This is a genomic window from Pseudodonghicola sp., assembly GCF_048268305.1.
GTDB lineage: Bacteria > Pseudomonadota > Alphaproteobacteria > Rhodobacterales > Rhodobacteraceae > Pseudodonghicola.
Genome location: NZ_JBLWVT010000004.1, coordinates 276,011 through 332,487, shown reverse-complemented (window position 1 = coordinate 332,487; position 56,477 = coordinate 276,011). Strand labels below are relative to the sequence as shown.

Sequence of the window (56,477 nt, the reverse complement as noted above, 5' to 3'; positions counted from 1 at the left end):
CGCTGAACGCAGAGGGCAAGAAGGCCTTTGTCGCCTATGTGATGGCGGGCGATCCGGATTACGACACCTCGCTCGAAATCGTCAAAGGCCTGCCGGGCGCCGGGGTCGACGTGATCGAACTGGGCCTGCCCTTCACCGACCCGATGGCGGATGGCCCCACCATCCAGGCCGCCGGCCAGCGCGCGCTGGATGCGGGCATGACGCTGAAGAAGACCCTCGCGCTCGCCACCGAATTCCGCAAGACCGACGACACCACCCCGATCGTGCTGATGGGCTATTACAACCCGATCTATTCGATGGGTGTTCCCGCCTTTCTCGAGGCCGCGACGGCCGCCGGCATCGACGGTCTGATCGTGGTCGACCTGCCGCCCGAGGAAGACGCCGAACTTTGCCTGCCGGCGCAGGCAGCCGGGCTGAACTTCATCCGTCTCGCCACGCCGACGACCGACGACAAGCGGCTGCCGAAGGTGCTGCAGAACACCTCGGGCTTCGTCTATTACGTCTCGATCACCGGGATCACCGGCGCGGCCGAGGCGCAGGCCGGGGACGTCGCCCCCGAGGTCGCCCGCATCAAGGGGCAGACCGATCTGCCGGTGATCGTGGGCTTCGGCATCAAGACGCCGGACACCGCCCAAGCGATCGCCGGGGTCGCCGACGGCGCCGTGGTAGGTTCGGCCATCGTGTCGCAGATCGCCAGCGGCAAGCCGGTGGCCGAGGTTCTGGCCTATGTCAAAACCCTGTCGGACGGCGCGCATCGCGCCTGACGACCGGGGTTAGAACAGCCTAATCCGCCGGCCGTCGCCGCATCAGGTGAATGCCGGAATATTCGGCCACCAACTCGTCTTTCTGATTGAAGACCTCGCTCTTCACCGTCATCCGGCCGCGGTCGGGCCGACTGTCGGATGCCTTGCTGGCGGTCACCTCGGCCCGCACCCTGAGACAATCGCCCGGGCGCACCGGCCTGATCCAGCGGATGTTCTCCAGCCCCGGCGAGCCCATCGAGGCCTCAGCCCAGAGCCCGCTGTCGTACCAGAGCCGGAAAGCGGTGACTAAGGTGTGCCAGCCGCTGGCGATCAACCCGCCATAGATGGTCTGTTCCGCCGCGGCCTCGTCCAGATGGAAGGGCTGCGGGTCCCATTCCCCGGCGAAGGACAGGATCGCCTCGCGGCTGATCTCCCGCGCCTCGGTCTCATGCACGAACCCCACCGGGAAATCCTCGAAATAAAGCGTCATCCTCGCCTCCTGCCGCGCGCTCCTGCCTGCCATCCTCGCCGGCAGGCCCATCCCCGGGAACCATGCGACCCGGCGCACGCTTTTGCAAATTGGCAGATTGTTTAATCGTCCCGGCATTGGTACCAAAACCTGACCAATCCTAAGGCGAAAGGGCCGGCGCCATGGCGGTGATCACCAATATCCAGGATCTCAAGCGCATCTATGAACGGCGCGTGCCGCGGATGTTCTATGACTACGCCGAAAGCGGCAGCTGGACCGAACAGACCTTTCGCGACAATACCAGCGACTTTCACGATATCCGCCTGCGCCAGCGGGTGGCGGTCGACATGTCGGGCCGCTCCACCGCGACCGAGATGATCGGCCAGAAGGTGACCATGCCGGTGGGTCTCTCTCCGGTCGGGCTGACGGGGATGCAGCACGCGGATGGCGAGATGAAGGCGGCCAAGGCGGCGCTTGATTTCGGGGTGCCCTTCACGCTCTCGACCATGTCCATCAACTCGATCGAGGACGTGGCCGAATACACCCGCGCGCCCTTCTGGTTCCAGCTCTATACCATGAAGGACGAAGATTACGTGCGCCGGCTGATCCAGCGCGCCAAGGATGCCAAATGTTCGGCGCTGGTGATCACGCTCGACCTGCAAATCCTCGGCCAGCGGCACAAGGACCTGAAGAACGGCCTTTCCGCCCCGCCCAAGCTGACCCCGAAGACGATTGCCAACCTCGCCACCAAATGGCGCTGGGGGATCGAGATGCTGGGCGCCAAGCGGCGCTATTTCGGCAATATCGTGGGCCATGTGCATGGCATTTCCGACACCTCGCAACTGGGCGCCTGGACGGCCGAGCAATTCGACCCGACGCTCGACTGGGGCAAGATCGCCAAGCTGATGGAGCAATGGGGCGGCAAGGTGATCCTGAAGGGCATCCTTGATCCCGAGGACGCCAAGATGGCGGTCAAGCTGGGGGCCGATGCCATCGTGGTGTCGAATCACGGCGGCCGGCAACTGGACGGCGCGCTCAGTTCGATCCGCATGCTGCCGGCGATCCTCGACGCCGTGGGCGGGCAGACCGAAGTCTTCCTCGACAGCGGCATCCGCTCGGGGCAGGACATCCTCAAGGCCATGGCGATGGGCGCCAATGGCACCATGATCGGTCGCGCCTTCGTCTATGGTCTCGGCGCCATGGGGCAGCAAGGGGTGACCACCGCGCTCGAGATCCTGCGCAAGGAGATGGACACCACCATGGCACTCTGCGGCGAACGCAACATTGCCGGGCTTGGCCGTCACAACCTGCTGATCCCCGAGGATTTCAGCGGCCGCTGGCAGGACTGAACCCTCGCCGCACGATCGAAGGACAGGGGGGCGATCGGGAAAACCCGACCGCCCCCTTTTCTTTTGCCCGGAATCCGTCTATAGGCGCGGCTTCACGCGGGGCTACAGCCTTGGAGGAGCCCCGCCCTTACATTGGAGTATAGAACATGGCTGGAGAGATTCCTGATCTCGTAGCTCTGGAACGGACGGGGACGGGCAAGGGCGCCGCTCGTCAGGCACGCCGCAACGGCATGGTGCCGGGCGTTGTCTTCGGTGGCGACGAAGCCCCGATCGCGATCCAAATCCCCTTCAACGTTCTGCTGAAGAAGCTGAAGGCGGGCAAATTCAAGTCCACCCTGTGGAACCTGAAGATCGAAGGCCGCGAAGACGTCCGCGTGATCTGCCGCGACGTGCAACGCGATGTGGTCAAGGATCTGCCCACCCACCTCGACCTGATGCGCCTGCGCCGCACCTCGCGGATCAACCTGCACATCCCCGTTGAATTCATCAACGAAGAAACCGCCCCCGGCATCAAGAAGGGTGGCGTGCTGACCGTGGTTCGCGCCGATATCGAGCTGATGGTGACTGCCGGCGATATCCCGGAAAAGATCGTCATCGACCTGACCGGCAAGGAAATCCACGACTCGATCACCATCTCGGACGTTGATCTGCCGGCCGGCGCCCAGCCGACCATCGACCGCGATTTCGTGATCGCCACCATCTCCGCTCCGTCGGGCCTGCTGGCCTCGGGCGGCGACGAAGAGGAAGCGGAAGAGTAATTCCGCCCGACTTGATCGTTTTGAAACGGGGTCCTTCGGGGCCCCGTTTTTCGTTGTCTGATCTCGACCCCAATGCCCTGCCGCGCCCAGGCGCAGCCGCATTCCGCCGACCCACCCCTCCCATGATTGACACAAAACCGGTCGATGCTAGGCTTGCCGGATATTTTTTGTTTTTTCATCAGCTAGAAGGTTTGGGATATGGTCAAAGTCATATTCACCGGCACACAGGTCACCGATCAACTGAACGGCGCACTCGGTTTCCTCTCGGTGCATTTTTCCGGGTTTTACAACGTCGAGAACGCCAGTTCGACGGGCTTCGAGGTGACCTACAGCTTTCCTACCCTGCCCGGCATGCCACCGATCGAGCAGGCACCGGATGTCTATGTCGGCACCGGACTGGATTACAAACCCGTCACCTTCAACGGCATCACGCTGATGACGCCGTTCAAAGGCACCATCACCGAGATCCATGAAGATGATGCCTCCTATGGATCGCATGTCACCGGGCTGTCCCTGGCGGCCAGTGATTTCTATCGCGTCTCGGCAAGCAAGAACAACGCCGACAACTTCGCCCTGATCAGGCAGGTCTTCTCGGGCGACGACACCCTGAAAGGTGGCAACGCCAAGGACAAGATGGGGGGATTTGCCGGCGATGACGTGCTGGACGGGCGCGGCGGCAACGATCTGCTGTCAGGGGGTGCCGGCAACGACAAGCTGTTCGGCAGCGCCGGCCGGGACAAGCTGTTCGGCGACGCTGGGGACGACATATTGAAGGGCGGCGCCGGCGCGGACGAGCTTGACGGCGGCAAGGGCCGCGACCGCATGACCGGGGGTGGCGGCAGCGACACCTTCGTATTCGGGCAATCCGACGTCGACCGTATCCTCGATTTCCAGGACGATGTGGATAGCGTTCGCCTGAATGCCGCGGCGCTTGGCCTCAGCCCGGGGATGAGCGGAACCGAAGTGGTGGAGCTTTTCGGCACCACTCTCGGCGGCAATGCGGCGCTGGACTTCGGCGATGGCAACAAGCTGATCTTCGTCGGCCTGGGCGATATCGGTGCCGTGAGCAACGATCTGCTGATCGCCTGAGCCCTTCCCGTCAGGGGGCGTATCCGCCGCCCCCTGCCCCGCTCTGGATTTCGCCCCGGTTTCAGGGCAGAAAGACCCCGACCCGCCCAATCAGCGAAGGGGACGCCATGCAGCTTTTTGTCGGTCTCGGCAATCCAGGGGCCCAATACGCCCATACCCGCCACAACATCGGCTTCATGGCCGTCGACCGCATCGCCTCGGATCACGGCTTCGGACCGTGGAAGGCCAAGTTCCAGGGCCAGATCGCCGAAGGCCGGCTTGGCGGCGACAAGGTGATGCTGTTGAAACCCGAGACCTTCATGAACCTCTCCGGCCAGTCGGTGGGGGAGGCGATGCGCTTCTACAAGCTGACGCCGGCGGATGTGACCGTCTTTCATGACGAGCTCGACCTCGCCCCCGGCAAGCTGAAGCTGAAGCAGGGCGGCGGCCATGCCGGGCACAACGGGCTCAGGTCGATCCATGCCCATATCGGAGAGGACTATCGCCGCATCCGCCTCGGCATCGGCCACCCCGGCCGGAAAGAGGCCGTCGCGGGCTATGTGCTGCATGATTTCGCCAAGGCGGAAGAAGAGTGGCTCGACAATCTGCTGCGCGGCCTTTCGGACGGCGCCGATGCGCTGGCTCGCGGTGAGGGGGCGAAATTCTCCACCGCCGTGGCGCTCAGGACCACGCCGCCGCGCCCCTCGGCGCAGAAGCCCGCCACAGCCAAGAAGGCTGACCCCCCTGAATCCGAACCTGAGGACAGTCGCAGCGCGATGGAAAAGCTGATGGAGAAGTTCAAATGAGGATGCCGCCGGTTCTGCGCGCCCAGGCCCGGGCCTGTGCCATGCTGGACTCGCCCTTCATGGCGCGGCTGCTGAACGGGCTGGCGGATCACTGGCCCGCCGACAGCGCCCTGGGCCGGCTTTGCGAAGGCTGGGAGGATGTCGATCTCGGCCCCAGCGGCGCCTCGCTGCCGCTCAGGATCGCCGGCGGGCTGCATGCGCTGGTGCTGCGCGGCGAGGATGCGGCGCTGGCCGCCGTCTATCCGCCGCGCGATGTGTCTGACGCCGCGCTGATTGACGGGGTGCTGACCGCCCTGCCCCGACACGAGGCCTTCTTTGCCGAATGGATGAAAAGCGCGCCGCAGACCAATGAGGTGCGCCGTTCTGCCGTGCTGATCGCCGCCGCGCATGAGATCGCCGCGCGCCATCCGCTGCCCCTGGCCCTGTCGGAACTGGGCGCCAGCGGCGGGCTCAACCTGATGTTCGACCGCTTCGCGCTGGAGACCCCGGCCGGCCGGCTTGGCCCCGATGCCCCCGCCCTGACCCTCAGCCCCACGTGGGAAGGCCCCTTTCCCGCCCCTCGCCCCGTCACCGTGGCAGAGCGGCGCGGCGTCGATCTGAACCCGCTTGACGCGCATGATCCGACCGACGCGCTGCGCCTTTCGGCCTATCTCTGGGCCGATCAGCCGCATCGGATGGAGCTGACCCGCGCCGCCATCGCCGTGCAGGCCGCCCCGGTCGACCGCGCCGACGCCATCGACTGGCTTGGAACCCGCCTGGAGATGCCATGCCCGGGCCAGGTTCATCTGATCTATCACACCGTCGCCTGGCAGTATTTTCCGGCCGCCTCCCAGACCCGCGGCCGCGCGCTGATCGAAGCCGCAGGCGCGCGCGCCACGGCCGACAGCCCGCTGGCCTGGCTCGGGATGGAAGCAGATGGCGGCAATGGGGCGGCGGTCACCCTCAGGCTCTGGCCCGGGGATATCACCCTGCCGCTCGGCCGGGCGGATTTCCACGGACGCTGGATCCGCTGGGCCGCCCGTTAGGAAAGAGACCCGCGATGCGCTCCCTCTTGACTTGGCTTGGCCGCCTGCTGCTGTCCCTTGCCCTCGCCGCCCTGGTGGTGGGCTTCTGGAAACGGGACGAGCTGATGCGGCTCTGGACGGTGAAGACCCTGTTCGACCAGGGTCGGATCGTCCAGAACTTCTCTCACATGGACCGCGGGTTTCACGTGGTGCCCGTGTCGCGTGGCAGCGGACCGGTGGCGCCCTTGGAAGAGGGCCCGCGGATGACCCTGCCGGAGGGCGCCGAAAGCTGGATCAACGACCGTCGCCTCACCTCGCTCTTGGTGCTGCAGGACGGGAAAATCCGCTATGAGGGTTATTATCAAGGCACCGGACCAGAGGATCGCCGCATCTCCTGGTCCTTGGCGAAAAGCTATCTCTCCGCGCTTCTCGGGGTGCTGATCGACGAAGGCGCCATCGCTTCGATCGACGATCCGGTGGTGACATATGCCCCGCGCCTGAAAGGCACCGCCTATGACGGCGCCAGCATCCGCAACGTGCTGAACATGGCCTCGGGCGTGGTCTTCAACGAGGATTATTTCGATCCCAAGTCGGACATCAACCGGATAGGCCGGGTGATCGCGCTGGGTGGATCTCTCGACAATTTCACCGCCTCTTTCACCCTGCGCGCCAGCGATCCGGGGGCAAAGTGGAGCTATGCCTCGATCGACACCCATGTGATCGGCATGGTGATCCGCGGCGCCACGGGCCGGAGCATTCCCGACCTGATGTCGGAAAAGATCATCGCGCCGCTCGGGCTCGAACAGGACGGCATCTATCTGACCGACGGCACCGGCACCGCCTTCGTTCTGGGCGGGCTGAACTTCACCACCCGCGACTACGCCCGCTTCGGACGCATGATCCTGCAGGATGGATCTTACGATGGCCGCCAGGTGGTGCCGGCCGCCTGGATCGCCGCCGCGACCCTGCCCTCGGCCCCGACGGCGCACGGGACCATGGGCTTCGGCTATCAATGGTGGGTGCCGAAAGGCGCCCATGACGGCGAATTCATGGGGATCGGCATCTATGGACAATATCTCTACTTCGATCAGCCGCGCGGGGTTATGATCGTGGTGACGGCCACCGACCCGGAGTTCGAGACGCCGGGCCGGATCGACAGCAATGTCGAGATGTTTCGCCAGATCGCCCAAAGCCTGTAGGAGGGGACACCCATGACACCGGACAACAGCGTCAATGTTCTGGGCGGTCCGCTGGCGCCCTGCTCCACCCAGCCGCTGACCGGCTTCTTCCGCGACGGCCAGTGCAACACCTGCGCCGAGGATGCCGGCAGCCACACGGTCTGCGCGGTAATGACGGCGGAATTCCTCGCCTATTCGAAATATGTCGGCAACGACCTGACCACGCCGCGTCCGGACTATGGCTTTCCCGGCCTCAAGCCCGGGGATAGCTGGTGCCTCTGCGCCGCGCGTTTCCTGCAGGCCCATGACGAGGGCTGCGCGCCGCAGGTGCATCTGGAGGCCACCCACCGCCGCGCGCTGGAGGTGGTGCCGCTTCCGGTGCTCTTCGAGCATGCGATCACGCCGCATTGACCGAGGCGCGGTTTTCCTTTCTATTGCCCGCGATCAGCCAGCCCCGCGCGACCCCGCGCCCTCGCCAGCCCGTTTTCATGACATTCTGCCAGACGAGGGCCTGCTATGAGCTTTATCGCCATGAACCGCTTCAAGATCCGCCCGGGTCGCGAAGCCGATTTCGAACAGATCTGGAAGGACCGCGAAGGCCGGTTGAACGAGATGAAGGGCTTTCGCGAATTCCGCCTGCTGAAAGGGCCGGAAGGCGAGGATCACACGCTCTATTCCAGCCACACGCTTTGGGAAACCAAGGGTGATTTCGAGACCTGGACCAAATCCGAACAATTCCGCGATGCCCATAAGAGCGCCGGCAAGCGCGAAGGCGAGAGCCCGATCCTGGGCCACCCGCAGTTCGAGGGCTTCGAGACCGTCCTGCTTGAGGCCTGAGGGTCCACAGCCAGGGAAACACAAAAGGCGCCCCGCGGGGCGCCTTTCTCATTGGGCGAAGCGAGGGCCGGCGGGCCCTTACTTGGCCGTGCGGCCTTCGGTGTCCGACATGTCGAAGCCCAGGAACTTCGCCACCGTATAGATATCCTTGTCGCCACGACCCGACAGGTTGATGACGATGATATGGTCCTTCGGCAGATCGGGGGCGATCTTCATCACATGGGCGACTGCGTGGCTCGATTCCAGCGCCGGGATGATGCCCTCGGTGCGGCAGAGCACCTGGAAGGCCTCCAGTGCCTCCCGATCGGTGATCGAGACATAGCTGGCGCGCCCGGTGTCATGCAGCCAGGAATGCTCCGGCCCGATGCCCGGGTAATCGAGGCCCGCCGAGATCGAATGACCTTCGAGGATCTGACCGTCATCATCCTGCAACAGATAGGTGCGGTTGCCATGCAGCACGCCGGGGCGACCGCCGGTCAGGCTGGCGCAATGCTCCATCCGGTCGTCGACGCCATGACCGCCGGCCTCGACCCCGATGATCTTGACCGTGGGGTCGTCGAGGAAGGGATAGAACAGCCCCATGGCGTTCGAACCACCGCCAACGGCGGCGACGAGAGTGTCGGGCAGACGGCCTTCGCCTTCCTGCTCCTCAAGCTGCCAGCGGGTTTCCTTGCCGATGATCGACTGGAAGTCGCGCACCATCGCCGGATAGGGATGCGGGCCGGCCACCGTGCCGATGCAATAGAAGGTGTCGTGCACATTGGTCACCCAATCGCGCATGGCGTCGTTCATCGCATCCTTCAGCGTGCCGCGCCCCGAGGTCACCGGCACCACCTCGGCGCCCAGAAGCCGCATGCGGAAGACGTTCGGCGCCTGACGCTCCACATCGGTGGCGCCCATGTAGACGATGCATTTCAGCCCGAACTTGGCGCAGACGGTGGCGGTGGCGACACCATGCTGGCCGGCGCCGGTTTCGGCGATGATCCGGGTCTTGCCCATGCGCCGCGCCAGCAGGATCTGGCCCAGCACGTTGTTGATCTTATGGGCGCCGGTGTGGTTCAGCTCTTCCCGCTTGAGATAGATCTTGGCGCCGCCCAATTCCTCGGTCAGCCGCGACGCGAAGTAGAGCGGCGAAGGCCGGCCGACATAATACTTCCAGAGATCGTCCATCTCGGCCCAGAAATCGGGATCGGTCTTGGCGCGCTCATATTGCGCCTCAAGCTCCAGGATGAGCGGCATCAGCGTCTCGGAGACGAAGCGCCCGCCGAAGATACCGAAACGGCCGTTCTCATCCGGGCCGGACATGAAGGAGTTGATAAGATCGTTGGCCATAGCACCGCCCTTTCTGGTCTTCGACCTTGCATAGAAGGCACCGGTCGCGATTTCCAGCGGATTCAGCCCCTTCCCGGCGGTCCGGACATCCCCCAAGACTTTTCCAAAAGTCTTGGCAAATTTCTTCGAAGGAATTTGCGTCGCGCAGGCGGCAACAGACTTCAGACCAGCTTCGGCGGCGCGCCCCTGGCGCCGGTCACACCGCGCGCAGCCTCGACAAAGGCCCGGATTTTCGCCGCGTCCTTCACCCCCGGCGCGCTTTCGACACCTGAGGAAACATCGACCTGCCGCGCCCCGGTCATCCGGCAGGCCTCGGCCACGTTGCCGGGGTTGAGACCGCCGGCCAGCATCCACGGGCGCTGCCAGTACTTGCGCCGCGCCAGAAGCTGCCAGTCAAAGGACAGCCCATTGCCACCGGGCAGCACCGCGGCCTTCGGCGGCTTGGCGTCGATCAGCAACTGGTCGGCCACCTGGGAATAGATGTCGATCTGCGGCAAGTCCTCGGGCCCGGAAAGACCCACCGCCTTCATCACCGGCAGGCCATAGCGCGCGCGGATCTCGACCACCCGCTCGGGGCTCTCATGGCCATGAAGCTGCAGCATGTCGATCGCCACCTGCCGCAGGATGCGGTCGAGCGTGTCATTGTCGGCATCGACCACCAAGGCCACCTTGCATAGGCCCAGGGGCGCGTCGAGCGCGAGCGGCGCGGCCTCTTCCACCGTCAAGTTGCGCGGGGACTTGGGAAAGAAGACAAAGCCGCCATAGACCGCTCCGGCCTCCGCCGCCGCCCGCACATCGTCAGGGCAGCGCAGCCCGCAGATCTTGACCCGGATTTCAGTGCTCATGATCTTTCGCCTCAGGCGTCGTCCAACAGCGCCAGAACCTCGTCCTGGCCCTTGGTCTTGTCCTGCTTGAGCCGCGTCACCTCACGCTCCAGCTTGCGAAGCTCGCGACCGCTGCGGGTGGCATCGCGGCGATGCTTGTGCTCGCGCAGCCATTCCCAGAAGAACCCGATCACCACCCCGGCGGCCACGCCGCCCCAGACCACCAGGAACAGCGGCAGGGTGCCCTTGAGGTTCCAGCCCAGCAGATCGGCAAAATCCTCGGGCAGGAGCTGCAGAACCACGGCCTCACGATTGGCCATGGAGACTGAGATCAGAACAATCCCCAGAATCGCGAGGATCGCATAGCGGAGGTAACGCATTAGTCTTCGATTCCGTTCAGACGATCACGCAGCAGCTTGCCGGTCTTGAAGAAGGGAACAAATTTCTCCTCGACCTGCACGGTTTCACCTGTCCTGGGATTGCGACCAACCCGCGCATCGCGCTGTTTCACCGAAAAGGCGCCAAAGCCGCGCAGCTCGACACGATCGCCGCGCGCCATCGCCTCGGTTACCTCTTCGAATACGGTGTTCACGATACGCTCGACATCGCGCTGAAACAGATGCGGGTTTTCATCGGCAATCTTCTGAATCAGTTCCGACCGGATCATGCGTGGCCCTCCCAAGGCACATGGTTGCGGGACGTTCTTTCACTGACGTTTGGTGGAGTATAGGACCAATCAAATCCCACGGGAACCGGAACTATTGGAATTGTCGAGCAAATTTCGCCTCCGCCGCCCCTTGTCGGCGATTGGCCGCCCGGCTTCAGGCGATTCCCGACGCCGATGGCGCGCGGCGCTGCTGATGTGACAGCCACCCGCCGAATCGGGGCCGACAAAGAAACAGGCCCCGGACGATTGTCCGGGGCCTGCCTGCATTCCTCATCGACGAAGCGATGATCAGTTGTCGCCGCCCTTCAGAGCTGCGCCAAGGATATCGCCCAGCGACGCGCCCGAGTCGGAAGAACCGTATTGTTCCACGGCCTCTTTCTCTTCGGCGATCTCGCGTGCCTTGATCGACAGGCCCAGACGACGGGTCTTGCTGTCGATGTTGGTGACGCGCACGTCGACCTTGTCACCGACCGAGAAGCGCTCGGGGCGCTGTTCGGCACGGTCACGCGACAGGTCGGAGCGGCGGATGAAGGACTTCATGCCTTCATATTCCACTTCGATGCCGCCGTCTTCGATCGCGGTCACGTTGACGGTGATCACCGAGCCACGCTTCACGCCGCCCACGGCCTCGGCGAACTTGTCACCGCCCAGGGCCTTGATCGACAGCGAGATACGCTCTTTCTCAACATCCACTTCCGAGACGACAGCCTTGACGATGTCGCCCTTCTTGTAGTGCTGGATGGCATCTTCGCCACGTTCGTCCCAGGACAGGTCGGACAGGTGAACCATGCCGTCGATGTCGCCGTCGAGGCCGATGAACAGACCGAATTCGGTGATGTTCTTGACTTCGCCTTCGACCTCGGTGCCCTCGGGATGGGTTTCCGAGAAGACTTCCCACGGGTTGCGCATGGTCTGCTTCAGGCCCAGCGAAACGCGACGCTTGGCGGCGTCGATTTCCAGAACCATGACGTCGACTTCCTGGCTGGTCGAAACGATCTTGCCGGGGTGGACGTTCTTCTTGGTCCAGGACATTTCCGAGACGTGCACCAGACCTTCGACACCCGGCTCCAGCTCGACGAACGCGCCGTAGTCGGTGATGTTGGTGACGCGACCCTTGTGGACCGAGCCCAGCGGGTATTTGGCGCCGACCAGATCCCACGGATCTTCCTGCAGCTGCTTCATGCCCAGGCTGATACGGTGGGTGTCCTTGTTGATCTTGATGACTTGGACCTTGACGGTCTCGCCGATCGACAGGATTTCCGACGGGTGGTTCACACGACGCCAGGCCATGTCGGTGACGTGCAGCAGGCCGTCAACGCCGCCCAGGTCAACGAAGGCACCGTATTCGGTGATGTTCTTGACCACGCCCTCGACGGTCTGACCTTCGGTCAGGTTCGAGATGACTTCGGCACGCTGTTCGGCACGCGATTCTTCCAGGATGGCGCGACGCGACACCACGATGTTGCCACGACGACGGTCCATTTTCAGGATCTGGAAGGGCTGCTTCAGACCCATCAGCGGGCCGGCATCGCGCACCGGGCGGACATCGACTTGGCTGCCGGGGAGGAAGGCCACAGCGCCGCCCAGGTCGACAGTGAAGCCGCCCTTGACGCGACCGAAGATCGCGCCTTCGACACGCAGCTCGTCGGCATAGGCTTTTTCCAGACGGTCCCATGCCTCTTCGCGGCGGGCCATCTCACGGCTGATCACGGCTTCGCCGCGGGCGTTCTCTGCAGAGCGCAGATAGACCTCGACCTCATCGCCGACGGCGATATCGGGGGCTTCACCGGGATTTGCGAATTCTTTCAGATCGACGCGGCCTTCCATCTTGTAGCCGACGTCGATGATGGCTTGGCCGGCCTCGATGGCGATGACCTTACCTTTAACGACAGTCCCCTCGTCCGGGGTGTCCATTTCGAAGCTTTCGTTCAGGAGGGCTTCGAATTCCTCCATGGAAGTATTTTGAGCCATGTGGTCTCTGATATCCTAACGTAGGGTTTTTTCCGGCCGTGCGGTTGTCTCCGCCGGTCTTGAGGTTTCGTTGGTCGGGACGGCCCCGCAAAACAAAGAGGGCCGGTTGCTGCCGACCCTGCTCGATCCCTTCGCCTTGCGAGCGTTGTCCGCCCTTGTTGACAGCCGCTCTATAGGGGCTTGCGGGCCTTCGTGCAAGAAAAACACGCAAGCGGCCTCTGGCGGCACAGACCGCCTGCCGTCGCGGAACCCTGTTCCGAAAACGGCTTGGAAAACCCCTTTCGCTGTGTAGTGATGCCCGCGGGAGGAGTTTACATGACAGTTATCAAGAGTCGTTTTCCGGACGTTGCACTCACCGACAAGACCGTGACCCAGCGTGTGTTCGAAGGCATCGTGCCCGAACGGACCGTGCTGGTGGACGGGCCGACGGGGCGCGAGATGACCGGTGCCCAGTTCATCGCGGCGGTGAAATCGCTGGCCGGCGGGCTGACCCAGCGCGGCTTTGCCCCGAACCGCGTGCTGGCGCTGATGGCGCCGAATATCCCTGAATATTGCGTGGTGTTCCACGGCGCCGCCTGGGCGGGCGATACCATCACCACCGTCAACCCCACCTATACCGTACACGAGGTCCAGCACCAGCTGATCGATTCGGGGGCGGAAATCCTCGTGGTGGTGGCGCCCTTCCTCGACACCGCGCGCAAGGCGGTCGAAGGGACCAAGGTGCAGGAAATCATCGTCATCGGCGCGGCCGAGGGTGCGACGCTGCTGCAGGACGTGATGGGGGCGCCGCTGGAAGAGCAGGCTCCTGTCGATGTCGAGGAACATATCGTCGCCCTGCCCTATTCCTCGGGCACCACCGGGCTGCCCAAGGGCGTGATGCTGACCCATCGCAACCTGACCGTGAACATCGACCAGTCGCTGGTTCCCGCCGATGTGAAGGAAGAGGAAATGACGGTGGCCTTCCTGCCGTTCTTCCACATCTACGGGCTGGAAGTGTTGATGAACATCTACCTGGCCGCCGGTGCCGGGCTGGTGACCATGCCGCGCTTCGATCTGGAACTGTTCCTGGAACTGGTCACCAAGTACCGCACGCCGCGCCTGTGGATCGTGCCGCCGGTGGCGCTGGCGCTGGCCAAGCACCCCCTGGTCGAGAAATACGACCTCTCCTTCGTCGAACAGGTGAACTCGGCCGCTGCGCCGCTCGGTGCCGATGTGGCCGAGGCGATGGGCAAGCGGCTCGGCACCAACGCGACGCAGGGCTATGGCATGACCGAACTGAGCCCGGTCAGCCATGTGTCGCCGCAGGGCCATGGCAAGCCCGGCGCCTCGGGGGTCACCGTGTCGAACACCGAATGCCGCATCGTCGATCCCGAAACCGGCCATGATCTGCCCTTGGGCGAGGACGGTGAATTGTGGGTCAGGGGCCCGCAGGTGATGAAGGGTTACCTCAACAACCCCAAGGCGACGGCGGAAACCGTGGTCGATGATGGCTGGATGCGCACCGGCGACATCGGCCATTTCGACGAAGACGGATATCTCTATATCACCGATCGGTTGAAAGAGCTGATCAAGTACAAGGGCTTCCAGGTCGCCCCGGCCGAGGTCGAGGCGGAAATCCTCACCCATCACGAGATCGCCGATGTGGCGGTGATTGGCCTCCCCGATCCGGATGCCGGCGAAATCCCGATGGCCTTCGTCGTCCCCGCCCCCGGTGCCACGCCGACGCTTGAGACGCTGCAAAGCTATCTCGAAGGGCGGCTGTCGCATTACAAGCAGATCCGCCGGATGGAGATCGTGTCGGAGATTCCGAAATCCACCGCAGGGAAGATCCTGCGCCGGGTGCTGCGGGCGCAGATTTCGGCCTAAGGCCCCTCTGCCCGGGTCAAGGCCCGGGCAGGTTTTCCGTGCAAGGCAGGCTTGGGCCCCGCCTTGCGCGATGCTCAGCAGAACCGTTCCGGCCCGACCCATTGGGCGTCGTTATAGCGATCGCCATAGCACCAGCCGACCGGCAGCACCTCTTCGATGCGGGCAAGGTCCGCGGCCGTCAGTTCCAGATCGCAGCCCGCCACCAGTTCACGGAAATGCGCCACCGACCGGGTGCCGGGGATCGGGATCACGTGATCGCCCTGATGGATCAGCCAGGCGATCGACAGCGCGGCGGCACTGGTGCCCATCTCGGCCGCCAGGGCGCGGAACTTGTCGGTGATCGCCAGGTTGAAGCTCAGGTTCGGCTCCTGAAAGCGCGGATTGCTGGAGGTGAAGCCAAGCTGCGGGATCACCTCGCGCGAGATCGGGTTGTCCGTCAGCAAAGACCGACCGACCGGCGAAAAGGCCACCAGGGCAGTGCCGAGTTCGGCGCAGGCCTGCACCAGCCCCAGTTCCGGCGCCCGGGTCGACAGCGAATATTCCGACTGCACCGCCGCGATCGGGTGCACCGCCGCCGCCCGCCGCAGGCTGGAGGGGGCGATTTCGGAGAACCCGATGGACTTGGCCTTGCCTTTCTTGACCAGGGCAGCGAGGTTCTCGGTCGCCTCTTCGATCGGCATGTCGGCCTGACGGCGGTGGATATACATCAGATCGACGCAGTCGATCCCCATCCGCGCGAGCGATCCGTCAAGCTCTGCCTCGATATGCGCGAGCGAGTTCTTGAAGCAGCGATTGCCGGCCTCGTCCTTGGTGATCCCGGCCTTGGTGGCGATATGAAAGCGATCGCGCGCGCCCGGGTTGGCCTTGAAGAAAGTGCCGATCACCGTCTCCGACCCGCCCATGCCATAGATGTTCGAGGTGTCGATATGGGTCACGCCCAGATCCAGCGCGGTGGCCAGGATGGCATGGCTTTCGGCCTCGTTCGTCGGCCCGTAGAAGTTCGAGAAAGACATCGCCCCGATGCCGAAGGCGGAAATCTTCGGGCCGCCCTTGCCCATGGTCGTCATTCGCATCTGGTCAGCCCCTTTCGCTGCGCTTGGCCTCGACCGCGCGGGCCGCAGCCGCGATCGCCGAGTCGATATCCATGTGAGAGGTATCAAGGAACACCGCATCCGCCGCCGCGCGCAGCGGAGCCGTCGCACGTTCCCTGTCGCGGGCGTCGCGGGCGACCACATCGGCCAGAACCGCGTCCTCGGTTGTCTCCTCCCCCTTGGCAATCAGTTCGAGATAGCGGCGATGGGCGCGCACCTCGGGGCTGGCGGTGACGAAAAGCTTCACCTCCGCCTCCGGGCAGATCACCGTGCCGATGTCACGCCCGTCCAGAACCGCCCCCCCTGCCCGACGGGCGAAGGCGCGCTGGAAATCAACCAGCGCCGCGCGCAGCTCGGGGATGACGGCGACCTTGCTGGCGGCATCGGCGGCGGCGGCGCCCCGCAGATCGGGCGCCTTCAGATCCTCGGCCATCAGGTTTTGCGCCGCCTCGATCGGATCGACACCCAACAGCATCTTGGCCCCCACCGCACGATAGAGCAGCCCGGTATCCAGATGCGCCAGGCCGAAACGCTCGGCCACGGCGCGGGAAATCGTGCCCTTGCCCGATGCCGCCGGCCCGTCGATTGCCACGGTGAAAGGTTCGGTCATGTCGTCCTCCATCTCTTCCATCCTGCCCGCACCAGCCCGGCGCAGATCGCCAGCATGACCACGGCGGTCAGCCCGGCCTTGAACTGGGTCGCGCGGCTTGCCGCCTCGATCAGCGCATCCGGCAAGGGGCCCCTCAGGCTCAGCAAGGTCGCCACGCGGGCGTTTTCCAGATAATCGGCCACCATCCCGCCAATGGCCAGAAGGTAAAGCGGGATTTGCAGCCACAGCGGCCGGATCAGCGCCCGGACCGCGCCGATCAGCACCAGCGCCAAGAGCGCGGGGTAAAACAGATCCAGCCAATGCTGCGGGCCGAGATACAGCGCCCGGCCCCGATCCCCCAAGGCGGCGAGAAAGGCGCGCGCCTCGGCCACCGAATAGCCCCGGGGGCGCAGATCGAAGGGCAGAAGGCCCGCAGCGTCACCGGCGATGGCCGGCAGCGTTCCCCCCACCATTGCAGCGTGGATCGCCATCGTGGTGGCGAAGACGGTCCAATATGCGATCCGCGTGCCGGTCACACTCAGGTCCGCTCGACCTTCGCCCCCAGCGCCGTCATCAAGGGCTCGAAGATCGGGAAAGAGGTGGCGATGGGGCTGCCGTCGTCGACGCTGACCGGGGCGAGCGTGGACATGCCCAGCACCAGGAAGGACATGGCGATGCGGTGGTCCAGATGGCTGGCGCAAGTGGCGCCGCCCGGCACCTTGCCCGGCCCCATGCCGGTCACTTCCATCCAGTCGTCGCCATCCGCGACCGTCACGCCACAGGCGCGCAGACCATCGGCCATCGCGGCGATGCGGTCGGATTCCTTGACCCGCAGTTCCTTGACCCCCTCCATCATAGTCTTGCCGGTGGCATTGGCGGCCACGGCGCAGAGGATCGGGTATTCGTCAATCATGCTGGCGGCGCGATGGGCCGGCACCAGAATGCCCTTCATCTCGGGCGAATAGCGCGCGCGCAGATCGGCGACCGGCTCGCCGCCCTCTTCGCGCTCGTTCTCATAGGTCAGATCCGCCCCCATCTCGCGCAGCGTAGTGAAAAGCCCGGCACGCGTCGGGTTCAACCCGATGCCGGGGACCAGCACGTCGGAGCCCGGCACGATCAGCGCGGCGCAGACCGGGAAGGCGGCGCTGGAGGGGTCCCGCGGCACCGCGATCGCCTGCGGCGTCAGCTCGGGCTGGCCGGTCAGGGTGATCACCCGGCCCTCGTTGGTCTCTTCCGTCGTGACCGTGGCGCCGAAACCCGCCAGCATCCGTTCGGTATGATCGCGGGTGGCTTCCTTTTCGATCACCACGGTCTGGCCCGGCGCGTTCAGCCCGGCCAGCAGCACGGCGGATTTCACCTGGGCCGAGGGCACCGGCACGGCGTAAGTGACCGGCACCGGATCGGCGGCGCCCACGATGGTCATCGGCAGCCGGCCACCAGACCGCCCGATCGCCTGCGCCCCGAACAGCGCCAGGGGATCGGTCACCCGCGCCATCGGCCGCTTGTTGAGGCTGGCGTCGCCGGTGAAGGTGGCGGTGATCGGGCAGGTCGCCATCGCCCCCATGATCAGCCGCACCCCGGTGCCCGAGTTGCCGCAGTCGATCACCTGATCCGGTTCGGCGAAGCCGCCGACACCGACACCGTGGACATGCCAGGTGCCATCATCATCCCGCGTCACCTCGGCCCCGAAGGCGCGCATTGCCTTGGCGGTGTCGAGCACATCCTCGCCCTCCAAGAGGCCGGTGATCGTGGTCTCTCCCACGGCCATGGCGCCCAGGATCAACGCCCGATGCGAAATCGACTTGTCGCCCGGCACCTCGGCCACGCCGGCAAGCGCCCCGCCGGTGCGGGAGGTCATCGGGATCGGGGTGCCATGTCCGGACATTTGCGGGCCTTCCTTGCTGGGCGCATCTCTCGCCCGCTTGGGTATCCCAAGCGGCGGCAGAGGTCCATCGCCTCAGCGCCGGCGGAAGGTCAGGTAATGCGGAGTGCGGCCTTCTCGCAGCGCCTTCTGTTCGTATCGGGTGGAGAGCCAGTCATCCCAGGGCTCGCGCCAGTCGGCGGGACGTTCGGCCAGCCATTCGAACCCGGCTTTCGGCACCTCCTCCAGCGCCTGGCGGACGTAATCGGGGATATCCGTCGCCACCCGAAAGATCGCGCCAGGCTTCAGCACCCGGGCCAGCGGCTCAAGGTGTTCCTGCGTGACGAAGCGGCGGCGATGGTGCCGTTTCTTCGGCCAGGGATCGGGATAAAGCAGGAAGGCCCGGCTGATCGACTGATCGGGCAGCACGTCCATCAGATCGCGGGCGTCGCCCGGGTGGACGGCGATGTTATCGGCCCCGGCCTTGCGAATCTTGCCCAGCAACATGGCAACGACGTTGATGAAGGGCTCCGCCCCGATGATGGCGACATCGGGGTTCTGCACCGCCTGATGCACCATATGTTCGCCGCCGCCGAAGCCGATCTCAAGCCAGACCGGCTTGCCGCCGAACCGCGCGTCGAGATCCAGCGGGCTGCGTTCGGGGTTTTCTTCCCAGGTGACCGGCCCGGGCGACAACGGGCCCAGATCCTCGTCCAGATAGACCTTCTGGTTCTTCTTCAGGGTCTTGCCATGGACCCGACCGTAGAAGTTGCGAAAGGGGCGTTCAGGGGTGCTTGTGCTCATGGCCGCGCATTTACCCCGCTTGTCGAGTCGGGGCAACAGGCCGGAACACCCCTTCGCGCACCGGTTTCACTCGGTCAGCACCCCGGCCTGGAACAGTTCCAGCCGCGACGGATACCATTCGTCATCATTGGGCACCGATTTGGTGCGGATGGCAAAGGTGGGGTCCACCCCGCGCGACAGCATATAGGCGAGATGCTTGTAGGTCTCGGCCTGGGTGTCCTCGTAAATCCAGGAGGCGAAGTCATAGGGCGTCGCCCAGCCGTAGGTCTCGCGCTGCGCCTCGTAATAGTCCTTCACAGCCGCGGGGGACCAGCTTCGCCGATGAAAGCCGATCTTCGATCCCAACATCATCCGCCGCGACTTGCCGGCCAAAAAGACATTGACGCAGGAGCTGACACAGGCGCCCGAGACCACGGTATCGAGGCCGAAGTCGATGACGATGCGCGCCATTTCCTCACTGGCGAAAACGCCGCCACCTGTGCTGTTCAACTCCAGCACCTTGATGCCCTCATTCTCGCGCAAAAGCGCCCGCAGCCGGTCGATATCCTCATAGGTGATCTCGGCCTCGTCCCCTTCCACCGTGGTTTCGGTGTCATAGATCAGGGTGACGCCATCAATGCTGAACTTGGCCAGCCCGGGGTCATCCTCCTGCGCCATGGCGGCCAGCGGCAGCCCCATCAGCAGCATGGCGATTGCGGCGCGGAACATGGGCGCTCTCCCCTCGGACCTGATCTTTCCTGCCTGTCTAGGCAGCGCGACCCGGGCTGTCCATGGCCGCCGAGCCCGCCATGCAAAAAGGCGGGCCCGGGGGCCCGCCTTCGGCAGATTTCATCCGAGTGCGAAGGCTCAGACCGCCTTCTTCAGCGCCTCGACCAGATCGGTCTTTTCCCAGCTGAAGCCGCCATCGGCATCGGGCTCGCGGCCGAAGTGGCCATATGCGGAGGTGCGCTGATAGATCGGCTTGTTCAGTTGCAGGTGCTGACGGATGCCGCGCGGCGACAGGTCCATCACGCCGCCAACCGCCTTTTCGATCACCTCGTCCGGCACTTCGCCAGTGCCGTGGGTGTCGATGTAGATCGACAGCGGCTTGCTGACGCCGATCGCATAGGAGAGCTGCAGCGTGCAGCGCTTGGCCAGCCCGGACGCCACCACGTTCTTCGCCAGATAGCGTGCGGCATAGGCGGCCGAACGGTCGACCTTGGTCGGATCCTTGCCCGAGAAGGCGCCGCCGCCGTGCGGCGCGGCACCGCCATAGGTGTCGACGATGATCTTGCGGCCGGTCAGGCCAGCGTCGCCGTCAGGCCCGCCGATCACGAAGGTGCCGGTCGGGTTGACCCACCATTCGGTTTCCTCGGTGATCCAGCCATCGGGCAGAACCTCGCGGATATAGGGCTCCACGATCTGGCGGATGTCGTCGCTGGTCTGGCTTTCGCTCTCGTGCTGGGTCGACAGCACGATCGAGCTGACGCGGACCGGCTTGCCATCCTCGTAGACAACCGAAAGCTGGCTTTTGGCGTCGGGGCGCAGGGTCGGCTCGACGCCGGATTTGCGGACCTCGGCGAGACGGCGCAGGATCGCATGGCTGTACTGGATCGGCGCCGGCATCAGCGCCGACGTCTCGTCGGTGGCATAGCCGAACATGATGCCCTGGTCGCCGGCACCTTCATCCTTGTTCTCGGCGGCATTGACGCCCTGGGCGATATGCGCCGACTGCTCATGCAGGAAGTTCAGCACGTGACAGGTGTTCCAGTGGAACTTCTCCTGCTCGTAACCGATGTCCTTGATGCAGTCGCGAGCGATCTGGCCGATGCTGCCCATGTATTTCTTAAGCAGATCTTCATCGTTCAGCCCCACCTCGCCACCGATCACGACCATGCCGGAGGTCGCGAAGGTTTCGCAGGCCACACGCGCTTCGGGTTCCTCGGTCAGAAAGGCATCGAGGACAGCGTCGGAAATCCGATCGCAGACCTTATCGGGGTGGCCCTCCGAAACAGATTCGGAGGTGAAGGTGTAATTCTTGCGGGTCATGAGAAGTGCTCCATTCATGTTACATCCGCCACGCCAGGAAGCCGTTGTGACGAACCTTCAAACCCGGTTACGCCCGAGGGGCTGACCGGTCAATCGCTATTTAGGGTGTCCCCGGCGTCTTTGCACCCCCGCGACCCCGATCGCCGCCGCCAGCAGCAACAGAAACACCGGCCAGTCGCCGGTGCGCGCGTAGACCGTGGGCGGCAGCGGTTCGGGCAGCTTGGCATCGGCATAGCCGGCCTGCCCCAGCGGGATCGAGGCCAGGATGCGGCCACGCGGGCCGATCACCGCCGAGATGCCGGTATTGGCCGCCCGCACCATCGGCAGCCCCTGTTCGATCGCCCGCATCCGCGCCTGCGCCAGATGCTGATAGGGGCCCGACCAGGTGCCGAACCAGGCGTCATTGGTGATTTGCAGCAACAGCCGCGCCCGACCAGGGGCCGCGTTCACGTCCTGGGGAAACACCGCCTCGTAGCAGATCAGCGGCACCGCCGGGCCGAAATCGCCCAGGCTCATCAATTCGGCCCCCGGGCCCGGGCTGTAGCCCTGCCCCGCCTGTGCGGCGAGGCCGAAGAAGCCGATCCGCGCCGCCAGATCGCCAAGCGGCATATATTCGCCAAAGGGCACCAGGTGATATTTGTCGTAAAGGCCGGCGATCTGCCCGTCGCCATCGAGATGGACCATCGAGTTGAAGACCCGGTCCCCCTCGTAACGCAGCACGCCCAGCACCACATCGGCGCCGCGGGCCGCCTCGGTGATGCGGCTCAAGCTCGGCCCGGCCTGGCTCAGCCAGACCGGCAAGGCGCTTTCCGGCCAGACCACCAGATCGGGAGGCTCTCCGGCGGCGGTATAGTCGATCTGGCGATGGAAGAAGACCTGCATCAGCTGCGGATCCCACTTCTGGTCCTGCCGGGCGTTGGGCTGGACCACCCGCACCATGTGATCGGTCAGCGCCGGCTCGGGCAGCCGCGCGAAGGCCAGGACGCAAAGCCCCAGCGCCGCCAGCGGCATGAGCGACAGCAGCCGGCCGCGCCGCATGATCAGGGCGAAGCCCGGGCAGATGGCGGCCAGAAGCGTCAGCAGCGCCAGACCATGCGGACCGATCCAGGCCAGAAGCTGCGCCACCGGTGTATCGACCCAGATCTGGGCGAGCGCCGCCCAGGGGAAGCCGGTCAGCAGATAGGCGCGGCCGAATTCCGCCAGCGACAGCGCCACGATCAGCGCCGCGATCCGCAGGCCCGGCCGCCGCGCCGCCCGAAAGGCGACCCAGAAGGCCAGCCCCCAGAACAGCGCCAGCCCGCCGGCCATGAAGACCAGCGCGAAGGGAGCCATCCAGCCATAGACCTCGGGTTCGACCAGGAAGGGATCAATGATCCAGACCAGCGCATTGGCGAACCAGCCGGTGGCGAAGGCCCAGCCGGTCAGCGCCGCCGCCCGCGGCGTGGTCGCGGCAAGGAACAGCGCCGGCAGCGCCGCCAGGGCGAGAAGCGCCAGGGGCCAGAGCCCGAAGGGCGCCAGACCCAGCGCGCCGAGCGCGCCCAGGAGCGCGGCGAGCGCCAGGCGCGCCCAGAGCGGCCGATCTGCCAGCGCCGTCATTCCGCGGCGATATCCGGCAGCCGCACCCGCAGCCGCTTGATCCGACGCGGATCGGCGTCGATCACCTCGAACTCCGGCCCGTCGGGATGCACCACCACTTCGCCCCGCGCCGGCACCCGGCCCGAGAGCATGAAGACCAGCCCGCCGAGCGTGTCGATCTCTTCCTCGTCGACATCCTCGTGACTGGTGAGCGACCGGCCGATCTCGGCCTCGAAATCCTCCAGCGGCGCGCGGGCCTGGGCGATATAGACGCCCGGCTTTTCCTTCACCCACAGCTTGTCTTCGTCGGTGTCGTGCTCGTCCTCGATCTCGCCGACCACCTGTTCGATCAGATCCTCGATGGTCAGCAAGCCGTCGACACCACCGTATTCGTCGATCACCAGCGCCATGTGGCGGCGTTCCGACTGCATCTTCTGCAACAGCACCCCGATCGGCATCGAGGGCGGCACGAACAGCAGCGGCCGCAGCATGGATTTCAGATCGAATTCGGCCTCGTGATCGCCGTTGAACCCATGGGTCAGCGCCAGATCCTTGAGGTGGACGAAGCCCAGCGGCGTGTCGAGCGTGCCCTCATAGACCGGGATCCGGGTCATGCCGCTTTCGCGGAAGACATTCACCAGATCCTCCATCGAGATGGTGCTGGGAACCGCCACGATCTCGGCGGTGGGAATCGCCACATCCTCGACCCGCATCCGGCGCAGGTTGATCATCCCGTGCGGCCGGTGATGGGCTACGGGCTGATCGCCCGAGACCGGCTCTGCCGTGGCCTCTTCCCCGCCCGAGAAAGCTTCGAGAATACGCCCGAGAAAACCCGGCCTCTCGCCATGTTCGGTGGTTGTGTCGTTGTCCTGAAGCGCGCTCTGCGCCGCGTTAGAAGACTCGTCGTCGCCCATTGGTCCTATCCGAAAAGAGCCCTAGGGCCCGTCAGGGGCATTATATGGGTTATCGAGACCCATTCTGCCAAGTATTTCGATCTCCAGACCCTCCATCAAAGTGGCATCCGGGTCACGGATGTGATCGTAGCCGAGAAGGTGGAGAATGCCGTGGACGATCAGGTGGGTCGCGTGATCGGCCAGGCTCTTGCCCTGTTCCGCGGCCTCGCGCGCGCAGGTGCCATAGGCGATGGCGATATCGCCAAGCGCGATCTCGCCGGTGAAATCGGGCTCCGGCAGGTCGGGCGCGCCGCCCGGCTCCTCGGCCGCCAGCTCCTCCGCCGGCCAGCTCAGCACGTTGGTCGGGGTCGGCTTGTCGCGGAATTCGGCGTTCAGCGTGGCGATGCGGGCATCGTCACAGGCGAGAATCGCGATCTCGCAGACCTCCGGGTCGAGCCCGAGGTAGAGAAGCGTGGCAGCGGCCGCGCGATCCGCCAGCGGCTCGAGATCGAGCGCCTCCCAGGCGGGGTCTTCCATGGTCAGATCAATCGTCATGACGCCGGCTTTAAGCCAGCCGGCGGGAGGGGGCCAGCCCCCTCTTGGCCTGCGGCCAATTCACCCCCGGAGTATTTGGACAGAGAAGAAAGCACCGGATCCGCCAAACGTCAGACGTCGGCCTCATAGGCCTTGATGATGGCGGCGACCAGCGGGTGGCGCACCACGTCGTCGGCGGTGAAATAGCTGAAGCTGATCCCCGGCACGGTGCCGAGCAGCCGTTCCGCATCCGCCAGCCCCGAGGGCACGCCGCGCGGCAGGTCGACCTGGCTGCGGTCGCCGGTGATCACCATGCGCGACCCCTCGCCGAGCCGGGTGAGGAACATCTTCATCTGCATGGTGGTGGCGTTCTGCGCCTCGTCGAGCACGATGAAGGCATTCGACAGGGTGCGGCCGCGCATGAAGGCGAGCGGCGCGATCTCGATCCGCTTCTCCTCCATCAGCTTGGCGAGCTGCTTGCCCGGCAGGAAGTCGTTCAGCGCGTCATAGAGCGGCTGCATGTAGGGATCGACCTTTTCCTTCATGTCGCCGGGCAGATAGCCGAGCTTTTCGCCCGCCTCGACCGCCGGGCGCGACAGGATGATCCGGTCGACCAGCCCGTTGATGAACATGCTGACGCCGACCGCGACGGCGAGATAGGTCTTGCCGGTGCCCGCCGGGCCGATGCCGAAGGCAAGCTCGTATTCGAACAGCGCCTGGACATAGGATTTCTGCGCCTGGGTGCGCGGCTCCACCGGTTTCTTGCGGGTCTTGATCTCAAGCATGCCGCCCTTGAACATCTCGAGCTGGTCGCCGTCGCGGATACCGGTGTCGTCCTCGGACCCGCCCATGCGGATTTCGCGCTTGATATCGCCCTGCTCCAGCGCCCGGCCGGTTTCGAGCCGGTCGTAAAGCGCCTGCAGCACCCGCGCCGCCTCGGTCTGGGCAGCCTCGTCGCCCAGGATGGCCAGAAGATTGCCGCGGCGGACGATCTGGATGGAGAGCAATCGCTCGATCTCGGCCAAGTTACGGTCGTGTTCACCGCAGAGGTCGATCAGCAGGCGGTTGTCAGGAAATTCGATCAGCACCTCGCGCTGGGGTGCCGTGTCGGCTTGCGGTGGGGTCAGGGCGCCAATGGCCAATCCGCTCTCCTCGTGTCAGGCGTGTAAGATCAGCCTGCCAAGATCGTGTCCCCTGCGCAAGCGGGGGGAACAGATTTTCAGCGAATTGGCACGAAAAAGGCCGCCCCCGGAAAGGGCGGCCATGACTGCGGGCAAAGGCCGCAATCAGATGGTATCGGGCACCCAGGAACCTGCCTTGAAGGGGCCGGAGGCGGTGTTCTTCGGGAACTCGTCCGAACAGACCGGTTTGCCGTCCGGGGTGCGGCGCAGATCCATATACCCTTCGACGCCGTCGTCGATGATCCAGTGCTGGCAGCCTTCGGGATCGACCCAGATGCCGGCTTTAAGCTGGCTCAGATCCTTGTGATCGAACATGTTGCGATCGTGGGTCTTGTCGGTGGCCTCACAGGCGGCAAGCGCGCCGAAGGTTGCGAGCAGGGCGAGGGATTTAACCAGTTTCATGCTCTCTCCTCACTGCACGCAGATGATTTCGACGCGACGGTTCTGCGCCATATTGGCGGCGCTGGTGTTCGGCACCCGGGGGTCGCGTTCGCCATAGCCGCGCACCTCGACCACATTGGCGCCGGTGCTGCGGGCGACGCGGGCCACCGCATTGGCCCGGTTCAGCGACAGCCGCATGTTATAGGCATCGGAGGCACGGCTGTCGGTATGGCCGGTGATGATATAGCCGCGGGCGCGGGCATCGCGGAAGAATTCCCGCAGGCGCGCCTGACCGGCCGAATTGATCGCATATTTGTCGGTGGCAAAGAACTGGTCCGCCGGCAGCGAGCCGCAGAGATTGCCACGGCGACAGACCGGGCTGCCGTCTCGCCGCACATGCGGGGACATGTAGCCTTCGGCGCCATCGTCCATCACCCAATGTTCGCAGCCATCCGGGTCGACCCAGATGGTCGGGACATATTTCTCGCCCACCATCTTGGGGGTCTGCGACTGGCTCTGGGCCTGCGCCATGGTCGCGAAGGCAAGCGCCAGCGCAACTGCCGTGGCCAGCGCCGCGATCACGCGCCTGGCCGAAAAATTGATCACCATTGATATAATCACCCTAGAGATCCCCAAAAAATCACGCGCGCGTTTCGAGAACCGGGATCGACCTCGACGCGACTGCGCCAAGATTAGGTAAAAACGTGATACTTGTGAAGCAAAAACCACCATATATTGTGGCTCAATATCCATGCTCCACCATGGACAAGCGAAGCTTATCCACAACAGAGATCGCTTTTTCGCGATCCCGTGGCGCAATGCAATACGGCCGCTTCACCGGGAAGCGGCCGTTCAACTGTCGTGCAAATTTTCGGGACAAGCATCACGCCACTGGCGCGCGGCAGCCCGCACGGCCAGGGCCGCCCTGCGCCCGCCCGAGAAGATCAGCGCAGCTTGCGGGTCTTGCCGTGATATTGCGGCGACTCGTAATAAATACGAATCATCTCCTGCTTCATGCCTTCCAGGTTGTCGACAAGACGCTCGTCGCGGCAGATACGTTGGCCAATCGCCTGGGCGGTCGGATAGTCATAGCCGAAGTCGATCAGGCTATCGATGAAGTTCGCGTTCGGGCGATCCCAGATCACGTCCTTCCAGGGACCACGAAAGCAGCTCACGACCAGCGTATTGCCGTCAGCGGTCAGCTTGTACGCTTCAGCAGCGGCTTGCGAGGCGAGGGCGCCCAACAGGGCAGCGGCGATCATCACTCGTTTCATTCAATTACTCCGAAATCAGGAAGTCGTTTGCGTTGCTGCTCCGCCGCACTCTTGTCCAACTGCCTGTTGAGATCGGTCGAAGGCTTGTGGACATCATAGACCAAGCAAAGGCGCAGGCAAATTTTCACGCCGAATTAGAATAAAAGTCGAAACAATTCCGACACATCGACCAGACATCGCCATAGAGTGACACAAAGGTCGCGCCGATTCCACCGCCAGCGCCTCCGATCGCATCGAATCGACCTGCCCCCGTCCCGGAGCCAAGGACCAGCCCGACACCGCAGGACAGCATTCAGCGCAACAGCTCTCCAGCCAGGGAATTGGGGCCGGAGGCCAGGATCCGCACCCGCGCCAGATCCCCCGGGACGACGGCGTCACTGTCCACATGGACCGCATGCAGATAATCGGACTTGCCCACCATCTGCCCGGCCATCCGCCCCGCCTTTTCAAACAGCACGCCGACCTCGCGCCCGACCATGGCATCCTGCAATGCCCGCTGCTGTCGGGTCAGCAGCGCCTGCAGCCGCTGCAGCCGGTCGTCCTTCTCGGCCTCATCGACCTGCGGCCGTTCCGCCGCCGGGGTGCCGGGGCGGGTGGAATATTTGAACGAGAAGGCAGAGCCGTATTGCACCGCCTCGACCAGCGCCAGCGTGTCCTGGAAATCCGCCTCGGTCTCCTCCGGGAAGCCGACGATGAAATCGCCAGACATGTGCAGATCGGGCCGCGCGGCGCGCAGCCGCTCGATCAGCTTGAGATAGCTTTCGGCGGTATGCGAGCGATTCATCCGCTTGAGGATGCGGTCGCTGCCCGATTGCACCGGCAGGTGCAGATAGGGCATCAACTTGGGGCAATCGGCATGCGCCTCGATCAGATCCTCGGCCATGTCGTTGGGATGAGAGGTGGTGAAGCGGATCCGCTCCAGCCCATCGACATCGTTCAAGGCCCAGATCAGCCGCGCCAGCGACCAGTCGCCATCGGGGCCGGCGCCGTGATAGGCGTTGACGTTCTGGCCCAGCAGCGTGATCTCGCGCACGCCGCGCTCGACCAGATCGCGCGCCTCGGTCAGGATGCGGTCGGCCGGGCGCGACACCTCGGCGCCCCGCGTATAGGGCACCACGCAGAAGGCGCAGAACTTGTCGCAACCCTCCTGCACGGTCAGAAAGGCCGTGGGGCCGCGCTTGGCCTTGGGCCGCGCTTTCAGTTTCTCGAACTTGTCCTCTTCCGGAAAATCGGTATCGAGCGCCTTTTGCCCCGCGCGCGTCTTCGCCTCCATCTCGGGAAGGCGATGATAGGACTGCGGCCCCACCACCAGATCGACCAGCGGCTGACGGCGCATGATCTCCTCGCCCTCGGCCTGGGCGACGCAGCCGGCGACGCCGATCTTCAGATCCGGATTGGCCTCCTTCAGCCCCTTGAAACGCCCCAGTTCGGAATAGACCTTCTCCGCCGCCCTCTCGCGGATGTGACAGGTGTTCAGCAGGATCATGTCGGCATCCTCGGGGGACTGGGTCTCGACATAGCCCTGCCCGCCCAGCGCCTCGGCCATCCGCTCGCTGTCATAGACATTCATCTGGCAGCCATAGGTCTTGATGAAGAGTTTCTTGGGCGCGGTCATCGGTCTGGGTCTCGCAACAGGTCGGGGCGCGGCCGTTTTAGGGATAGGCCGGGCGGCTTGCAATGTCGGCCCGAATACCCGAGTCTGCCGCAAAATGCCAGCAAGGCTGGCGCGCGGCGACACAGACAGCAGAAGACGGGTAGGAGCGAGCATGAAATACGCATCGCTGGATGAGTTTCTGGACCGCGGCAAGGCGGCCCTGGCGAAGGGGCCGGTGGCCCTGATCTTTATCGAGGACGAGGTGGAGATCGACACCACCCTGCACCACCACCTGCAATGCGGCTTCGCCTCGGTGGTGGCGCTGATGCCGGACAGTTTCGCCCTCGGGGCCGAGCTGGACCAGGCGGTGCACCGCGTCGGCTGTGACAGCAGCTTTCCCGAACGGGTTTTCGATACCGTCAACCGGGTGATCGACGCGGCACCGGGAATATGGCTCTATTACTGCTATAACGCCGAATACCTGTTCTACCCCTTCTCCGAGAACCGCACGGTGGGCGAGATGCTGGCTTTCCATACCGAGGAACGCCGCGACGCCATGCTCACCTATGTGATCGACCTCTATGCCGACGACCTGGGCGCCAGCCCCGACGCCGTGTCGCTAGAGCGCGCGCATCTGGATCGCTCGGGCTATTACGCCCTCGCCCGCCCCGATCCGGCCACCGACCATCCCCGCGAAAGGCAGCTCGATTTCTTCGGTGGGCTGCGCTGGCGCTATGAGGAGCATATCCCGAAGACCAGCCGCAAGATCGACCGCATCGCGCTGTTCCGCGCCGCGCCGGGGCTGCGGCTGCTGCCCGATCACACGTTCAACGATCAGGAATACAACACCTATTCCTGCCCCTGGCACCACAATCTGACCGCCGCGATCTGTTCCTTCCGCACCGCCAAGGCGCTGAAGACCAATCCGGGGTCGACCTATGACATCCCGACCTTCCGTTGGCACAATTCCACCCCCTTCGAGTGGCATTCTCGGCAACTGATGGATCTGGGGCTGATGGAACCGGGGCAATGGTTCTGAGCCGGCGCCCCCGGGCCTGAGCGCGGACGCGGCTCTGCCCCGGGGCGCGCGCGGGGCGCGCCCTCCCCGGGATATTTTCAGCTAGAAAAAGGCCGGCAGCAGGCGCGCATCGCGGCGCGCCCGCGTTTTCTTTGTCGAAAGTCTTCGGGGTGAAGACCCCCAGGCCGGAGCGGGCAGCGCCGCTCGCGCGCCCCGTCAGGGGCGCGCGGAAGGGTCTCAGCCCAGCGCCGTGTCGCAGCGGGCGCAGACGCCCGGGTGGCTGTGATGGCCGACATCGGGCAGGATCTTCCAGCAGCGCTGGCATTTCTCGCCATCGGCCTTCTCGAAGACCACGCCGACGCCTTCGACCTCGGGCAGGCGGAAGGCCTCCTGCGGTTCCGGATCACCGGTGAGCGTCAGGTCGGAGGTGATGCAGATATCGGCGAAATCGACCGATTTCAGCGCCGCCAACAGGCCCGCATCCTCGACATGAACGACCGGAGCCGCCTCGAGGCTGGCGCCGATGACCTTCTCAGATCGCTGGATTTCCAACGCGGCGGTAACCACCCGGCGCACCCTGCGGATGCCGGCCCATTTCGCCGCCAGATCCGCATCGAACCATTCCTCCGGGGTTTCCGGGAAGTCGACCAGATGGACCGAGCTGTCGTCGCCGGGGAAGCGTTCCAGCCAGACCTCTTCCATGGTGAAGACCAGGATCGGCGCCAACCAGGTGGTGAGCCGGTGGAACAGCGCGTCGAGCACCGTCAGCGCGGCACGGCGGCGCGCGGTGTCGCCGTCGCAATAGAGCGCGTCCTTGCGGATGTCGAAGTAGAAGGCGCTGAGTTCGACGGTCGCGAAGGTGAAGACCGACTGGAACACCGACTGGAAGTCGAAGGCGGCGTAGCCATCGCGCACCTGCTTGTCGAGTTCGGCCAGACGGTGCAGCACCCAGCGGTCGAGTTCCGGCATCTCGGAGGGCGCCACCCGGTCGGCCTCGGCGAAATCGCCGAGCGAGCCCAGCATGAAGCGCATGGTATTGCGCAGCCGGCGATAGCTGTCAGCCGTACCCTTCAGGATCTCGGGCCCGATCCGCTGGTCGGCGGAATAGTCGGTCTGCGCCACCCAGAGCCGCAGGATATCGGCGCCATATTGCTTGATCACCTCTTCCGGCACGATGGTATTGCCGAGCGACTTGGACATCTTGTTGCCCTTCTCGTCCAGCGTGAAGCCATGGGTGACCACGTTGCGGTAAGGCGCGCGGCCGATGGTGCCGCAGGCCTGCAGAAGCGAGGAGTGGAACCAGCCGCGGTGCTGGTCGGTGCCCTCCATATAGACATCGGCGATGCCGTCGACGGTGCCATCGGCGCGGTCGCGCAGCACGAAGGCATGGGTCGACCCGGAGTCGAACCAGACGTCGAGCACGTCGAAGACCTGATCATAGGCCTCGGCGTCGTAGTCATTGCCCAGGAAACGTTCCTTGGCGCCGTCCTTGTACCAGGCATCGGCGCCTTCCGTCTCGAAAGCCTCGGCGACGCGGGCGTTCACGGCAGGATCGCGCAGCAGGAAGTCGGGATCGGTCGGCAGCGCGCCCTTCTTGACGAAGCAGGTCAGCGGCACGCCCCAGGCGCGTTGCCGCGACAGCACCCAGTCGGGCCGGCTTTCGATCATCGAATAGAGCCGGTTGCGCCCGCTCTGGGGGGTGAATTTCACCAGCTCGTCGATCGAGGTCAGCGCGCGGCTGCGGATGGTCTTGCCATAGGTATCCTGACCATCGCCGATCTCGCGGTCGATGGCGGCGAACCATTGCGGCGTGTTGCGATAGATCACCGGCGCCTTCGACCGCCAGCTATGCGGATAGGAGTGCTTGATCTTGCCGCGTGCCAACAGACCGCCGACCTCGGCCAGCTTGTCGATGATGGTCTTGTTGGCGTCGCCCTCCTTGCCGTTCGGCTTGAGGATATGGGTACCGCCGAAGAAGGGCATGTCGGCGCGCAGCGAGCCGTCTTCCATCACGTTATAGGTGATGACCTGATCGAGCATGCCGAGATCGCGATAGAGTTCGAATTCCTCCATCCCGTGGCTCGGCGCGCAATGGACGAAACCAGTGCCTTCGGTATCGGTGACGAAGGGGGCCGCGCGGAAATCGCGCGGGTCGTCCCATTCGCCATCGGAGCCTTCGACGCCGGCCAGCGGGTGGGTCAGCGTCAGCCCCTCGAGTTCGGACACCGGCACATCGCGCAGACGGGTGTACATGGTGTCATCCAGCCGCGCCCGGGCCATCACATCGGCGGCCAGCTTGTCGGCCAGGATGTATTTGTCGCCGACCTTGGCCCAGCTTTCCGCTGGCGTGCCGGTGACCTCATAGAGGCCATAGGCGATGTCCTCGCCAAAGACGACGGCCTTGTTCGACGGAAGCGTCCAGGGGGTGGTGGTCCAGATCACCACGTAAGCACCGGCGAGCGCGCTGGTCGCGGGTTCGGCCACCTTGAACTTCACCCAGACGGTAAAGCTTTCCTTGTCGTGATATTCGACCTCGGCCTCGGCCAGGGCGGTTTCCTCGACCGGCGACCACATCACCGGTTTCGAGCCCTGATAGAGCGTGCCGTTCATCAGGAATTTCATGAATTCCTCGGCGATCACCCGCTCGGCATGGAAATCCATCGTCAGATAGGGATTGTCCCAATTGCCGTTGATGCCCAGCCGTTTGAACTCCTCGCGCTGGATATCGACCCAGCCCTCGGCGAACTTGCGGCATTCCTGACGGAAGTCGATGACCGGGACGTCGTCCTTGTCCTTGCCCTTGGCGCGATACTGCTCCTCGATCTTCCATTCGATCGGCAGGCCGTGGCAGTCCCAGCCGGGGACATAGCGGCTCTCATGCCCCATCATCTGATGCGACCGGACGATCATGTCCTTGATGGTCTTGTTCAGCGCGTGGCCGATGTGCAGGTGACCGTTGGCATAGGGAGGGCCGTCATGCAGGGTGAAGGGGCTCCGCGCCTCGACCGTGCCCTCGGCCTGGATGGCCTTGTCGCGCAGGCGGCCATAGATATCCATCTTCTCCCAGCGGGCCAGCCATTCGGGCTCGCGCTTGGGCAGGCCCGCGCGCATCGGGAAGTCGGTTTCGGGCAGGTTCAGCGTGTCTTTGTAGTCGGGGGTTTCGGCGCACATGGGGCGGCGTCCTTCGTCGTGATCTGGTCGGGGAATTTCTGTGGTCGGCGCGAAATCTCAAGCACCTTTGCCCGGCGGCTCGTCTGAATCAGAGCGCCGGGACAGTAATTCGAATAATAATGACGCGCGAAAGGCTCATGCGGGCCTTATAGGCGCGCCCGGCGACCGGGTAAAGAGAGGCCCGCGTCAGGCCAGCAGCGCATCGGCAACCGATCGGGCGATCACCCGCTCCTCATCCGTGGGGATCACCAGCACCTCGACCGGGCCGGTGCCGATACGGGTTTCGCCCGCGTCATTCGCCGCGGCGTCAAGCTTGAGCCCCATGAATTCCATCTCTCCCACCACGCGGGCGCGGATCGGAGCGGCATGTTCACCGATGCCGCCACAGAAGACCACCCCGTCGAGCCCGCCCATCACCGTCGCCAGCGCCCCCAGCTCGCGCTTGATCCGGAAGACGTAATAGTCGATCGCCTGCGCCGCATGGGGATCATCGCTGTCCAGCAGCGTGCGCATGTCATGGCTGATGCCCGACAGGCCCTTCAGCCCGCTATCGTTGTAGAGCATGTCGGAAATCGCGTTCGCATCCATGCCCTGCGCCATGAAATAGAGCAGCACGCCGGGGTCGATCTGGCCGCAGCGGCTGCCCATCGGCAGACCGTCGAGCGCCGAGAACCCCATGGTCGAACTGACGCTCTGGCCGGCCTTGATGGCGCACATCGAGGCGCCGTTGCCCAGATGCGCCACCACCACCCGGCCCTTGTAAAGCTCGGGCCAGTCACGCCGCAGGCAGGAGGTGATATAGTCATAGCTGATCCCGTGGAAGCCATACCGCCGCACCCCCTGTTCGTAATATTTGTAGGGCAGCGCATAGGTGTCGTTCACAAAGGGATGATGGCGGTGAAAGGCGGTGTCGAAACAGCCGATCTGCACCGATTCGGGGAATTCCTTCTGCGCCGCATAGACCGCCGCCAGGTTGTGCGGCTGGTGCAGCGGCGCCAAGGGCTCCAGCGTGCGCAGCTTGGCCAGCACCGGTTCGGTCAGCACCTCGGGTTCGCCGAAGTTCATGCCGCCGTGAACGACGCGGTGACCGACCCCCAGCACCACGCGCCCGTCCAGCACCGGTTCGATGGCCTGCAGGATCTCATGCAGCGCGACGGCGTGATCGGCCGGGCCGATCTCGCGGGTTTCACCGCCCTTGACCTTCAGCCGGGCAAGCGGCCCGAGGTTCTCGACCTGGCCCTTGAGCAATAGCTCGGGCTCCTCCGACAGATGGTAGAGCCCGAATTTCAGCGAGGAGCTGCCCGCGTTCAGCGTCAGGATCGCGCTCATGCCCCTGCTCCCTGCATCAGACCCGCGTCATGGGCGGCCAGCAGGGCCACCGCGCAGGAGACCAACCGCGCTTTATCGTCATCGGCCCGGCTGGTCAGGATGATCGGGCATTTGGCGCCCATCACCACCCCACCGGCCTCGGCATGGGCGAGGAAGGTCAGCTCCTTGGCCAGCATGTTGCCGGATTCGAGGTTCGGAACCGCCAGGATATCGGCCCGGCCCGCGACCAGCGACTGAATGCCCTTGGTCGCCGCGGCGGCGATATTGACGGCATTGTCCATCGCCAGCGGCCCGTCGACCAGCCCGCCGGTGATCTGGCCGCGTTCGGCCATCTTCGACAGCACGGCCGCGTCGAGCGTCGAGGGGATGGCGGGGTTCACCACCTCCACCGCCGACAATACGCCGACCTTCGGCTGCTTGATCCCCAGCGCATGGGCCAGGTCGATGGCGTTCTGGATGATATCGGCCTTGGCGGCCAGATCGGGGGCGATGTTGATCGCCGCATCGGTCACCATCAGCAGATGGTCGAGCCCGGGCACATCCATCACGAAGACATGGCTGAGCCGTCGTCCCCCCCTGCGCAACCCGCCGTCGCGCTTGACGATCTCGTGCAGCAGCACGTCGGTGTGCAGATCGCCCTTCATGATCGCCGCCACCTCGCGGGCGTGGACCATGCGCACCGCCTCCTGCGCGGCAAGGGCGTGGTCGCGGATATCGACCAGCCGATAGGGTGACAGGTCGATCCCCTTCTCGGCCGCCGCCTCGGCGATGCGGACGGCATGGCCGACCAGCACCGGTTCGATCAGCGTATGCTGGGCGGCGAGGATGGCACCGGCCAGCGCCTCGCCCTTCTCGGGGGCGACCACGGCGGTGGGCACCGCCTTCAGCGGTTCGGCCTCGGCCAGCAGCCGGTCGAAATGAACATGGCGCTGCAGGGTCAGCCCCGGCATCTCCTCGGGGCGGAAGGTCATCGACCGCTCCGGGGCGATCACCTGCGCCTCGCCCTCCAACACGCGGCTGCCATCGGCCTTTTCGACCCAGGTGTCGAAGCTGACCAACCGGTCGGGGCCCTTGTCGGTCAGCCGGACCTTCACGGTCAGCTCGTCGCCGGCATGGGCCCGGCCGACGAAGCGCAACGTCTGGGATTGATAGAGCGTACCCGGTCCCGGCAGTTCGCAGCCCAGCACCGCCGAGATCAGCGAGGCCACCCACATGCCCGGCGCGACGGCCTCGGGCTGGCCATCGCCATCGCCATCCTCATCCGGCAGGTGCATCGGGTTCATGTTGCCCGAGCTGCTGGCATAGATGAACAAATCCTCGGGACGTAGGGTGCGGCTGTGTGCCGCCTCCATGCCGATCTTGAGCTGATCGAATGGCACGTTCTGAATGGGCGGCATGGTCAAGACCCGATCCTCCTGTATTGGCTCCCCCCGGGCTAAGGCCAGAGGGTGACAGATTAGTTAAATCCGGTCGGTCTCCATACGGCAAGGGGGGCGCTGCGTCGCAGCGAAGATCAATCGGGAGCGCGGCAAGGGAATGGGCGATGCCGGCAGCCAGCCATCGCCCCGTTGGGGTCACTTCTGGTAGATGAAACAACGCCCTTCGACCGCGCCTTCGGGCAGCGGCAGCTCCCGCAGCCCGTCGAAATACATCCGGTCGGACGAGACCATCAGCCCGCCCGCGGCCAGCAAGGGTTCGATCAGCGGCGACACCAGGCGCGCGAAGGCGTCGTTCTTGGCACGGTTGTGACCGCCCAAATCGGCATGGATCAGGCTGGCGGTCGGGCCGAAACGCTCCAGCGCGGCGGGCAGAGTCTCCACCACGTCGCCGAGCAGGGCGAATTCCTCGGTCGGGGTCGAATCGGGATGCGAGGCGATGGCGCGCTCAAAGACATAGATATCGCGGCCCTCGATCTTCTCACGCAGGTGGTGATAGGTGCGGCCGTTGCCCAGCCCCAGTTCGAACACCGGCCCCGGCATCGCCGCTGTTTGCGCGATGGCGAAATCCAGACAGGCGCGCTGCGACACCATCCGGTCGATGAAAAGATCCAATCTGCTCATGCTGGGCTCCTATGCCTGCGGCTGTGTCACACTCATGCCAAATCCCCCGCGCAATGTGTAGCCGGCTTGCGGACAAATCCCCCCGCCCCTCGCGCGGCGGGGCCAATTGGGATTTGACTAGGGAGCCGCTGACACGCGATGGTGTGATCGAAACACCGGTTGGGAATATGACCTTGAATTCGCACCATCTGCGGCGGCAGGGGCGGGCCTGAATGACCCCGCTTCTGTCTGTCGAAAACCTGAGCATCGGCTTCGGCACCTTCGAACCGGTGGTGCAGAATGTCAGCTTCAGCCTCAATCCCGGGGAGACGCTGGCGCTGGTGGGCGAATCCGGCTCGGGCAAGACGGTGACCTGCCGCGCGGTGCTGCGGATCCTGCCGCGCAACGCGCAGATCCGCAGCGGCCATATCTTGCTGAGTTGCAGCGGCCAGACCACCGATCTGACCACGCTGAGCGAACGGCGGATGCGCGACGTGCGCGGCAATCAGGTGGCGATGATCTTTCAGGAGCCGATGCGATCGCTCTCGCCGCTGCACCGGATCGGCAATCAGGTGAGCGAGGTTCTCTGGCTGCATCGTGGCGCCAGCGAGGCGCAGGCCCGCAAGACGGTGATGGAAACTTTCGAGCGGGTCGGCTTTCCCGACCCCGACCGCGCCTATCGTTCCTATCCGTTCGAACTGTCGGGCGGCATGCGGCAGCGGGCGATGATCGCCATGGCGATGGTGGCCAAACCCGACCTGCTGATCGCCGATGAGCCCACCACAGCGCTCGACGTGACGACACAGGCGCAAGTGCTGGGGCTGATCAAGGATCTGCAGCAGGAAACCGGCATGGGGCTGATCCTGGTGACCCACGATCTGGGCGTGGTCGCCAATATGGCCGAACAAGTGGTGGTGATGCACCGCGGCCGGGTGATGGAATCCGGCGCCGCGGCGCCGCTGCTGAAATCCCCCGCCCATCCCTATACGCGCCAATTGTTCGACGCCGCCCCCTCGATCCCCGCCCAGATCGCCTGCCCGCCGCAGACCGAGGACCACGATCTGATCCTCGAGATGGATGCGGTCTCCAAGACCTACAGCCTGCGTTCCGGTTCGGCCTGGCGGCCCAGTATCCAGGTGCAGGCCTGCCGCGGCATCGACCTGCGCCTGCCGCGCGGCAAGACGCTGGCGATCGTCGGCGAAAGCGGCTCGGGCAAGACCACGGCGGCGCGGATCGCGCTGGGGGCAGAACCGCCCGATCCCGGCGGCGCGGTCTGGTTCCGGCCCGTTCACGGCGAGCCGATCGCCGTTCACGACATGACCAGGGCGCAGCGCACCGCCTTCCAGCGTCAGGCGCAAATGGTGTTCCAGGATCCCTATTCCTCGCTCAGCCCGCGGATGCGGGTGATCGACGCCCTGACCGAACCGCTTGAGATCCACCATATCGGCACCGGCGCCGAACGCCGCGATCGCGCGATCGAGATGCTGCGGCAGGTGGGGCTGAATTCGGATATGCTGCAACGGTTCCCGCATGCCTTCTCGGGCGGGCAGCGACAGCGGCTGTCGATCGCGCGGGCGATGATGCTCGACCCCTCGCTGATCGTCTGCGACGAACCGACCTCGGCGCTTGATGTCAGCGTGCAGGAACAGATCCTCAGCCTGCTCGAGGATATCCGCGACCGCATGAACCTGAGCTATCTGTTCATCAGCCACGATCTGGCCGTGGTCGCCCGCATCGCCGACGAGGTGGCGGTGATGCGGCAGGGGCTGATCGTCGAACAGGCGCCGCCCGAGGTGTTGTTCCACAATCCCCAGCACCCCTATACCAAGGCGCTGATCGCGGCCCAGCCGCTGGCCGACATCGACCGGCCGATCAACCTCAAACTGGTGGCGTTGGGTGCGGGATCGCCGGAAAGCTGGCCGGAAGCCTTCCGTTTTTCCCCCAGCGTGATACCGTCGCTTATCGACTTCGAACCCGGCCATAAGGTACGTTGCCATGTCTGACCGCCCCTTTGACCGATCCCGCCGCGCCTTTCTGCGGTGCTCCGTCGCGCTGGCCGGCGTGATGATCCCGCTGGCCGCCCTGGCTGTCCCGCCGCTGCAGGAAACCCTCTTCTGGCAGGCGGAAGTCTCGTCCGGCGGCCTGCCGCCGGTGCAGGACCGGCTGCCCAAGGTGCCGCTGGTCGTCGATCTCGAGGCCAAGGGCCGCCGTCTCGGCACCCAGGGGGGCACGCTGCGCACCATGGTGACCCGCAGCAAGGATCTGCGGCAGATGGTGGTCTATGGCTATGCCCGGCTGGTCGGCTTCGACGAGGCCTATCAGCTCAAGGCCGATATTCTCGAAAGCTACGAGGTCGAGGCCAACCGCAAGTTCACCCTGCGGCTGCGGCCGGGGCACAAATGGTCCGACGGCCATCCCTTCACCTCGGCCGATTTCGACTATTGGTGGAACGATGTCGCCAACAACACCCAGCTCAGCCCCTCGGGACCGCCGGACTTCCTGCGCCCGGGCGGGGAACTGCCCCGCGTCAGCTTCCCCGACGAGGTGACGGTGATCTTCGAATGGAACCGGCCGAACCCGCGGTTCATCGAGACTCTGGCGCTGGCGCGACCGCCGTTCATCTTCCGCCCGGCGCATTTTCTCAAGCAGTTTCACGAGAAATACGCCGACCCTGCGACCCTCGCGGAAGAGGTCGATGACGCCCGGGTGAAAAGCTGGGCGGCGCTGCACAACAAGCTCGACAACATGTATCAGTTCGACAACAGCGAACTGCCGACCCTGCAGCCTTGGGTCAATGCGACCGACGGCAAGAAGATTCGCCAGATCTTCGTGCGCAACCCCTATTTCCACCGGATCGATACCAATGGGGTGCAACTGCCCTATATCGACGTGGTCGAGATGGAGATCGTCGCCCCCGGCCTGGTCGCCGCCAAGGCCAATGCCGGCGAGACCGATCTGCAGGGCCGCGGCCTCGATTTCCGCGACATCTCGATCCTGCGCAAGGGCGAGACCGACGGCGGCAACTATCGCACGCTGCTCTGGCCCACCGGGGTCGCCTCGCAGATCGCGATATATCCCAACCTGAACTATAACGACGGTGTCTGGCGCGCGGTGCTGCGCGACGTGCGGGTGCGGCGGGCGCTGTCGCTCGGGATCGACCGCAACACCATCAACCAGGCGCTCTATTTCCGGCTGGCCAAGCCGGGCGCGATGGCGGTGCTGCCGCAGAGCCCCTTCTTCGACGAGGCCAACCGCGAGGCCTGGGCCAGCTATGATCCGACCGGGGCCAATGCGCTGCTGGACGAGGCTGGGCTGGATCAGCGCGACCGGGACGGCATCCGCAAGCTGCCCGACGGGCGGCGGATGGAGCTGGTGATCGAAACCGCCGGTGAGCGACAGGAGGTCGAGAACGCGCTGCAGATCATCACCGACACCTGGCGCGAGATCGGGGTCAAGCTGGTGATGCGCCCGCTCGACCGCGACATCCTGCGCAACCGGGTCTATGCCGGCAGCACCATGTGCTCGGTCTGGTTCGGCTGGGACAATGGCATCCCCCAGGCCTATACTGCGCCCGACTTCGTGGTGCCGCGCCAGCAGGATTTCCTGGCCTGGCCGAAATGGGGGCAATTCTATCAGACCGGCGGCACCGCCGGTGAGCCGCCCGACATGGCGCCGGCCCAAAGGCTGATGGAGCTGGGCGAGCAATGGGACATGGCCGAGGATGACGCCACCCGCAGCACGGCCTGGCGCGAGATGCTGAAGATCCACGCCGATCAAATCTATGGCATCGGCATCCTCGCCGAGGCGCCACAGCCCATCGTTGTCAACAAGAGGCTGCGCAACGTGCCGGAAAAGGCGCTCTGGGCCTGGGATCCGGGCGCGCATTTCGGCATTCACCGACCCGACGAATTCTTCTTTGCCGATGACGGCTGATCGGACCCGGGCATGATGCTTCTGCGCTATGCGATCTATCGTTTCGCGACCATGCTGCTGACGCTGCTGGTGGTCTCGGCGCTGGTTTTTGTGATCATCAACCTGCCGCCCGGCGACTATCTGTCGAACCAGATCTCGGAACTGCGCGCCAGCGGTCAGGAATCCGGCGTCGCCAAGGCGGAATTCCTGCGCCATGAATATGCGCTCGACCGGCCGCTGTGGGAGCAATACATGATCTGGGTCGGGCTGATGCCCGGCCCCAACGGCTTTTCCGGCCTGATCCAGGGCAATTTCGGCTGGTCGTTCGAATTCGACCGGCCGGTGTCCGAGATCGTCGGCGAAAGCCTGTGGCTGACGGTGCTGGTCAACCTTGCCGCGGTGCTGTTCGTCTATCTCGTGGCGCTGCCGCTCGGCGTGCTGGCGGCAGCCAAGTCGCGCACCTGGATGGATTACACCTCGGCCTTTGTCGGCTATCTCGGGCTGGCGACGCCGAACTTCCTGCTGGCGCTGATCCTGTTCTACTATGGCCACAAGTATCTGAACCTGCCGATCGGCGGGCTGATGGATCCGCAGTTCGAGGGGCAGCCGATGAACTGGGACAAGGCGCGGTCGATCCTGGTCCACCTGATCGTGCCGACCTTCGTGATCGGGACATCGGGCGCGGCGGCGATGATGCAGCGGCTGCGCGCCAACCTGCTGGACGAGCTTGGCAAACCCTATGTCGAAACCGCCATCGCCAAGGGGATGAGCCCGCCGCGAATGCTGGCGAAATACCCGCTGCGGATGGCCTTCAACCCCTTCGTCGCCGATATCGGCAACCTGCTGCCCTCGATGGTCTCGGGGTCGGTTCTGGTCTCGGTGGTGCTGGGGCTGCAGACCATCGGCCCCACCCTGCTGACCGCGCTGAAGACCCAGGACCAGTTCCTGTCGGGCTTCGTGCTGATGTTCGTGGCGCTCCTGACGCTGGTGGGCACGATGATTTCCGACGTGCTGCTGGTCCTGCTCGATCCGCGCATCCGCTATGAGGGGCGCGACGCATGAGCACACTGCCGGACGGGCGTTTCGTCGATGACGCCCCCTATGACCCGAAGGAAAGCCTGAATCAGATCGAACGCCGTGATCTCGACGCGCCGAACTGGGTGCTGATCTGGCGCAAGTTCAAGCAGCACAAGCTGGGGCTGATCTCGGGTATCTTCCTGCTGCTCAGCTATCTGATGCTGCCCTTCGCCGGCTTCATCTCGCCCTATACGCCGAACGAGCGGATGTCGGAGCATCTCTATGCCCCGCCGCAATCGGTGCGTCTGTGGCACGACGGAAAGTTCGTCGGCCCCTTCGTCTATTCCACCAAATCCGAACCCGACCTGCAGACCTTCCAGTGGAAGATCGTGCCCGACACCAGCCGGCCGATGCCGCTTGAGTTCTTCTGCGAGCGCGGCTCCTATCGGCTGGCGGGGCTGATCCAGACCAATATCCACCTGTTCTGCGCCCCCGAGGGGGCGACAGTGTTCCTCTGGGGCTCGGACCGGCTGGGGCGGGACATGTTCAGCCGCATTCTCTATGGCGCGCAACTGTCGCTGACGGTCGGGCTGATCGGCATCACCGTCTCGTTCCTGCTGGGGATCAGCTTCGGGTCGATCGCCGGCTATTTCGGCGGCAAGATCGACTGGGTGATCAACCGGGTGATCGAAATCCTGCGCTCACTGCCGGAACTGCCGCTGTGGCTGGCGCTGTCGGCGGCGGTGCCGTCGAACTGGGGGCCGGTGTCGGTCTTCTTCATCATTTCGATCATCCTGGGCATTCTCGATTGGCCGGGGCTGGCGCGCTCGGTCCGGGCCAAGTTCCTCAGCCTGCGGGAAGAGGAATACGTTCGCGCCGCCGAGATGATGGGCGCCTCCTCGGGCCGGGTGATCCGCAAGCACCTGCTGCCGAACTTCATGTCGCACCTGATCGCCAGCGCCACGCTGTCGATCCCCTCGATGATCCTGGGCGAAACCGCGCTGTCCTTCCTGGGTCTCGGCCTGCGGGCGCCCGCGGTGAGCTGGGGGGTGATGCTGAACGACGCGCAGAACCTCGCCAATGTGGAAATCTACTGGTGGACGGCGATCCCGATGCTGCCGATCATCGTGGTGGTGCTGGCCTTCAACTTCCTTGGCGACGGTCTGCGCGACTCGCTCGATCCCTATCAGTCCTGACCCTGCCGGCGCCGGCTGCGGCCGGTCTTGTGCCGCGCCAGATTGGCGCGCACCAGATCGGCCAGGGCCTGCACCTCGGCATCCGAGGCCTGCCGGCCGGTCAGGCAATAGAGATAATCGCGGCTGCGCGCCAACCGCTCGTCCCAGCTTTCCCGCCGGCCGAGTGCGTCATAGCCGAACTGGTGGAAATAGAGGATCTGGGCGCGAACCTCGGCCTCGGAGGCCGGATAATCATAGCGGCGGAACATCTCGGCAAAGGCCTCGATCCGCTGCGCGTCGGACTGGTCCACCGCCCGGCGCACCGTTGCCGACCGCCGCGCCCAGTCGCGCACCGCCAGATCGAGCGGGATGTCGAATTCTCCCGGCGCCGCCCAGCTTGCGATCAGCTGCGCCACCGCCAGGTTGATCGTCGCCGCCTCGCGCCGGGCCGCGGCGATCAGGAGCTGGGTATTGTGCTGCCGCCAATACTCCAGCAGCTCCTCCAACAGCTCGGCCCGGTTCTTGAAGTACCAATAGAAACTCGACCGCGCGCAGGCGAGCTTGCGCGCCAGATCAAGCACCCGCACCCGGTCGATCCCCTCGGAGACCAGCGTCTCCAGCGCCACCTTCAGCCAGTCCTCGCGGCTGGTGCGCCCCGGCCCCCGGCCGCGGCGCTTGCCTTCTGTTTCAGCCGGTTCCTGCACCGTATCGGTCACTGGGCGCGATCCTCCATCGCCAAATTAAGTACATTATTGAACATAAAGCCAACTCCCTCTATGGTCGATCCTGGAACACCCCGGAAGTCAAAGCTTCGCATCGCCGGATTGCCATGAACAAGACCTATTCCGCCCTGAACCTGTTCCGCGAGGGCCTGCGCGGCCAGCGTGGCTGGGCTCCCGCCTGGCGGTCGCCCAAACCGAAACCGAAATACGACGTCATCATCGTCGGCGGCGGCGGCCACGGCCTGGCCACCGCCTATTATCTGGCCAAGAACCACGGGGTGAAAAATGTCGCCCTGCTGGAAAAGGGCTGGATCGGCGGCGGCAACAGCGGCCGCAACACCACGGTGGTGCGATCCGATTACTATTATCCCGAAAGCGCCGCGCTCTATGACCTGTCGGTCCGGCTCTATGAAGGGCTGTCGCGCGATCTGAATTACAACATCATGTTCTCGCAGCGCGGCATGATGGTGCTGGCCCATTCCGAGGCGGAGATGGAGATGGCCGCGCGTCAGGTCAACGCGATGCAGATCAGCGGCATCGACTCGCAACTGCTGGAGACCGAAGGCGTGCGCAAACTGGCGCCGATCCTGAACTTCAGCGGCGAGGCGCGCTATCCGATCCACGGGGCGATGTATCAGCCGCGCGGCGGCACCGCCCGGCATGACGCGGTGGTCTGGGGCTTTGCCCGCGGCGCCGACAGCTTCGGCGTCGACATCATCCAGAATTGCGAAGTCACCGACGTGATCATCGAGGCCGGCCGCGCCACCGGCGTCGCCACCACCCGCGGCGAAATCCGTGCCGACCGGATCGGCGCCGCAGTCGCCGGCCATTCCTCGGTGCTGGCGCAGATGGCGGGCTACAAGCTGCCGATCCATTCCTACGCGCTGCAGGCCTTCGTCTCGGAACCGCTGAAGCCGGTGATGGACACGGTCGCCTTCTCGCCGGCCTATGGCACCTATTTCAGCCAGTCCGACAAGGGCGGGCTGGTGATCGGCGGCGGGCTGGACCGCATCCCTTCCTACGGTCAGCGCGGCAACCTGCCAGTGCATGAAACCGTGCTGGGCGGGCTCTGCGAAATGGTGCCGATGCTGTCCAAGGTCAAGCTGCTGCGGCACTGGGGCGGCATCGTCGATGTCACCCCCGACAGCTCTCCGATCATCGGGCCCTCGGGGGTCGATGGGCTCTATCTGAACTGCGGCTGGGGCACCGGCGGGTTCAAGGCGATCCCGGCGGGCGGCTATATGCTGGCCCATATCCTCGCCACCGGCGAGCATCACGAACTGTCGCGCGCCTTCGATCTCAGCCGTTTCACCGCCGGCCGGCTGATCGACGAGGGCGCGGCCTCGGGCATCTCGCATTAGAAAGGACCGGTCATGCAGCTTTTCCCCTGCCCCTTCTGCGGTCTGCGCAATGAACGCGAGTTTCATTATATGGCCGAACCGGGCAAGACCCGCCCCGATACCACCGGCGCGATCAGCGCGGCGGATTGGGCCGCCTATCTTTATGACACCAGGAACGAAAAGGGCCGCGTGCGCGAGATCTGGATGCATCTGACCTGCCGCGAGCTTTTCGTGATGGAGCGCGACAGCGTGACGATGGAGGTTCTGGGCAGCACCACGCTCCGCGCCCCCGCCGGGGAGATCGCGGAATGAGCGGCACGCGCGTTTCCAAGGGCGGTCTGATCGACCGCAGCCAATTGCTGCGCTTCCGCTTCGACGGGCGCGATTTCACCGGCCATCCCGGCGATACGCTGGCTTCGGCGCTGCTGGCCAGCGGCGTGCGGGTGATGGGCCGGTCGTTCAAGTACCACCGCCCGCGCGGCGTCTGGGGCGCCTGGTTCGACGATCCCAACGCCGTCTTCAACGTCAGCCTCAAGGGCGACGAACTGCCGAACTGCCCGGCCACCACCACCCCGCTGGTCGACGGGATGGAGGCGCGGGCGGTGAACGCCTGGCCGAATGCCGAAAGCGACATCAAGGGCGGGCTCGACCTGTTCCACCGCTGGCTGGGCGCGGGGTTCTATTACAAGACCTTCATGTGGCCCGACTGGCATCTGTTCGAACCTTCGATCCGCAAGATGGCCGGGCTCGGCGCCGTCGACGGCAAGGTGATCGAGGGCTATGTCGCCGATCAGCTCCACGATCACTGCGACCTCCTCGTCGCCGGTGGCGGCGCGGCCGGGCTGGCGGCAGCGCGGGCGGCGGCCGAGGCCGGGCAATCGGTGGTGCTGGTCGACGACCACGCCACCCTGGGCGGCAGGCTTTATCAGGGCGATGAGCCCATCGAGGGCGAAGAGCCCCGCCAATGGGTCGCCACGCAAGAGGCGGCGATCCGCGCCGCCGGCGGCCGCATCCTCAGCTCCACCACCGTCTACGGCATCTACGACCACGGGCTCGCCGCCCTGGCCGAGGATCGCGGTTTCGCCCGCGCCCCCCGGCTCTGGCGGATGCGGGCCCGGCGCATCCTGATGGCGGCCGGCGGCATGGGGCGCCCGAGCACCTTCGCCGACAACGACCGCCCCGGGGTGATGTCGCTGCAGGGCGCGGCAGAGTTTCTGGGCCGCTACGGCGTGCTGGTGGGCCGCAAGATCGCTGTCCTGTCCAACAATTCCCAATCCGCCCCGATCGTCGCCCGCCTGCGCGCGGCCGGGGCCGAGGTGATCGAGGCCGACCCGACCGAGGGCTCCCTGCGCGCGCTTGGCAGCAAGCGGCTGAATGGCGCGCAGATCGGCGCCCGCAAGATCGACTGCGACACCCTCCTGGTCTCTGGCGGGCTGACGCCCACTGTCCACCTCTGGCGCCATGCCGGCGGCAAGCTGGACTGGAATGCCGAAAAGGCCGCCTTCGTCCCCGGCGCCGCACCCAAACACATGCTGGCCGCGGGCGCCGCGAACGGTACTTTCGATCTGGTGCCTGCGCTGGCCGAGGCCCGCGCGGCGGCCCTTGGCAATACGCCCGAGACCGTTGAATCCCATTATCGCATCAGACCGCTCTGGCCGCAGCCGGGCGCCAAGGGGCGGCAGTGGATCGACTTTCAGCATGACGTCACCCTGAAGGATGTCGAACTGGCAGCGCGGGAAAACTATGTCTCGGTCGAACATCTGAAACGCTATACCACGCTGGGCATGGCGGCCGATCAGGGCAAGACCTCGAACATGGCGGGGCTTGCCGCCATGGCGGCGATCCAGGGCCGGCCGATCCCCGAGGTCGGCACCACCACCTTCCGCCCGCCCTTCGTGCCGGTGCCGATGGAGCTTTATCACGGCACCCGCCGCGGCCAGCTCGTCAACCCGCTGAAACGGCTGGAGCTGGAGACGCAGCATCGCCAGGCCGGTGGCGCCATGTGCGAATATGGCGGCTGGCTGCGGCCCGGCTGGTACGGCGCCGATCAGGATGCCGCCATCCGCGCCGAGGTTCTGGCGGCGCGGCAGGCCGCGGGCGTCTTCGACGGCTCGCCCCTGGGCAAGATCGAGGTCATGGGCCCGGATGCGGCGGCCTTCGTCAACTTCATCTATTACAACACCATCTCCACCCTGAAGCCGGGCCATATCCGCTATGGCTTCATGCTCAGGGAAAACGGGCTGATCCTGGATGACGGGGTGGTCGCCCGGCTGGGGCCGGATCGTTTCCTGATCTCCTGCTCCTCCTCGCATGTGGCGAGTGTCGAGGCGATGCTGGAAAGCTGGCGCCAGGACGGCAACGACCCTGACCGCATCTTCGTGCATGACACCACGCCGCATTGGGCCACGCTCACCCTCACCGGCCCGAAGGCGCGGCAGATCGTGGCGGCGCTCGACACCGGGGTCGATCTGGACGATTTCCCGCATATGACCCTGCGCGAGGGCCAGTTCGACGGCACCGCCCTGCGCATCGCCCGGGTCAGCTTTACCGGCGACGCCAGTTTCGAGCTGTCGCTGCGCGCCGGGAAGGCCGCGACGCTCTGGCAGGCGATCATGGCCGCCGGCGCGCCGCATGGCCTTCGGCCCGTCGGGGTCGAGGCGCTGTCGGTGCTGCGCGCCGAGAAGGGCTTTATCATGGTCGGCAAGGACACCGACGGCGAGACCATGCCGCACGACCTGGGCTTCGGCGTCCCCCGTCAGAAGAAGAAGGCCGCCTTTGTCGGCGACCGGGCGCTGCACAGCGACACCGCCAACGCGCCGAACCGCCGGCAACTGGTCGGGCTGACCCTGCCCGAGGGCGCGCCGCCGCTCGCCACCGGCGCCCATATCGTGACGACCGAGGCCAGGCCGCGGTCGATCGGTTTCGTGACATCGAGCTATTTCAGCCCGACGCTGAACCGGCCGATCGCGCTGGCGCTGCTGGAGCGCGGCAGCGAGCGGATGGGAGACCGGGTCACCCTGCGCCACATGGGCCAGACCGCCACCGCAACCGTGTCAGCGCCCTGCGCGCTGGACCCTGAGGGAGAGCGTTTGAATGCGTGACGACAGCCACAAATGGGACGAGCCGCAGGATCTCTCCGCCCCCCTCACCGGGCCGGGGGTGACGGTCCGCCGCATCGCGCCTGACCGCCAGACCCTGATCAGCGCGCCGGATATCCTGGCCCGCACGCCCGGTGCCATCGGCTGGCCGGACCAGGCGGGCGGCGACAGCTACAGCCTGTGCCTGCGCCGCGACCGGGTGCTCGAGATCAACGGGCCCGCCCGCGCCGATGGCTGGGACGGGCAACAAGCGGTGTCCGATGTCACCGACGGGCTTGCGATCTTCGAGATCACCGGGCCGCGGGCGGTGGATCTGGTCAAGCGCGGGGCAGAGATCTCCGACGCCCTGCCGTCACGCTCCGCCGTGCGGGAGGCCTTCGGGCTGGAGGTGATCCTCTATCGCTGGCACCAGGCGCTGCGCCTGCATGTGGCGCGGACACAGGCCCAGACGCTGCGCAAGCTGCTCGCCGAGCATCTCGCCCTGATGTGACCGCCGCGACGACCGCGCTCAGCGGTCGTCGCTGTGGCTACCGCCACCATAGTCCAGATCACCATCGTCGATCGCCCGCTGCACCGCCCCGGCCACCGCCTCGCGCTGATCGGGCGTCAGATCCTTGGTCTCGCCATCGGCGAGCCGCACGGTGACCTCGCGATGGGCGAACTTGACCCCCTCGCGCGCGAAAAGCTCGCGAATTTCCTCATAGACCCGCTTGCGCACCAGGAACTGATCGCCGGGCTTGGTCATGAACTTGACCCGGATGATCATGGCGCTGTCCTGCATCTCGATCACACCCTGGGATTTCAGCGGCTGGATGAAATTCTCGCCGATCACCGGATCCTCCAGCAACCTTTCGCCCAGTTTCTTGATCAGCTTGCGGACCTTTTCCACGTCGGTGTCATAGGTGACCCTCAGTGGCAGCTTCATGATCACCCAGTCGCGGGAATAGTTGGTCAGCACCTTGATTTCGCCGAAGGGAATGGTGTGCAGCGCGCCCAGATGGTGGCGGAGCTGGAAGGAGCGGACCGAGATCTTCTCGACCGTGCCCTTGACGGTGCCGATGTCGATATACTCGCCCTTGCGAAAGGCGTCGTCGATCAGGAAGAAGGCGCCCGAGAAGATGTCGCGCACCAGCGTCTGCGACCCGAAGCCGACCGCCAGGCCGACCACGCCGGCGCCGGCGAACAGAGGGCTCACGTTGATCCCCAGTTCCATCAGCGCGATCAGCACGATGGAAACCACCACCACCGCCAGGATGGCGCCCCGGAACAGCGGCAGCAGCGTCGCCAGCCGGCTGGCCCCCGCCATGCCGCCCTCGTCGCCCATCTCGGCCGCCTCGCCATCGCCAACCTCTTCGGCGATGCGGGTGTCGATCCAGATCCGGAACAGGTGATAGACGATATACCCGATGAACAGGATCACCATCACGTCGAGCAGGCTTTCGACCGCCGGCATCTTGCGCAGCCGGCTGTTGGCATCCCAGATCAGCACCAGCGCGTAGAAGCCGGCGACAAAGGCCAGGATGCCCGACACCTGCCGGGCAAGCTGCTCATAGGTTTTGATCACCGGACGATGCGCCCGCAACCAGGCTGCGGGCCCCTCCTCACCTTCGGCGATCTCGGCCTCGGTCAGCTCCTCGTTCAGCGCTTCGCGCGAATGGGCGCGGGCGAAATAATGTTCGATGGCATAGTTGATCGCCGCATAGACGATCAGGATCGCCACGAAGCTGGCATAGGCGGAAACGATCGGCGGCAGACCCACCGGCAGCTCCAATACCAACTGATAGGCCAGCCGCAGCCAGGTGAAGATGAAATAGCCCGCCAGCACCGGCGCCCAGAGATAGGACAGCATGCGGGTCAGCCAGGTGACCTCGGCCAGGGAACGGCCGCCCCGAATCGCGTGGTTGATGGCGCCGCCATTGAAGACCAGCATCAGCACGTTGCCGGCCGCCCCCAAAAGCGACAGCGCCCCGAACAGCAGCGCATAGACGTTATAATTCAGCCCGAAATCCCGGATCCAGGTGCTGAAGACCCCAGCGGCGATGTTGAAGGCGGTCAAGCCCGCCGCCCAGTAATACAGCCGCCGCGCCTCGCGATCGGTGAAATGCGGGATCCGGTACTGGCTGAGGAAGGGCGACAGGATCATCCGCCACAGATCCGACACCGTGCGCACCGCGAAGACCGTGGCGAAGATCGCGGTGAAGGTGAACTGAACCGAAAGATCCTCGCTGTAACGGGTGAAAATCATCCCCAGCAGCAGCGCCAGTGCCAGGCTCAGCAGGGTGCCGAGCATCCCCGCAAAGAAGCGGAAGACCAGGAAGGGCATCTTTTCCAGATAGCCCCCCGGCGCTTCCTTCACCCGCGGCACGATGAAGCGCCGCGCGATGTTATAGCCATAGATCCAGGCCACGACCGCATAGCTGAGCGCGATGAACAGGAGGTTCCACAGGAAGACCTCGACATAGGTCGCGATGCGCCCGTCGGGGCTGGTGGCGCGCAGGATAAAGGCGACCTCGTTGAGCGAATTGGGCAGGGCCTTCAACCGGTCCCTCAGCGTCTCGCGGAATTCCTTGATGCGGCCCTGAGCCCTCATCATCGAGGACTCGCCCGCCATCATGTTACGCGCACCGATAGAGACCGCTCCAGTCGCCGTGGCGCCGGTCGCGCCTGCGGTCGCGGCGGCGCCGGCGACCGGGGGGATCGCACCGCCGCTGGCGACCGCCTGCCCCTCGCCATTGACCACCACTACGCTGACGCCCGCCTCTGCCGCCTGTTTCAGCGCCTCGGCCAGGTTGCCAGCCGGTGTCGTCGCGGCAACTTCACTTTCAGTTTTCGCCGTGGCCGCGGATTTCGCCCCGGTGAGCGAAAGCAACGACTGCGCATTTCCCGACAAAGGTGTCAGTGCCAGCAGGCAAAACGCCAGAAACAGTCGTAAGACCATCTTCATCACCCAATTCGCTCCTGCGGCAATCAATTGCGCAGAACGCTACAGGAGCATGTTTTTCATGGCAAACATCCATCTCGCAAAATTGGAGTGTCGCAGAAACCTGTTTGCAATCAGACCCGATTTCACTAGTACGGGGCTGTCCGCCCGCGCCCCGGCCCGCGCGGGCCTACGGAACGAGAGACGGGCTATGGCCAAGCAAGGCAATCAGGACAGGATCGCGGTGCTCGGTCTCGGCTATGTCGGCCTGCCGCTGGCAGTGGCGCTGGCACGGGCTGGGCTCGACACGGTGGGCTTCGACACCGACAGCACCCATATTACGGCCCTCAGGCAGGGCCATGACCGGAACGGCGAGGTTTCGGGCGCCTCGTTGCGCGCGGCGGGGACCCGTTTCGCCGATGATCCGGACGATCTGACGGGCTGCACCGCCTTCATCATCGCGGTGCCCACCCCGATCACCGATGCCAAGACCCCGGATCTTGAGCCGTTGCGCGCCGCCTGCCGCACCATCGCCCCCTATCTGACCAAGGGCGCGATGGTGGTGGTCGAAAGCACCGTCTATCCCGGCGTCACCGAAGAGGTCTGCGGCCCGGTTCTGGCGGCGCTTTCGGGGCTGACGCTTTATGACGACATCAAGCTCGCCTATTCGCCCGAGCGGGTGAACCCGGGCGACGCCGAACATTCGCTGCAGGATGTGGTCAAGATCATCTCCGCCCAGGACGAGGACACGCTCGACCGGGTCGAGGCGCTCTATGCCCCGGTGGTCAAGGCCGGGCTGCACCGGGCCAGCTCGATCATGACGGCCGAGGCCGCCAAGGTGATCGAGAACACCCAGCGCGACCTGAACATCGCACTCGTCAACGAATTCTCGCTGATCTTCTCGCGCCTCGGGCTCGACACGCTGGAGGTGCTGGAAGCGGCGGGGACCAAGTGGAACTTCCTGCCGTTCCGCCCCGGGCTGGTCGGCGGCCATTGCATTGGCGTCGATCCCTATTACCTGACCTATCGCGCCGAGCAATTGGGCTATCACCCCGAGGTGATCCTGGCCGGCCGGCGGATCAACGATCAGATGGGCAAGCATGTGAGCCACGAGCTGATCAAGGCGCTGCTGGCGCGCGGCGCCAATCTGGCCCAGGCCCGGGTTCTGGTGATGGGCTTCACCTTCAAGGAAAACTGCGCCGACACCCGGAACACCCGCGTCGCCGATATCGTGGCCGAGCTTGAAGCCTATTCGATGTGCCCCGATGTCTATGACCCCTGGGTCGATTCCAGCATCGTCACCCGCGAATATGGGATCACCCCTATCGCCATGCCCGAAACCGGTGCCTATGATGCCATCATCGTGGCCGTGGCGCATAAGGAATTCACCGACATGGGTAGCGCGGCCATTCGCGCCTTGGGAAAACCGGGGGCGGTTTTGTACGATATCAAAGGTATTTTCGGCAAGTCGGGCGCGGACCTGAGACTGTGACAGCATGACAACCGGCAGGACATATCAGGGCCAGCGATTGCGCGGGGATCGCGCGCCGCGCGTGATGCTCTACAGCCATGACACCTTCGGGCTGGGCCATCTGCGCCGCTCGCGCGCGCTGGCCGGCGCGATCACCTGCGCCGCCCCCGACGCCTCGGCGCTGATCCTGACCGGATCGCCGGTGGCGGGACGCTTCGCCTTTCCCCGTCGGGTCGATCACGTCCGCCTTCCCGGCGTCACCAAGCGCAGCGACGGATCCTATGTGGCCCAGACGCTTGGCATGGATATCGAGGAGATCACCGAGCTGCGCGCCGCGCTGATCGAGACTTCGGCCCGGCAATACGACCCCGACGTGCTGATCGTCGACAAGGAACCGACCGGCTTTCGCGGCGAACTGCTGCCGACGCTCGATTTCCTGCGGGCGGCAGGGCGGGCCAAGCTGGTGCTCGGCTTGCGCGACGTGCTGGATGATCCCGCGCTGCTCTCCGTCGAATGGGAGCGCAAGGGCGCGATCGAGGTGACGCGGGACTATTACGACGAAATCTGGGTCTATGGGCTGCGTGAATTCTATGATCCGGTGGCCGGGCTGAACCTTGGCCCCAGCGTGCGATCGCGCATGCATTGGACCGGCTATCTGCGCCGCGAGCTGGGCGAAAGCGCCCCGGCACCGCTGGCCGACCCCTATATCCTGATCACCCCCGGCGGCGGCGGCGACGGCGAATTCATGGTCGATCTGGTGCTGTCGGCCTATGAGCGCGACCCCGATCTCGGCCCTCATGCGGTGATCGTCTATGGCCCCTTCCTGTCGGGCGACACACGCGCGGAATTCGAGGCCCGCGTCGCCCGCCTGGGCGGCCGGGTCAGCGCGGTGGGCTTCGAGTCGCAGATCGAGCCGCTGTTCGCCAATGCCCAGGGCGTGGTCTGCATGGGCGGCTATAATACCTTCTGCGAGGTGCTCTCCTTCGACCGCCGGGCGGTGATCGTGCCCCGCACCACCCCCCGGCTCGAGCAATGGCTGCGCGCCTCCCGCGCCGAGGAGCTGGGGCTGGTGCGGATGCTGGAGGATGGCCGCGACGGTCTGACGGTCGAGGCGATGATCCGCGCCATCCGTGATCTGCCGAACCAGCCGCTGCCGTCGCAGGCGACCGCCGGCGGCCGGCTGTCGGGGCTGCTCGACGGGCTCGATTACGTTACCCGGCGGGTCACCGCCCTGCTTGAGCTGCAACCGGGACAGGCCGCCGAATGACCGACACCCCCCCGCCGCTCGCCATCGTGGTGAAGGGCTGGCCACGGCTGTCGGAAACCTTCATCGCCCAGGAACTCGTCGCGCTGGAGGAGGCCGGACTGCAGTTCGACATCTGGTCGCTGCGCCACCCCACCGACACCAAGCGCCACCCGCTGCACGAACGGCTCAGGGCAAAGGTGCGCTATCTGCCGGAATACCTCTATGACGATCCCGCCCGCGTCGGCCGGGCCCGCGAGATCGCCCGCACCCTGCCCGGCTACCAGCAGGCCTATGCGGTCTGGCGCGCCGATCTGCGCCGGGACGAGACCCACAACCGCATCCGCCGCTTCGGTCAGGCCTGCGTTCTGGCCGCCGAACTGCCCGAGGGCACCCGCGGCCTTTATTCCCATTTCCTGCATACCCCGAGTTCGGTTGCCCGCTATGCCGCGATCATGCGTGGGCTGCCCTGGAGCTATTCGGCCCACGCCAAGGATATCTGGACCTCGCCCGAGTGGGAAAAGCGCGAGAAACTGGCGGGCCCCCATGCCGCCCTCTTCGGCGCCACCTGCACCGCCTATGGCGCCCGCCATCTGCGCGACCTGGCAGGCGATCCGACCAAGGTCGATCTGATCTATCACGGGCTCGACCTGTCGCGCTTCCCAACGCCGCCGGAACGGCCCCTGCGCGCGACCGGCGCACCGCTGCGCCTGCTGTCGGTCGGCCGGCTGGTCGAGAAAAAGGGGTTCGACCGGCTGATCGCCGCCCTCGCCCTCCTGCCCGACGACATCGACTGGCGCTGGACCCATATCGGCGGCGGAGACCTGGGCCCCCGGCTGGCGGCCGAGGCCGAAACCTTCCGCATCGCCGATCGGATCGACTGGCGCGGCCCCTGCGACCAGCCCGAGGTGATCGCCGCGATGCGCGCGGCCGACATTTTCGTCCTGCCCAGCCGCATCGCCCAGGACGGCGACCGCGACGGGCTGCCCAACGTGCTGATGGAAGCGGCCTCTCAGCTGCTGCCGATCATCTCCACCGCCGTCGCCGCGATCCCTGAGTTCATCGACAACGGCACCCAGGGCCTGTTGGCCGAGGACGATGCCGAGGCGCTGGCCCAGGCGATCACCACCCTTGCCCGCGATCCGGCGCAGGCGGCACGCATGGCCGGGGCGGCACGCGACAGGCTCCTGGCGGAATTCACCATGCAGCCCGGCATTGACCGCTTGGCGGCGAAGCTGCGCCAGATGCTCGCCCTCCCCACCCCATGACCCGCGTCGCCTTTTACGCGCCGATGAAACCGCCCGATGATCCCACGCCCTCGGGCGATCGGGAAATGGCGCGCAGCCTGATCGCCGCCATCGGCGCGAAGGGCACGCGGGTCGAGGTGGTCTCCGACCTCAAGCTGCACGAAAAGGCCGGCGACCCGGCCCGGCAAGCGGTGCTGCGCCAGCAGGCTGAGGCCGAGGTTGCCCGGCTGACCAAGGCGTTGCGGCGCGACCGCCCGGAGCTCTGGGTCACCTACCACAATTACTACAAGGCGCCCGACCTGATCGGCCCGGCGGTCTGCGCCGCCCTCAACCTGCCTTACGTCCAGATCGAATCCACCCGCGCCCGGAAGCGGCTGACCGGCCCCTGGGCCGACTTCGCCCAGGCGGCGGAAGCGGCCTGCGATGCCGCCCAGGTGATCTTCTATCTCACCGCCAACGACCTGATCACGCTGGAGCGTCACCGCGCCCCCGGCCAGCGGCTGATCCCGCTGCCGCCCTTCCTGCCGACCGACAGCCTGCCCCCGGCCTCCGCCTGCGACGGGCCGATGCTGACGGCGGGCATGATGCGACCGGGTGACAAGCTCGCCTCCTATACCATCCTGGCGGAAACGCTCAGCTATCTGCCCGGCGACTGGCGGTTGGAGATCGCCGGCGACGGCCCGGCGCGGACCGAGGTCGCGGCATTGATGGCCCGCTTCGGCGACCGCGTGCGCTTTCTGGGCCAGCTCGACCGCGAGAGGCTGACCAGGGCCTATGCCCGCGCCAGCCTCTTCCTTTGGCCCGGCGTGAACGAGGCTTTCGGCATGGTCTATCTCGAGGCGCAGGCGGCCGGCCTGCCGGTGGTGGCGCAGGACCGCCCCGGGGTGCGCGACGTGCTGCTGCCCGGCGATTACCCGACACCCGAGGATGGCCCCCAAGCGCTTGCCGCGCGCCTCGCCCCGCTGCTCGCCGACCCCGCACTGCGCCGCGCCCGGGGGGCTGAGGCCCGCGCGATGATCGCCCGCACCCACCTGCAACCCGCCGCCACCGACCGCTTCTGGTCCGCGATCGCCCCGCTGCTGGAGGCCCCCGCATGATCCGCCTTGCCCTTCTCCGCCACGGGCATACCGACTGGAACCGCCAGGGCCGCATTCAGGGCGCCAGCGACATCCCGCTGGATGATGAGGCGCGCGCCGGCCTTGCCGCCCTGCGCCTGCCGAACGACTGGGCCACCGCCGAACTCTGGTCCAGCCCGCTGAAACGCGCCACAGAGACCGCCGAACTCGTCACCCGCCGCGCCCCCCGCCGCGCCCCCGAGCTGGTCGAGATGAACTGGGGCGACTGGGAGGGGCAGCGCGGGCTCGACCTGCTCGCCACCCCCGGCAGCGGCTTTCGCCATATCGAGGATTGGGGCTGGGACTATCACGCGCCGGGGGGCGAGACCCCGCGCGATCTCTGGACCCGGCTCAAGCCCTGGCTGGCCCGCCTCGACCGCGACGCGCTGGCGGTCTGCCATATCGGGGTGATGCGGGTGCTGCTGGCGCGCGCCCATGGCTGGGATTTCGCCGGCCCCGCCCCCTTCAAGATCAAGCGCAACCGGCTCTATGTCCTGCGGCTTGAGGGCGAGACCCTCACCCCCGAGGGCGATCCGATCCGGCTGATCCCGCTGGAGGGCGCGGCATGAAGGTGATGATCGTCGTCACCCATCTGCTCGGCACCGGGCATCTGTCCCGCGCGCTGACGCTGGGCCGGGCCTTTCACGCGGCGGGGGATGAGGTTCTGATCGTCTCCGGCGGCCGTCCGGCGCCGCATCTGGACCGGGCTCACCTCGGCTGGCTGCAACTGCCGCCGCTGGCCTCGGACGGGGTGGATTTCACCCGGCTGCTCGACGACCAAGACCAAGCGGCCGGCGCCGGCTATCTCGAGGCCCGCCTGACCGAGCTGCGCCGCGCGCTTGCCAGTTTCGCCCCCGACGTGCTGATCACCGAGCTGTTCCCCTTCGGTCGCCGCAGCCTCGCCGACGAATTCCTGACCCTGCTCGAGGCCAGCCGCGAACTGCGCCGCCGGCCGCTCGTGCTGGCCTCGATCCGCGATATCC

General features: G+C 65.5%; 52 protein-coding genes and 1 riboswitch (2 of these 53 running past the window's edge). Of the genes, 25 read left to right on the top strand and 27 right to left on the bottom strand.

The genetic code is table 11. The features are described from left to right. On the top strand, positions 1–764 hold the 3' portion of the coding sequence (gene trpA / locus ACN0V4_RS09735) for a tryptophan synthase subunit alpha (RefSeq protein WP_417675475.1). 28 nt of this gene lie to the left of the window's left edge; only the last 764 of its 792 coding nucleotides appear in the window; the start codon falls outside the window, past its left edge; the stop codon is at positions 762–764. A gap of 19 nt (positions 765–783) precedes the next feature. On the opposite strand, the gene ACN0V4_RS09730 is transcribed toward trpA, so the two are convergent. After that, on the bottom strand, positions 784–1,233 hold the full coding sequence (locus tag ACN0V4_RS09730; protein WP_417675473.1) for a MaoC family dehydratase: 450 nt from the start codon (positions 1,231–1,233) through the stop codon (positions 784–786). Between the two features lie 161 nt (positions 1,234–1,394). Between ACN0V4_RS09730 and ACN0V4_RS09725 the strand changes: the two genes are divergently transcribed. From ACN0V4_RS09725 to ACN0V4_RS09690, 8 genes are all read left to right on the top strand, one after another. Next, on the top strand, positions 1,395–2,561 hold the full coding sequence (locus ACN0V4_RS09725; RefSeq protein WP_417675471.1) for an alpha-hydroxy acid oxidase: 1,167 nt from the start codon (positions 1,395–1,397) through the stop codon (positions 2,559–2,561). A gap of 146 nt (positions 2,562–2,707) precedes the next feature. Further along, positions 2,708–3,319 (top strand): 50S ribosomal protein L25/general stress protein Ctc, encoded by a 612-nt coding sequence (locus tag ACN0V4_RS09720; RefSeq protein ID WP_417675469.1) that lies wholly within the window; start codon positions 2,708–2,710, stop codon positions 3,317–3,319. Between the two features lie 198 nt (positions 3,320–3,517). Beyond that, the gene (locus ACN0V4_RS09715) at positions 3,518–4,408 is read left to right on the top strand and encodes a calcium-binding protein (protein ID WP_417675467.1); all 891 of its coding nucleotides are present in this window, start codon (positions 3,518–3,520) and stop codon (positions 4,406–4,408) included. 107 nt (positions 4,409–4,515) lie between these two features. After that, on the top strand, positions 4,516–5,193 hold the full coding sequence (gene pth, locus ACN0V4_RS09710) for an aminoacyl-tRNA hydrolase (protein WP_417675465.1): 678 nt from the start codon (positions 4,516–4,518) through the stop codon (positions 5,191–5,193). Next, the gene (locus ACN0V4_RS09705; protein WP_417675463.1) at positions 5,190–6,218 is read left to right on the top strand and encodes a DUF2332 domain-containing protein; all 1,029 of its coding nucleotides are present in this window, start codon (positions 5,190–5,192) and stop codon (positions 6,216–6,218) included. The genes pth and ACN0V4_RS09705 overlap by 4 nt, the downstream gene beginning before the upstream one ends. A gap of 14 nt (positions 6,219–6,232) precedes the next feature. Further along, the gene (locus tag ACN0V4_RS09700; RefSeq protein WP_417675461.1) at positions 6,233–7,396 is read left to right on the top strand and encodes a serine hydrolase domain-containing protein; all 1,164 of its coding nucleotides are present in this window, start codon (positions 6,233–6,235) and stop codon (positions 7,394–7,396) included. A gap of 12 nt (positions 7,397–7,408) precedes the next feature. Beyond that, entirely contained in the window at positions 7,409–7,786 is a 378-nt protein-coding gene (locus ACN0V4_RS09695) for a DUF2237 family protein (protein ID WP_417675459.1), read from the top strand. A gap of 105 nt (positions 7,787–7,891) precedes the next feature. After that, entirely contained in the window at positions 7,892–8,212 is a 321-nt protein-coding gene (locus ACN0V4_RS09690) for an antibiotic biosynthesis monooxygenase family protein (RefSeq protein WP_417675457.1), read from the top strand. 78 nt (positions 8,213–8,290) lie between these two features. Here the strand turns inward: ACN0V4_RS09690 and trpB are convergent, their stop codons facing one another. From trpB to rpsA, 5 genes are all read right to left on the bottom strand, one after another. Continuing rightward, the gene (gene trpB / locus ACN0V4_RS09685) at positions 8,291–9,544 is read right to left on the bottom strand and encodes a tryptophan synthase subunit beta (protein WP_417675455.1); all 1,254 of its coding nucleotides are present in this window, start codon (positions 9,542–9,544) and stop codon (positions 8,291–8,293) included. A gap of 161 nt (positions 9,545–9,705) precedes the next feature. Further along, a complete protein-coding gene (locus tag ACN0V4_RS09680; RefSeq protein ID WP_417675453.1) occupies positions 9,706–10,389 on the bottom strand; it encodes a phosphoribosylanthranilate isomerase in 684 nt (227 codons plus the stop codon). A gap of 11 nt (positions 10,390–10,400) precedes the next feature. Further along, positions 10,401–10,748, bottom strand: a complete 348-nt coding sequence (locus ACN0V4_RS09675; RefSeq protein WP_417675451.1) for a lipopolysaccharide assembly protein LapA domain-containing protein — start codon at positions 10,746–10,748, stop codon at positions 10,401–10,403. Next, positions 10,748–11,035, bottom strand: coding sequence for an integration host factor subunit beta (gene ihfB, locus ACN0V4_RS09670; RefSeq protein WP_417675449.1), 288 nt, complete (start codon positions 11,033–11,035; stop codon positions 10,748–10,750). Before ihfB ends, ACN0V4_RS09675 begins: the two co-directional genes overlap by 1 nt. 288 nt (positions 11,036–11,323) lie before the next feature. Next, positions 11,324–13,006 (bottom strand): 30S ribosomal protein S1, encoded by a 1,683-nt coding sequence (rpsA, locus tag ACN0V4_RS09665; RefSeq protein WP_417675447.1) that lies wholly within the window; start codon positions 13,004–13,006, stop codon positions 11,324–11,326. 315 nt (positions 13,007–13,321) lie between these two features. Here rpsA and ACN0V4_RS09660 point away from each other — a divergent pair, with 315 nt between their 5' ends. Continuing rightward, a complete protein-coding gene (locus ACN0V4_RS09660) occupies positions 13,322–14,872 on the top strand; it encodes an AMP-binding protein (protein ID WP_417675445.1) in 1,551 nt (516 codons plus the stop codon). 74 nt (positions 14,873–14,946) lie between these two features. Here ACN0V4_RS09660 and ACN0V4_RS09655 read toward each other — a convergent pair whose 3' ends face one another. The 15 genes from ACN0V4_RS09655 to miaB form a co-directional block, all read right to left on the bottom strand. Further along, a complete protein-coding gene (locus ACN0V4_RS09655; RefSeq protein ID WP_417675443.1) occupies positions 14,947–15,945 on the bottom strand; it encodes an aldo/keto reductase in 999 nt (332 codons plus the stop codon). A gap of 4 nt (positions 15,946–15,949) precedes the next feature. Then, positions 15,950–16,573 carry a (d)CMP kinase gene (locus ACN0V4_RS09650; protein ID WP_417675441.1) on the bottom strand — a complete coding sequence of 208 codons (624 nt, stop codon included), beginning with the start codon at positions 16,571–16,573 and terminating at the stop codon, positions 15,950–15,952. Next, positions 16,570–17,088: a hypothetical protein gene (locus ACN0V4_RS09645; protein ID WP_417675439.1), complete on the bottom strand. Its 519-nt coding sequence runs from the start codon at positions 17,086–17,088 to the stop codon at positions 16,570–16,572. The genes ACN0V4_RS09650 and ACN0V4_RS09645 overlap by 4 nt, the downstream gene beginning before the upstream one ends. A 2-nt stretch (positions 17,089–17,090) precedes the next feature. Continuing rightward, positions 17,091–18,437 (bottom strand): 3-phosphoshikimate 1-carboxyvinyltransferase, encoded by a 1,347-nt coding sequence (gene aroA, locus ACN0V4_RS09640; RefSeq protein ID WP_417675437.1) that lies wholly within the window; start codon positions 18,435–18,437, stop codon positions 17,091–17,093. 72 nt (positions 18,438–18,509) lie between these two features. Further along, positions 18,510–19,217, bottom strand: coding sequence for a tRNA (guanosine(46)-N7)-methyltransferase TrmB (gene trmB, locus ACN0V4_RS09635; RefSeq protein WP_417675435.1), 708 nt, complete (start codon positions 19,215–19,217; stop codon positions 18,510–18,512). Positions 19,218–19,283: 66 nt separating this feature from the next. Further along, positions 19,284–19,925 carry a hypothetical protein gene (locus ACN0V4_RS09630; protein ID WP_417675433.1) on the bottom strand — a complete coding sequence of 214 codons (642 nt, stop codon included), beginning with the start codon at positions 19,923–19,925 and terminating at the stop codon, positions 19,284–19,286. A 138-nt stretch (positions 19,926–20,063) separates the two neighbouring features. Beyond that, positions 20,064–21,245 (bottom strand): methionine adenosyltransferase, encoded by a 1,182-nt coding sequence (metK, locus tag ACN0V4_RS09625; RefSeq protein ID WP_417675431.1) that lies wholly within the window; start codon positions 21,243–21,245, stop codon positions 20,064–20,066. Positions 21,246–21,251: 6 nt separating this feature from the next. Next, a riboswitch (SAM-SAH riboswitch) is annotated at positions 21,252–21,301 on the bottom strand. A 40-nt stretch (positions 21,302–21,341) separates the two neighbouring features. Further along, on the bottom strand, positions 21,342–22,841 hold the full coding sequence (gene lnt / locus ACN0V4_RS09620) for an apolipoprotein N-acyltransferase (RefSeq protein WP_417675429.1): 1,500 nt from the start codon (positions 22,839–22,841) through the stop codon (positions 21,342–21,344). Further along, positions 22,838–23,734, bottom strand: coding sequence for a hemolysin family protein (locus ACN0V4_RS09615; RefSeq protein ID WP_417675427.1), 897 nt, complete (start codon positions 23,732–23,734; stop codon positions 22,838–22,840). Before ACN0V4_RS09615 ends, lnt begins: the two co-directional genes overlap by 4 nt. A 21-nt stretch (positions 23,735–23,755) precedes the next feature. Next, positions 23,756–24,268: an rRNA maturation RNase YbeY gene (ybeY, locus tag ACN0V4_RS09610; RefSeq protein WP_417675425.1), complete on the bottom strand. Its 513-nt coding sequence runs from the start codon at positions 24,266–24,268 to the stop codon at positions 23,756–23,758. Positions 24,269–24,378: 110 nt separating this feature from the next. Next, positions 24,379–25,389 carry a PhoH family protein gene (locus ACN0V4_RS09605; protein WP_417675423.1) on the bottom strand — a complete coding sequence of 337 codons (1,011 nt, stop codon included), beginning with the start codon at positions 25,387–25,389 and terminating at the stop codon, positions 24,379–24,381. 144 nt (positions 25,390–25,533) lie between these two features. Next, positions 25,534–25,830, bottom strand: a complete 297-nt coding sequence (locus ACN0V4_RS09600; protein WP_417675421.1) for a hypothetical protein — start codon at positions 25,828–25,830, stop codon at positions 25,534–25,536. 9 nt (positions 25,831–25,839) lie between these two features. Beyond that, positions 25,840–26,418: an OmpA family protein gene (locus tag ACN0V4_RS09595; RefSeq protein ID WP_417675419.1), complete on the bottom strand. Its 579-nt coding sequence runs from the start codon at positions 26,416–26,418 to the stop codon at positions 25,840–25,842. 335 nt (positions 26,419–26,753) lie between these two features. Then, positions 26,754–27,083 (bottom strand): hypothetical protein, encoded by a 330-nt coding sequence (locus tag ACN0V4_RS09590; protein WP_417675417.1) that lies wholly within the window; start codon positions 27,081–27,083, stop codon positions 26,754–26,756. A 292-nt stretch (positions 27,084–27,375) separates the two neighbouring features. Further along, positions 27,376–28,698, bottom strand: coding sequence for a tRNA (N6-isopentenyl adenosine(37)-C2)-methylthiotransferase MiaB (miaB, locus tag ACN0V4_RS09585; protein WP_417675415.1), 1,323 nt, complete (start codon positions 28,696–28,698; stop codon positions 27,376–27,378). Between the two features lie 151 nt (positions 28,699–28,849). Here miaB and ACN0V4_RS09580 point away from each other — a divergent pair, with 151 nt between their 5' ends. Beyond that, positions 28,850–29,716 carry a hypothetical protein gene (locus tag ACN0V4_RS09580; protein ID WP_417675413.1) on the top strand — a complete coding sequence of 289 codons (867 nt, stop codon included), beginning with the start codon at positions 28,850–28,852 and terminating at the stop codon, positions 29,714–29,716. Positions 29,717–29,932: 216 nt separating this feature from the next. On the opposite strand, the gene ileS is transcribed toward ACN0V4_RS09580, so the two are convergent. From ileS to ACN0V4_RS09560, 4 genes are all read right to left on the bottom strand, one after another. Further along, positions 29,933–32,866 carry an isoleucine--tRNA ligase gene (ileS, locus tag ACN0V4_RS09575; RefSeq protein ID WP_417675411.1) on the bottom strand — a complete coding sequence of 978 codons (2,934 nt, stop codon included), beginning with the start codon at positions 32,864–32,866 and terminating at the stop codon, positions 29,933–29,935. Between the two features lie 186 nt (positions 32,867–33,052). After that, a complete protein-coding gene (locus ACN0V4_RS09570; protein ID WP_417675409.1) occupies positions 33,053–34,195 on the bottom strand; it encodes an acetate/propionate family kinase in 1,143 nt (380 codons plus the stop codon). Then, positions 34,192–35,592, bottom strand: coding sequence for a bifunctional enoyl-CoA hydratase/phosphate acetyltransferase (locus tag ACN0V4_RS09565; RefSeq protein ID WP_417675696.1), 1,401 nt, complete (start codon positions 35,590–35,592; stop codon positions 34,192–34,194). Before ACN0V4_RS09565 ends, ACN0V4_RS09570 begins: the two co-directional genes overlap by 4 nt. Positions 35,593–35,769: 177 nt before the next feature. Then, positions 35,770–36,255 carry a class I SAM-dependent methyltransferase gene (locus tag ACN0V4_RS09560; RefSeq protein WP_417675407.1) on the bottom strand — a complete coding sequence of 162 codons (486 nt, stop codon included), beginning with the start codon at positions 36,253–36,255 and terminating at the stop codon, positions 35,770–35,772. Between the two features lie 212 nt (positions 36,256–36,467). Here ACN0V4_RS09560 and ACN0V4_RS09555 point away from each other — a divergent pair, with 212 nt between their 5' ends. The 4 genes from ACN0V4_RS09555 to ACN0V4_RS09540 all read left to right on the top strand — a co-directional run bounded on the left by ACN0V4_RS09555 (position 36,468) and on the right by ACN0V4_RS09540 (position 42,359). Further along, positions 36,468–38,237 (top strand): dipeptide ABC transporter ATP-binding protein, encoded by a 1,770-nt coding sequence (locus tag ACN0V4_RS09555; RefSeq protein WP_417675405.1) that lies wholly within the window; start codon positions 36,468–36,470, stop codon positions 38,235–38,237. A 61-nt stretch (positions 38,238–38,298) separates the two neighbouring features. Further along, positions 38,299–40,167, top strand: coding sequence for an ABC transporter substrate-binding protein (locus ACN0V4_RS09550; protein WP_417675694.1), 1,869 nt, complete (start codon positions 38,299–38,301; stop codon positions 40,165–40,167). A gap of 12 nt (positions 40,168–40,179) precedes the next feature. Further along, positions 40,180–41,208: an ABC transporter permease gene (locus ACN0V4_RS09545; protein WP_417675403.1), complete on the top strand. Its 1,029-nt coding sequence runs from the start codon at positions 40,180–40,182 to the stop codon at positions 41,206–41,208. Continuing rightward, complete coding sequence (locus ACN0V4_RS09540; RefSeq protein ID WP_417675401.1) at positions 41,205–42,359, top strand: ABC transporter permease; 1,155 nt, start codon at positions 41,205–41,207, stop codon at positions 42,357–42,359. Before ACN0V4_RS09545 ends, ACN0V4_RS09540 begins: the two co-directional genes overlap by 4 nt. Here ACN0V4_RS09540 and ACN0V4_RS09535 read toward each other — a convergent pair. Beyond that, positions 42,350–43,054 carry a TetR family transcriptional regulator gene (locus tag ACN0V4_RS09535; RefSeq protein ID WP_417675399.1) on the bottom strand — a complete coding sequence of 235 codons (705 nt, stop codon included), beginning with the start codon at positions 43,052–43,054 and terminating at the stop codon, positions 42,350–42,352. The genes ACN0V4_RS09540 and ACN0V4_RS09535 overlap by 10 nt on opposite strands. 113 nt (positions 43,055–43,167) lie before the next feature. Between ACN0V4_RS09535 and ACN0V4_RS09530 the strand changes: the two genes are divergently transcribed. The 4 genes from ACN0V4_RS09530 to ACN0V4_RS09515 are packed head-to-tail and all read left to right on the top strand — an operon-like array spanning position 43,168 to position 47,988. Beyond that, entirely contained in the window at positions 43,168–44,421 is a 1,254-nt protein-coding gene (locus tag ACN0V4_RS09530) for a sarcosine oxidase subunit beta family protein (protein ID WP_417675397.1), read from the top strand. Positions 44,422–44,433: 12 nt separating this feature from the next. Beyond that, positions 44,434–44,712, top strand: a complete 279-nt coding sequence (locus ACN0V4_RS09525) for a sarcosine oxidase subunit delta (protein ID WP_417675395.1) — start codon at positions 44,434–44,436, stop codon at positions 44,710–44,712. After that, positions 44,709–47,501, top strand: coding sequence for a 2Fe-2S iron-sulfur cluster-binding protein (locus ACN0V4_RS09520; RefSeq protein WP_417675393.1), 2,793 nt, complete (start codon positions 44,709–44,711; stop codon positions 47,499–47,501). The genes ACN0V4_RS09525 and ACN0V4_RS09520 overlap by 4 nt, the downstream gene beginning before the upstream one ends. Continuing rightward, positions 47,494–47,988: a hypothetical protein gene (locus ACN0V4_RS09515; RefSeq protein ID WP_417675391.1), complete on the top strand. Its 495-nt coding sequence runs from the start codon at positions 47,494–47,496 to the stop codon at positions 47,986–47,988. The genes ACN0V4_RS09520 and ACN0V4_RS09515 overlap by 8 nt, the downstream gene beginning before the upstream one ends. Before the next feature lie 18 nt (positions 47,989–48,006). Here ACN0V4_RS09515 and ACN0V4_RS09510 read toward each other — a convergent pair whose 3' ends face one another. After that, complete coding sequence (locus ACN0V4_RS09510) at positions 48,007–50,442, bottom strand: mechanosensitive ion channel family protein (protein WP_417675389.1); 2,436 nt, start codon at positions 50,440–50,442, stop codon at positions 48,007–48,009. 187 nt (positions 50,443–50,629) lie between these two features. Here ACN0V4_RS09510 and ACN0V4_RS09505 point away from each other — a divergent pair, with 187 nt between their 5' ends. The 6 genes in view from ACN0V4_RS09505 to ACN0V4_RS09480 are tightly spaced (at most 4 nt apart) and all read left to right on the top strand, a layout consistent with a single transcriptional unit that may run on beyond the window. Next, a complete protein-coding gene (locus ACN0V4_RS09505; protein WP_417675387.1) occupies positions 50,630–51,910 on the top strand; it encodes a nucleotide sugar dehydrogenase in 1,281 nt (426 codons plus the stop codon). A 4-nt stretch (positions 51,911–51,914) separates the two neighbouring features. After that, entirely contained in the window at positions 51,915–53,156 is a 1,242-nt protein-coding gene (locus ACN0V4_RS09500) for a glycosyltransferase family protein (protein WP_417675385.1), read from the top strand. Beyond that, positions 53,153–54,400, top strand: a complete 1,248-nt coding sequence (locus ACN0V4_RS09495; protein WP_417675383.1) for a glycosyltransferase family 4 protein — start codon at positions 53,153–53,155, stop codon at positions 54,398–54,400. Before ACN0V4_RS09500 ends, ACN0V4_RS09495 begins: the two co-directional genes overlap by 4 nt. After that, a complete protein-coding gene (locus ACN0V4_RS09490; protein ID WP_417675381.1) occupies positions 54,397–55,476 on the top strand; it encodes a glycosyltransferase family 4 protein in 1,080 nt (359 codons plus the stop codon). Before ACN0V4_RS09495 ends, ACN0V4_RS09490 begins: the two co-directional genes overlap by 4 nt. Then, positions 55,473–56,063: a histidine phosphatase family protein gene (locus ACN0V4_RS09485; RefSeq protein WP_417675379.1), complete on the top strand. Its 591-nt coding sequence runs from the start codon at positions 55,473–55,475 to the stop codon at positions 56,061–56,063. The genes ACN0V4_RS09490 and ACN0V4_RS09485 overlap by 4 nt, the downstream gene beginning before the upstream one ends. Then, on the top strand, positions 56,060–56,477 hold the 5' end (the start) of the coding sequence (locus tag ACN0V4_RS09480; protein ID WP_417675377.1) for a glycosyltransferase family protein. It continues 719 nt past the right edge of the window; 418 of the gene's 1,137 nt are visible here — the first part of the coding sequence; its start codon is at positions 56,060–56,062; its stop codon lies off the right edge, out of view. Before ACN0V4_RS09485 ends, ACN0V4_RS09480 begins: the two co-directional genes overlap by 4 nt.

Bases quoted from the DNA above. Each gene is read 5' to 3' on its own strand.
- ACN0V4_RS09530 (WP_417675397.1), top strand. From the start codon at position 43,168: ATGAACAAGACCTATTCCGCCCTGAACCTGTTCCGCGAGGGCCTGCGC.
- lnt (WP_417675429.1), bottom strand. From the start codon at position 22,841: ATGACGGCGCTGGCAGATCGGCCGCTCTGGGCGCGCCTGGCGCTCGCC.
- ACN0V4_RS09565 (WP_417675696.1), bottom strand. From the start codon at position 35,592: ATGCCGCCCATTCAGAACGTGCCATTCGATCAGCTCAAGATCGGCATG.
- ACN0V4_RS09540 (WP_417675401.1), top strand. From the start codon at position 41,205: ATGAGCACACTGCCGGACGGGCGTTTCGTCGATGACGCCCCCTATGAC.
- ACN0V4_RS09500 (WP_417675385.1), top strand. From the start codon at position 51,915: ATGACAACCGGCAGGACATATCAGGGCCAGCGATTGCGCGGGGATCGC.
- ACN0V4_RS09715 (WP_417675467.1), top strand. From the start codon at position 3,518: ATGGTCAAAGTCATATTCACCGGCACACAGGTCACCGATCAACTGAAC.
- trmB (WP_417675435.1), bottom strand. From the start codon at position 19,217: ATGAGCACAAGCACCCCTGAACGCCCCTTTCGCAACTTCTACGGTCGG.
- ACN0V4_RS09655 (WP_417675443.1), bottom strand. From the start codon at position 15,945: ATGCGAATGACGACCATGGGCAAGGGCGGCCCGAAGATTTCCGCCTTC.
- ileS (WP_417675411.1), bottom strand. From the start codon at position 32,866: ATGTGCGCCGAAACCCCCGACTACAAAGACACGCTGAACCTGCCCGAA.
- trpB (WP_417675455.1), bottom strand. From the start codon at position 9,544: ATGGCCAACGATCTTATCAACTCCTTCATGTCCGGCCCGGATGAGAAC.
- ACN0V4_RS09580 (WP_417675413.1), top strand. From the start codon at position 28,850: ATGAAATACGCATCGCTGGATGAGTTTCTGGACCGCGGCAAGGCGGCC.
- ACN0V4_RS09615 (WP_417675427.1), bottom strand. From the start codon at position 23,734: ATGGGCGACGACGAGTCTTCTAACGCGGCGCAGAGCGCGCTTCAGGAC.
- ACN0V4_RS09595 (WP_417675419.1), bottom strand. From the start codon at position 26,418: ATGGTGATCAATTTTTCGGCCAGGCGCGTGATCGCGGCGCTGGCCACG.
- ACN0V4_RS09695 (WP_417675459.1), top strand. From the start codon at position 7,409: ATGACACCGGACAACAGCGTCAATGTTCTGGGCGGTCCGCTGGCGCCC.
- ACN0V4_RS09520 (WP_417675393.1), top strand. From the start codon at position 44,709: ATGAGCGGCACGCGCGTTTCCAAGGGCGGTCTGATCGACCGCAGCCAA.
- ACN0V4_RS09650 (WP_417675441.1), bottom strand. From the start codon at position 16,573: ATGACCGAACCTTTCACCGTGGCAATCGACGGGCCGGCGGCATCGGGC.
- ihfB (WP_417675449.1), bottom strand. From the start codon at position 11,035: ATGATCCGGTCGGAACTGATTCAGAAGATTGCCGATGAAAACCCGCAT.
- ACN0V4_RS09550 (WP_417675694.1), top strand. From the start codon at position 38,299: ATGATCCCGCTGGCCGCCCTGGCTGTCCCGCCGCTGCAGGAAACCCTC.
- ACN0V4_RS09680 (WP_417675453.1), bottom strand. From the start codon at position 10,389: ATGAGCACTGAAATCCGGGTCAAGATCTGCGGGCTGCGCTGCCCTGAC.
- aroA (WP_417675437.1), bottom strand. From the start codon at position 18,437: ATGTCCGGACATGGCACCCCGATCCCGATGACCTCCCGCACCGGCGGG.
- miaB (WP_417675415.1), bottom strand. From the start codon at position 28,698: ATGACCGCGCCCAAGAAACTCTTCATCAAGACCTATGGCTGCCAGATG.
- ACN0V4_RS09555 (WP_417675405.1), top strand. From the start codon at position 36,468: ATGACCCCGCTTCTGTCTGTCGAAAACCTGAGCATCGGCTTCGGCACC.
- ACN0V4_RS09720 (WP_417675469.1), top strand. From the start codon at position 2,708: ATGGCTGGAGAGATTCCTGATCTCGTAGCTCTGGAACGGACGGGGACG.
- ACN0V4_RS09730 (WP_417675473.1), bottom strand. From the start codon at position 1,233: ATGACGCTTTATTTCGAGGATTTCCCGGTGGGGTTCGTGCATGAGACC.
- ACN0V4_RS09545 (WP_417675403.1), top strand. From the start codon at position 40,180: ATGATGCTTCTGCGCTATGCGATCTATCGTTTCGCGACCATGCTGCTG.
- ACN0V4_RS09525 (WP_417675395.1), top strand. From the start codon at position 44,434: ATGCAGCTTTTCCCCTGCCCCTTCTGCGGTCTGCGCAATGAACGCGAG.
- ACN0V4_RS09600 (WP_417675421.1), bottom strand. From the start codon at position 25,830: ATGAAACTGGTTAAATCCCTCGCCCTGCTCGCAACCTTCGGCGCGCTT.
- ACN0V4_RS09505 (WP_417675387.1), top strand. From the start codon at position 50,630: ATGGCCAAGCAAGGCAATCAGGACAGGATCGCGGTGCTCGGTCTCGGC.
- ACN0V4_RS09560 (WP_417675407.1), bottom strand. From the start codon at position 36,255: ATGAGCAGATTGGATCTTTTCATCGACCGGATGGTGTCGCAGCGCGCC.
- ACN0V4_RS09725 (WP_417675471.1), top strand. From the start codon at position 1,395: ATGGCGGTGATCACCAATATCCAGGATCTCAAGCGCATCTATGAACGG.
- rpsA (WP_417675447.1), bottom strand. From the start codon at position 13,006: ATGGCTCAAAATACTTCCATGGAGGAATTCGAAGCCCTCCTGAACGAA.
- ACN0V4_RS09515 (WP_417675391.1), top strand. From the start codon at position 47,494: ATGCGTGACGACAGCCACAAATGGGACGAGCCGCAGGATCTCTCCGCC.
- ACN0V4_RS09660 (WP_417675445.1), top strand. From the start codon at position 13,322: ATGACAGTTATCAAGAGTCGTTTTCCGGACGTTGCACTCACCGACAAG.
- ACN0V4_RS09495 (WP_417675383.1), top strand. From the start codon at position 53,153: ATGACCGACACCCCCCCGCCGCTCGCCATCGTGGTGAAGGGCTGGCCA.
- ACN0V4_RS09570 (WP_417675409.1), bottom strand. From the start codon at position 34,195: ATGAGCGCGATCCTGACGCTGAACGCGGGCAGCTCCTCGCTGAAATTC.
- ACN0V4_RS09510 (WP_417675389.1), bottom strand. From the start codon at position 50,442: ATGAAGATGGTCTTACGACTGTTTCTGGCGTTTTGCCTGCTGGCACTG.
- ACN0V4_RS09590 (WP_417675417.1), bottom strand. From the start codon at position 27,083: ATGAAACGAGTGATGATCGCCGCTGCCCTGTTGGGCGCCCTCGCCTCG.
- ACN0V4_RS09700 (WP_417675461.1), top strand. From the start codon at position 6,233: ATGCGCTCCCTCTTGACTTGGCTTGGCCGCCTGCTGCTGTCCCTTGCC.
- ACN0V4_RS09690 (WP_417675457.1), top strand. From the start codon at position 7,892: ATGAGCTTTATCGCCATGAACCGCTTCAAGATCCGCCCGGGTCGCGAA.
- ACN0V4_RS09490 (WP_417675381.1), top strand. From the start codon at position 54,397: ATGACCCGCGTCGCCTTTTACGCGCCGATGAAACCGCCCGATGATCCC.
- ACN0V4_RS09675 (WP_417675451.1), bottom strand. From the start codon at position 10,748: ATGCGTTACCTCCGCTATGCGATCCTCGCGATTCTGGGGATTGTTCTG.
- pth (WP_417675465.1), top strand. From the start codon at position 4,516: ATGCAGCTTTTTGTCGGTCTCGGCAATCCAGGGGCCCAATACGCCCAT.
- ybeY (WP_417675425.1), bottom strand. From the start codon at position 24,268: ATGACGATTGATCTGACCATGGAAGACCCCGCCTGGGAGGCGCTCGAT.
- ACN0V4_RS09630 (WP_417675433.1), bottom strand. From the start codon at position 19,925: ATGTTCCGCGCCGCAATCGCCATGCTGCTGATGGGGCTGCCGCTGGCC.
- ACN0V4_RS09485 (WP_417675379.1), top strand. From the start codon at position 55,473: ATGATCCGCCTTGCCCTTCTCCGCCACGGGCATACCGACTGGAACCGC.
- ACN0V4_RS09705 (WP_417675463.1), top strand. From the start codon at position 5,190: ATGAGGATGCCGCCGGTTCTGCGCGCCCAGGCCCGGGCCTGTGCCATG.
- metK (WP_417675431.1), bottom strand. From the start codon at position 21,245: ATGACCCGCAAGAATTACACCTTCACCTCCGAATCTGTTTCGGAGGGC.